52 protein-coding genes and 2 tRNA genes are annotated in these 56999 nt (G+C 65.1%); 34 read left to right on the top strand and 20 right to left on the bottom strand.

The genetic code is table 11. The annotated features are described in order from the left end of the window. Window positions 1–272 precede the first annotated feature (272 nt). The 7 genes from ribB to AO684_RS16220 all read left to right on the top strand — a co-directional run bounded on the left by ribB (window position 273) and on the right by AO684_RS16220 (window position 5372). On the top strand, window positions 273–1376 hold the full coding sequence (ribB, locus tag AO684_RS16250; protein WP_054303787.1) for a 3,4-dihydroxy-2-butanone-4-phosphate synthase: 1104 nt from the start codon (window positions 273–275) through the stop codon (window positions 1374–1376). Window positions 1377–1379: 3 nt separating this feature from the next. Next, window positions 1380–1898, top strand: a complete 519-nt coding sequence (locus tag AO684_RS16245; protein WP_054303786.1) for a 6,7-dimethyl-8-ribityllumazine synthase — start codon at window positions 1380–1382, stop codon at window positions 1896–1898. Continuing rightward, on the top strand, window positions 1895–2368 hold the full coding sequence (nusB, locus tag AO684_RS16240; protein ID WP_054303785.1) for a transcription antitermination factor NusB: 474 nt from the start codon (window positions 1895–1897) through the stop codon (window positions 2366–2368). Before AO684_RS16245 ends, nusB begins: the two co-directional genes overlap by 4 nt. A gap of 52 nt (window positions 2369–2420) precedes the next feature. Further along, entirely contained in the window at window positions 2421–2834 is a 414-nt protein-coding gene (locus AO684_RS16235; protein ID WP_054303784.1) for an META domain-containing protein, read from the top strand. Window positions 2835–2952: 118 nt separating this feature from the next. Then, window positions 2953–3279 (top strand): hypothetical protein, encoded by a 327-nt coding sequence (locus AO684_RS16230; RefSeq protein WP_054303783.1) that lies wholly within the window; start codon window positions 2953–2955, stop codon window positions 3277–3279. A 170-nt stretch (window positions 3280–3449) separates the two neighbouring features. Continuing rightward, a complete protein-coding gene (locus tag AO684_RS16225) occupies window positions 3450–4331 on the top strand; it encodes a LysR family transcriptional regulator (protein WP_054303782.1) in 882 nt (293 codons plus the stop codon). A 210-nt stretch (window positions 4332–4541) separates the two neighbouring features. Then, entirely contained in the window at window positions 4542–5372 is an 831-nt protein-coding gene (locus tag AO684_RS16220; RefSeq protein WP_054303781.1) for a YdiY family protein, read from the top strand. Between the two features lie 119 nt (window positions 5373–5491). Here the strand turns inward: AO684_RS16220 and AO684_RS16215 are convergent, their stop codons facing one another. The 3 genes from AO684_RS16215 to AO684_RS16205 all read right to left on the bottom strand — a co-directional run bounded on the left by AO684_RS16215 (window position 5492) and on the right by AO684_RS16205 (window position 8563). Next, on the bottom strand, window positions 5492–6817 hold the full coding sequence (locus tag AO684_RS16215; RefSeq protein ID WP_054303780.1) for a TRAP transporter large permease: 1326 nt from the start codon (window positions 6815–6817) through the stop codon (window positions 5492–5494). After that, window positions 6814–7446, bottom strand: coding sequence for a TRAP transporter small permease (locus AO684_RS16210; RefSeq protein ID WP_054303779.1), 633 nt, complete (start codon window positions 7444–7446; stop codon window positions 6814–6816). The genes AO684_RS16215 and AO684_RS16210 overlap by 4 nt, the downstream gene beginning before the upstream one ends. Before the next feature lie 112 nt (window positions 7447–7558). Further along, window positions 7559–8563 carry a TRAP transporter substrate-binding protein gene (locus AO684_RS16205; protein WP_054303778.1) on the bottom strand — a complete coding sequence of 335 codons (1005 nt, stop codon included), beginning with the start codon at window positions 8561–8563 and terminating at the stop codon, window positions 7559–7561. 133 nt (window positions 8564–8696) lie between these two features. Here AO684_RS16205 and AO684_RS16200 point away from each other — a divergent pair, with 133 nt between their 5' ends. Together AO684_RS16200 and AO684_RS16195 are read left to right on the top strand one after the other, a co-directional pair. Beyond that, window positions 8697–10703, top strand: coding sequence for a PAS domain S-box protein (locus tag AO684_RS16200; RefSeq protein WP_054303777.1), 2007 nt, complete (start codon window positions 8697–8699; stop codon window positions 10701–10703). Continuing rightward, complete coding sequence (locus AO684_RS16195) at window positions 10700–11308, top strand: response regulator transcription factor (RefSeq protein ID WP_054303776.1); 609 nt, start codon at window positions 10700–10702, stop codon at window positions 11306–11308. The genes AO684_RS16200 and AO684_RS16195 overlap by 4 nt, the downstream gene beginning before the upstream one ends. 8 nt (window positions 11309–11316) lie before the next feature. Here the strand turns inward: AO684_RS16195 and pdxY are convergent, their stop codons facing one another. After that, window positions 11317–12165, bottom strand: a complete 849-nt coding sequence (pdxY, locus tag AO684_RS16190; protein ID WP_054303775.1) for a pyridoxal kinase — start codon at window positions 12163–12165, stop codon at window positions 11317–11319. Then, window positions 12162–12848 (bottom strand): MOSC domain-containing protein, encoded by a 687-nt coding sequence (locus tag AO684_RS16185; RefSeq protein ID WP_054303774.1) that lies wholly within the window; start codon window positions 12846–12848, stop codon window positions 12162–12164. Before AO684_RS16185 ends, pdxY begins: the two co-directional genes overlap by 4 nt. A 170-nt stretch (window positions 12849–13018) precedes the next feature. Between AO684_RS16185 and dusA the strand changes: the two genes are divergently transcribed. Further along, window positions 13019–14029 (top strand): tRNA dihydrouridine(20/20a) synthase DusA, encoded by a 1011-nt coding sequence (gene dusA, locus AO684_RS16180; protein ID WP_054303773.1) that lies wholly within the window; start codon window positions 13019–13021, stop codon window positions 14027–14029. On the opposite strand, the gene AO684_RS16175 is transcribed toward dusA, so the two are convergent. Further along, on the bottom strand, window positions 14014–15219 hold the full coding sequence (locus AO684_RS16175) for a multidrug effflux MFS transporter (RefSeq protein WP_054303772.1): 1206 nt from the start codon (window positions 15217–15219) through the stop codon (window positions 14014–14016). The two genes, dusA and AO684_RS16175, sit on opposite strands and share 16 nt — an antisense overlap. A 122-nt stretch (window positions 15220–15341) precedes the next feature. On the opposite strand from AO684_RS16175, the gene AO684_RS16170 reads away from it, so the two are divergent. Both AO684_RS16170 and AO684_RS16165 read left to right on the top strand, forming a co-directional pair. Next, complete coding sequence (locus AO684_RS16170) at window positions 15342–16160, top strand: sulfite exporter TauE/SafE family protein (protein ID WP_054303771.1); 819 nt, start codon at window positions 15342–15344, stop codon at window positions 16158–16160. After that, window positions 16154–16900: a phytanoyl-CoA dioxygenase family protein gene (locus AO684_RS16165; protein WP_054303770.1), complete on the top strand. Its 747-nt coding sequence runs from the start codon at window positions 16154–16156 to the stop codon at window positions 16898–16900. The genes AO684_RS16170 and AO684_RS16165 overlap by 7 nt, the downstream gene beginning before the upstream one ends. A gap of 76 nt (window positions 16901–16976) precedes the next feature. On the opposite strand, the gene AO684_RS16160 is transcribed toward AO684_RS16165, so the two are convergent. Genes AO684_RS16160 through ccmI form a run of 3 tightly spaced genes read right to left on the bottom strand, consistent with a single transcriptional unit; the run spans window position 16977 to window position 18926 of the window. Beyond that, window positions 16977–17207: a DUF1289 domain-containing protein gene (locus AO684_RS16160; RefSeq protein WP_054303769.1), complete on the bottom strand. Its 231-nt coding sequence runs from the start codon at window positions 17205–17207 to the stop codon at window positions 16977–16979. Next, window positions 17197–17685 carry a Holliday junction resolvase RuvX gene (ruvX, locus tag AO684_RS16155; RefSeq protein WP_054303768.1) on the bottom strand — a complete coding sequence of 163 codons (489 nt, stop codon included), beginning with the start codon at window positions 17683–17685 and terminating at the stop codon, window positions 17197–17199. The genes AO684_RS16160 and ruvX overlap by 11 nt, the downstream gene beginning before the upstream one ends. Continuing rightward, window positions 17682–18926, bottom strand: a complete 1245-nt coding sequence (gene ccmI / locus AO684_RS16150; RefSeq protein WP_054303767.1) for a c-type cytochrome biogenesis protein CcmI — start codon at window positions 18924–18926, stop codon at window positions 17682–17684. The genes ruvX and ccmI overlap by 4 nt, the downstream gene beginning before the upstream one ends. A 205-nt stretch (window positions 18927–19131) precedes the next feature. Between ccmI and AO684_RS16145 the strand changes: the two genes are divergently transcribed. From AO684_RS16145 to AO684_RS16110, 8 genes are all read left to right on the top strand, one after another. Next, window positions 19132–20379 carry a sarcosine oxidase subunit beta family protein gene (locus AO684_RS16145; RefSeq protein WP_054303766.1) on the top strand — a complete coding sequence of 416 codons (1248 nt, stop codon included), beginning with the start codon at window positions 19132–19134 and terminating at the stop codon, window positions 20377–20379. A 79-nt stretch (window positions 20380–20458) separates the two neighbouring features. Further along, window positions 20459–20782 (top strand): sarcosine oxidase subunit delta, encoded by a 324-nt coding sequence (locus AO684_RS16140; RefSeq protein WP_054303765.1) that lies wholly within the window; start codon window positions 20459–20461, stop codon window positions 20780–20782. Beyond that, a complete protein-coding gene (locus AO684_RS16135) occupies window positions 20779–23757 on the top strand; it encodes a sarcosine oxidase subunit alpha family protein (RefSeq protein WP_054303764.1) in 2979 nt (992 codons plus the stop codon). The genes AO684_RS16140 and AO684_RS16135 overlap by 4 nt, the downstream gene beginning before the upstream one ends. Further along, the gene (locus AO684_RS16130; protein ID WP_054303763.1) at window positions 23750–24301 is read left to right on the top strand and encodes a sarcosine oxidase subunit gamma; all 552 of its coding nucleotides are present in this window, start codon (window positions 23750–23752) and stop codon (window positions 24299–24301) included. The genes AO684_RS16135 and AO684_RS16130 overlap by 8 nt, the downstream gene beginning before the upstream one ends. 81 nt (window positions 24302–24382) lie before the next feature. Then, the gene (locus AO684_RS16125) at window positions 24383–24838 is read left to right on the top strand and encodes a hypothetical protein (RefSeq protein WP_145693776.1); all 456 of its coding nucleotides are present in this window, start codon (window positions 24383–24385) and stop codon (window positions 24836–24838) included. An 84-nt stretch (window positions 24839–24922) separates the two neighbouring features. After that, window positions 24923–25351 carry a hypothetical protein gene (locus tag AO684_RS16120; protein WP_145693779.1) on the top strand — a complete coding sequence of 143 codons (429 nt, stop codon included), beginning with the start codon at window positions 24923–24925 and terminating at the stop codon, window positions 25349–25351. A 50-nt stretch (window positions 25352–25401) separates the two neighbouring features. Then, entirely contained in the window at window positions 25402–25845 is a 444-nt protein-coding gene (locus AO684_RS16115) for a hypothetical protein (protein ID WP_054303760.1), read from the top strand. A gap of 123 nt (window positions 25846–25968) precedes the next feature. Continuing rightward, window positions 25969–26571, top strand: a complete 603-nt coding sequence (locus tag AO684_RS16110; RefSeq protein WP_054303759.1) for a superoxide dismutase — start codon at window positions 25969–25971, stop codon at window positions 26569–26571. A 61-nt stretch (window positions 26572–26632) separates the two neighbouring features. Here AO684_RS16110 and AO684_RS16105 read toward each other — a convergent pair whose 3' ends face one another. Next, complete coding sequence (locus AO684_RS16105) at window positions 26633–27184, bottom strand: winged helix DNA-binding protein (protein WP_082401050.1); 552 nt, start codon at window positions 27182–27184, stop codon at window positions 26633–26635. Between the two features lie 114 nt (window positions 27185–27298). Between AO684_RS16105 and AO684_RS16100 the strand changes: the two genes are divergently transcribed. The 7 genes from AO684_RS16100 to AO684_RS16070 all read left to right on the top strand — a co-directional run bounded on the left by AO684_RS16100 (window position 27299) and on the right by AO684_RS16070 (window position 34422). After that, the gene (locus tag AO684_RS16100; protein WP_054303758.1) at window positions 27299–28390 is read left to right on the top strand and encodes an LLM class flavin-dependent oxidoreductase; all 1092 of its coding nucleotides are present in this window, start codon (window positions 27299–27301) and stop codon (window positions 28388–28390) included. 141 nt (window positions 28391–28531) lie between these two features. Then, complete coding sequence (locus tag AO684_RS16095; RefSeq protein ID WP_054303757.1) at window positions 28532–29683, top strand: mandelate racemase/muconate lactonizing enzyme family protein; 1152 nt, start codon at window positions 28532–28534, stop codon at window positions 29681–29683. 149 nt (window positions 29684–29832) lie between these two features. Then, window positions 29833–30963 carry a tRNA guanosine(34) transglycosylase Tgt gene (gene tgt, locus AO684_RS16090; RefSeq protein ID WP_054303756.1) on the top strand — a complete coding sequence of 377 codons (1131 nt, stop codon included), beginning with the start codon at window positions 29833–29835 and terminating at the stop codon, window positions 30961–30963. A 173-nt stretch (window positions 30964–31136) separates the two neighbouring features. Continuing rightward, a complete protein-coding gene (lon, locus tag AO684_RS16085; protein WP_054303755.1) occupies window positions 31137–33545 on the top strand; it encodes an endopeptidase La in 2409 nt (802 codons plus the stop codon). A gap of 136 nt (window positions 33546–33681) precedes the next feature. Beyond that, window positions 33682–34137: an HU family DNA-binding protein gene (locus AO684_RS16080; RefSeq protein WP_054303754.1), complete on the top strand. Its 456-nt coding sequence runs from the start codon at window positions 33682–33684 to the stop codon at window positions 34135–34137. Window positions 34138–34156: 19 nt separating this feature from the next. Next, window positions 34157–34231, top strand: a tRNA-Val gene (locus AO684_RS16075). 115 nt (window positions 34232–34346) lie between these two features. Next, a tRNA-Val gene (locus AO684_RS16070) sits at window positions 34347–34422 on the top strand. A 42-nt stretch (window positions 34423–34464) separates the two neighbouring features. Here the strand turns inward: AO684_RS16070 and AO684_RS16065 are convergent. From AO684_RS16065 to AO684_RS16055, 3 genes are all read right to left on the bottom strand, one after another. Then, window positions 34465–34854, bottom strand: a complete 390-nt coding sequence (locus AO684_RS16065) for a response regulator (RefSeq protein WP_054303753.1) — start codon at window positions 34852–34854, stop codon at window positions 34465–34467. A 21-nt stretch (window positions 34855–34875) separates the two neighbouring features. Next, window positions 34876–36456, bottom strand: coding sequence for an ATP-binding protein (locus AO684_RS16060; RefSeq protein ID WP_054303752.1), 1581 nt, complete (start codon window positions 36454–36456; stop codon window positions 34876–34878). Between the two features lie 163 nt (window positions 36457–36619). Next, a complete protein-coding gene (locus AO684_RS16055) occupies window positions 36620–40120 on the bottom strand; it encodes a CHASE domain-containing protein (RefSeq protein WP_161806024.1) in 3501 nt (1166 codons plus the stop codon). A gap of 277 nt (window positions 40121–40397) precedes the next feature. Between AO684_RS16055 and AO684_RS16050 the strand changes: the two genes are divergently transcribed. The 3 genes from AO684_RS16050 (at window position 40398) to purU (ending at window position 42849) form a co-directional block, all read left to right on the top strand. Beyond that, on the top strand, window positions 40398–41402 hold the full coding sequence (locus tag AO684_RS16050) for a PleD family two-component system response regulator (protein ID WP_054303750.1): 1005 nt from the start codon (window positions 40398–40400) through the stop codon (window positions 41400–41402). 19 nt (window positions 41403–41421) lie between these two features. Further along, a complete protein-coding gene (locus AO684_RS16045) occupies window positions 41422–41757 on the top strand; it encodes an Hpt domain-containing protein (protein ID WP_054303749.1) in 336 nt (111 codons plus the stop codon). 207 nt (window positions 41758–41964) lie between these two features. Then, a complete protein-coding gene (gene purU, locus AO684_RS16040) occupies window positions 41965–42849 on the top strand; it encodes a formyltetrahydrofolate deformylase (RefSeq protein WP_054303748.1) in 885 nt (294 codons plus the stop codon). A gap of 3 nt (window positions 42850–42852) precedes the next feature. On the opposite strand, the gene AO684_RS16035 is transcribed toward purU, so the two are convergent. The 6 genes from AO684_RS16035 to AO684_RS16010 form a co-directional block, all read right to left on the bottom strand. Beyond that, window positions 42853–44169: a sigma-54 dependent transcriptional regulator gene (locus tag AO684_RS16035; protein ID WP_054303747.1), complete on the bottom strand. Its 1317-nt coding sequence runs from the start codon at window positions 44167–44169 to the stop codon at window positions 42853–42855. Further along, the gene (locus tag AO684_RS16030; protein ID WP_054303746.1) at window positions 44166–45905 is read right to left on the bottom strand and encodes an ATP-binding protein; all 1740 of its coding nucleotides are present in this window, start codon (window positions 45903–45905) and stop codon (window positions 44166–44168) included. The genes AO684_RS16035 and AO684_RS16030 overlap by 4 nt, the downstream gene beginning before the upstream one ends. A 7-nt stretch (window positions 45906–45912) precedes the next feature. Next, window positions 45913–47112, bottom strand: coding sequence for an L-2-hydroxyglutarate oxidase (gene lhgO / locus AO684_RS16025; protein ID WP_054303745.1), 1200 nt, complete (start codon window positions 47110–47112; stop codon window positions 45913–45915). Beyond that, window positions 47109–47480 (bottom strand): DUF1850 domain-containing protein, encoded by a 372-nt coding sequence (locus tag AO684_RS16020; RefSeq protein ID WP_054303744.1) that lies wholly within the window; start codon window positions 47478–47480, stop codon window positions 47109–47111. The genes lhgO and AO684_RS16020 overlap by 4 nt, the downstream gene beginning before the upstream one ends. 3 nt (window positions 47481–47483) lie before the next feature. Beyond that, the gene (locus tag AO684_RS16015) at window positions 47484–49574 is read right to left on the bottom strand and encodes a TRAP transporter permease (protein ID WP_054303743.1); all 2091 of its coding nucleotides are present in this window, start codon (window positions 49572–49574) and stop codon (window positions 47484–47486) included. 90 nt (window positions 49575–49664) lie between these two features. Then, window positions 49665–50630: a TAXI family TRAP transporter solute-binding subunit gene (locus AO684_RS16010; RefSeq protein WP_369814602.1), complete on the bottom strand. Its 966-nt coding sequence runs from the start codon at window positions 50628–50630 to the stop codon at window positions 49665–49667. Between the two features lie 252 nt (window positions 50631–50882). Between AO684_RS16010 and AO684_RS16005 the strand changes: the two genes are divergently transcribed. Both AO684_RS16005 and AO684_RS16000 read left to right on the top strand, forming a co-directional pair. Then, entirely contained in the window at window positions 50883–53222 is a 2340-nt protein-coding gene (locus AO684_RS16005; protein ID WP_152968449.1) for a Tex family protein, read from the top strand. Window positions 53223–53305: 83 nt separating this feature from the next. After that, the gene (locus tag AO684_RS16000; RefSeq protein ID WP_054303742.1) at window positions 53306–53785 is read left to right on the top strand and encodes a VOC family protein; all 480 of its coding nucleotides are present in this window, start codon (window positions 53306–53308) and stop codon (window positions 53783–53785) included. A 170-nt stretch (window positions 53786–53955) separates the two neighbouring features. Here AO684_RS16000 and tldD read toward each other — a convergent pair whose 3' ends face one another. Further along, window positions 53956–55377 carry a metalloprotease TldD gene (gene tldD / locus AO684_RS15995; RefSeq protein ID WP_054303741.1) on the bottom strand — a complete coding sequence of 474 codons (1422 nt, stop codon included), beginning with the start codon at window positions 55375–55377 and terminating at the stop codon, window positions 53956–53958. A gap of 175 nt (window positions 55378–55552) precedes the next feature. On the opposite strand from tldD, the gene coxB reads away from it, so the two are divergent. Continuing rightward, window positions 55553–56440: a cytochrome c oxidase subunit II gene (gene coxB / locus AO684_RS15990; protein ID WP_054303740.1), complete on the top strand. Its 888-nt coding sequence runs from the start codon at window positions 55553–55555 to the stop codon at window positions 56438–56440. Window positions 56441–56517: 77 nt separating this feature from the next. Next, on the top strand, window positions 56518–56999 hold a 482-nt coding region (locus AO684_RS22400), incomplete at its 3' end, for a UbiA family prenyltransferase (protein WP_369814605.1).

Here is a 56999-nt window from a genome sequence, read left to right as displayed (position 1 = left end):
CGCGGCCCTGGGGCCGCTTTGGCGAAATCCGCGCGGCGCTGCGGGCTGCCCATGCCGGCCATCCGGCCGAGGGCGTGGTGCTGGTGGGCGATGCGCCGTTCGAACCGGAATGGGTGGTGGCCGGACGGCTGGGCTATTACCTTCCGGCCGCGCGCATCTTCGCGCAGGGTCTTTGACGCAGGGTCTTTGACTCTGTGCCCCGTGACTGTGCACTCTGGCAATCGCCGGGGCGCTGCGGTAATGGCAGGGGAACACCTTCCCGGAGACGTGCCATGACCGGACACAAGACCGACTTTTCCGACGCCATTTCCTCGACCGAGGAGATCATCGAAGATGCCCGTCAGGGCCGCATGTTCATTCTCGTGGACCATGAGGACCGCGAAAATGAAGGCGATCTGGTGATCCCGGCCGAGATGTGTGACGCGGCTGCGGTGAATTTCATGGCGACGCACGGGCGCGGGCTGATCTGCCTCACGCTCTCCAGTGCGCGGATCGACCAGCTTGGCCTGCCGCTGATGGCCTCGAAGAACTCCTCGCGCCACGAAACTGCCTTCACGGTCTCGATTGAGGCGCGCGAAGGGGTGGAGACCGGCATTTCTGCCGCCGACCGCGCCCGCACCATTGCGGTGGCCATCGACGACAAGGCCGGTCCGCAGGATATCGCGACGCCGGGCCATATCTTTCCTTTGCGCGCGCGTGATGGCGGCGTGCTGGTGCGCGCCGGTCATACCGAAGCCGCGACCGATGTGTCGCGTCTCGCCGGGCTGAAGCCCGCCGGGGTGATCTGCGAGATCATGAATGACGACGGCACCATGGCGCGGCTGCCCGATCTGGTGCAGTTCGCGCAGCGTCACGGCCTGAAGATCGGCACGATTTCCGACCTGATCGCCTATCGCCGCCGCCACGACAATCTGGTGAAAGAGGCGTCCGTCCGCCGCGTGACCTCGGTTCACGGTGGCGAATGGGTCATGCGCATCTTCTCGGATGTGGCTCAGGGGGCGGAACATGTGGTGCTGACCAAGGGCGATATCGCGGCGCCCGGTCCGGTGCTGGTGCGGATGCATGCGCTGGATCCGCTGGCCGATGTGCTGGGGATCGGCGGCGTCGAAACGGCGGGCGAGTTGTCGGGCGCGATGAAAGTCATCGCGTCCGAGGGGCGCGGCGTGGTCGTGCTGCTGCGCGACACTTCGATGAAACTGGTGGAGGCGGGCGAGGCCTCGCCGCAGACGCTGCGGCAATACGGGCTGGGCGCGCAGATCCTCGCCGCGCTGGGGCTGACCGAAATCACGCTGGTCACCAACCATCAGGCGCCCAAGGTCGTGGGGCTGGATGCCTATGGCCTGTCGATCTCCGGCACCCGCGCGATCAAGGAGTGACCCATGGCCGCCAATGAACAGCATTACACGCTGCCGCTGCCGCAGTTCGACAAGCCGGTGAAGCTCCTGATCGTCGTGGCGCCCTACTACAAGGACATCGCCGACAATCTGGTGGCGGGGGCGCAGGCCGTGGCTGCCGCCTGCGGTGCGGAAACCGAAGTGATCGAGGTGCCCGGCGCGCTGGAAATCCCCTCGGCCATCGCGCTGGCGGAGCGGCTGTCGAATTACGACGGCTATGTCGGTCTGGGATGTGTGATCCGGGGTGAGACCACGCATTACGATACGGTCTGCAACGATTCCAGCCGCGGCATCACGCTGCTGGGCCTGCAAGGCGCCTGCATCGGTAACGGCATTCTGACGGTGGAAAACCGCGAACAGGCCGTGGTTCGCGCCGATCCGGCCGGACAGAACAAGGGGGGCGGGGCCGCCGCTGCCGCGCTGCATCTGATCGCCCATGCCCGTCGCTGGGCCGGAGCCCGCAAGGGCATCGGTTTCCGCGCCGAAGGGGGGCATCTGGCATGAGCGGCAAACCCGATGGCAAGCTGAAACGCTCCGCCGCGCGCTTCTTTGCGGTGCAGGCGCTGTTCCAGATGGAAACCTCGTCGCAGACCGTCGAGCGTGTGGTGCGCGAATTCGAGGCCTTCCGGTTTGGTGAAGTCTTCGAGGACGGCACCGAAATGGCGGAGGGCGATCTGACCCATTTCCGCAAGATCGTCAGCGAGGCCGTGAACTGGCAGGCCAAAATTGACCAGATGACCGACCGGGCGCTGGTGGCAAAATGGCCGATTGACCGCATCGACCCGGTGCTGCGCGCGCTGTTCCGCGCGGCGGGGGCCGAACTTGTGGCGATGGATACGCCGCCCAAGGTGGTGATCAACGAATTCGTCGAGGTGGCGAAGGCGTTTTTCCCCGAAGGCAAGGAACCGAAATTCGTCAACGCGGTTCTGGATCATATGGCGCGTGAGGAAAAGCCGCAGGCTTTTTCCGCCTGATCCGCCAAGGATCGTCCGGCGCCCTGCGTCGGAAGGGGAAAGGAGACCTGTGATGTTGAAACCACTTGCTACGCTTTCCCTCGTTTTTCTCGCCGCCTGTCAGCCGGGCGGCGAACCGTCCGCCTCGCAGCCCTTGCCGACCGAAGCCGAACTGGCCCGTGTCTGGCGGCTGGAGCGGCTGAATGGCGAGACCTTCGCCGAACGGGCCACGCTGGATCTGACCGACCCCGCCCGCGCCACGGGGCAGGCGCCCTGCAACCGCTGGTTCGCGGCGCGCGAAGGGCAGTTGCCTGCCTTCCGCTTCGGCATGTTTGGTGCGACCCGCATGGCCTGCCCGGCGCTGGAAGCCGAGTCGCGCTATCTGGGTGCGATGGCAGAGGTCGATGCCGCGAGCCTGCGGGACGGGCGGCTGATCCTGACCGGGCCGGACGGGCTGAAACTGGAATTCCTTCCGCAAACGCCCTGAGTTTCGGCAAATTGCCGCCAGCGCCCTGTTCCGCGCAATAAAATGCTGCACCTGCGACGGTTTGGCGCTGGTGCCCCGCGACAGGAGTGTTAGGGTCAGGGGGACAGGAGGATTCGTCATGCCCAAGCTTGTCCGGCTCTATATCGTCAATGTGGCCATCGGCTATGCGCTCGCCGCCGTTTTCGTGGCGCTGCTCGTGTGGTTCAACATCGGCAATCTGGGCCATCTGGTGCTGGAAACCGAAATGGGCTGGTTGGCGGGTCTGATGCTGTTCGTGAGCAACGGGGTCATTTTCGCAGGTGCCCAGTTCGCGATTGCCGTGATGCGCCAGGCGCAGGATGACGAAGGTCCGCGCGGCGGCACCAGGGCGCCGGTCGTGCGCCGTGAACTGATCCCCGTGCAGGTCGAGGCGCGTGCCGCCAAGCCCGGTTTTCCGCGCCGCTGAAAATCCTGCCGCGCGGGAACCGACCGCGATAACGGGATGTTACAGCGGGGAGGCCCGCGCGTCACGAAGTGAGCGGGACCGGCTGGAAACCTCTTTGCATTAATTCCCCCTGCACTTGGAACCTGCGCTGCCGCATGTTCCTTTCCACTGGGACCAGTGGAGAATGTGCAATGGATATGCAGCTGCTTCGGACCTTCCTTGAAGTGATAGACACCGGCGCTTTTGCCTCTGCGGCCGAGCGGCTGCATGTAACGCAATCGGCGGTCTCGCTGCGGGTGCAGCGGCTGGAAGACCAGCTTGGCCGCCCGCTGTTCCTGCGGCACAAGACCGGGGTTGAACCCACCCCGGCGGGGCGGGAGTTCCGCCGCCATGCCTGGTCAATCCTGAAAAGCTGGGATCAGGCGCGCCGCCAGGTCGGCGCGATGGAAGCGGAACCCGCCAGCCTGACCATAGGTGCCGAAGCCGCGCTGTGGCCGCGGCTGGGGTTTCGCTGGCTCGACGGGCTGAAGACAGCCTTGCCCGAGGCGACGCTGCGGGCCGAGTTGGGCGGGGGGGAGACGATCCTGCGCCGGATGGCCGAAGGCGAGATGCATGTGGGGCTGAGCTTCACCCCCATCGCGCGCACCGGACTGCGCTGCGAGCCCTTGCTGGAGGACCAGCTTGTTCTGGTCGCTCCGACAGAGGATTGCCAGATTGAGGACATAAGCAAATATTATATCCTCGCGGACTGGGGCCCGGATTTCCTGCGCTTCCATGAAACCGCGCTGCCGGAACTGCCGATCCCGAATTTCCAGCTTTCCCTGGGCACGCTGGTTGGCAGCTACATCCGGTCGCGCCCCTTTGCGGCCTATCTGCCTGCACGCTATGTGAAGCCCTTCCTGGATGCCGGACAACTGCATCTTGTGGAGGACGCGCCGAATTTCACGCTGGAATCCTGGGTGATCTGGCGTTCTGACCTGGAAACAGAGCTTGCCGATGTTGCGGAATCGACACTGAAAGCGGTGGTCGCCCGTCTGGATGAAGAGGTGAACGACCTTCTGGATGACCTCTGACCGGCGCCGGAGCGTCGCTAAATCCCCCCCGAGGCTGAATATTTGGCCTCGGGGCCGCCGACCGGAGGTTTCAAGGGGGAAGGAGACGAGTAATTCTTGAGGCTGACCCGAGTTTTCTTAATATTGTCCAGATAAATCAAAGGATTAGATGTCCATTCGTGAGCAGCGGAAGTGCGATGCACCCGCTCTTGTTAGTGAAAGGATATCAAGATGACCACGATCTGGAAAAATGTTGCAGTCTCGGCTCTGGCGCTGATGATCGCGGCTCCGGCCATGGCGCAGACTGATCTGACTGGTACGCGTGACCTGAATGACCGTATCGACGATATCGACGAGGCCGTGGCCGAGGATATGGCGCGCGCCGAAGATGCGGCCCGTTTCTCGAACCCGGAATTCCGTCAGGGTTTCTCGGGCTCGGCCTCGCTGGGCTACTCGGGCAAGACCGGCAACAATGAAAGCCAGGAATTCACCGCCGGCGCCCGGATGCGCTATGCCTCGGGTCCCTGGGTGCAGAACATCGGCGTCGCGCTGGATTTCGCGGATGATGATGGCGTGAAGACCAAGGAAGATGTGTTCGCGGTCTATGATGCGAACTACTACTTCAACGACAGCTTCTATGCCTTCGTTCTGGGCCGGGTGGAAACCGATGGCCTGGCCGCGACCGCGGGGGACGTGAAGACGGATGCCTTCCTCGGCTTCGGTCCGGGCTACCGCGTCGTCAACACCCCGGACATGACCTGGCGCGTACAGGCCGGTATCGGCGTGAGCTATCTGAAGGATGGTTTGGACAACAGCGAAACCGAAACCGGCTACATCGCCTCGTCGCGGTTCTTCTACAAGTTCAACGAGAACGTGTTCGCGACCAACGATACGGACATCCTGTATTCGGATACCGCACTGCGGATCAACAACGACCTCGGCGTGAACTTCAAGATGACCGACAAGTTCGCGACCCGCGTCAGCTATCTGACCGAATACAACGACAGCCGTGCGATCCGCACCGACAACAAGCTGGGCGTGTCGCTGGTGATGGGCTTCTGAGCCCATCCCGACCACGGATCTTTCATCGAACTTCAGGGGCAGGGCAACCTGCCCCCTTTTTCATGCGTGCGGGACAGGGCACCGAATGAAAAGGCCGGGCGCAGGGCCCGGCCTTTCCGTCAGTTCATGCCCAGCATTCTGGGGAAGGCGAGCGAGACCTCGGGTATGTAGGTCACGATCATCAGGAACAGCAGCGCCGTGACCAGCCAGGGGAAGGTGGCGCGCGTCACCTCGGTCAACCCCAGCCGGGATATGGCAGAACCAACGTAAAGGTTCAGGCCCACGGGCGGCGTGCAGAGGCCGATTTCCATGTTCACCACCAGCATGATCCCGAAGTGCACCGGATCGACCCCCAGCTTCACAGCCACCGGATAGAGGATCGGCGCCATGATCAGCACGATGGCCGAAGGCTCCATCACCATGCCGATGAACAGGAGCATGACGTTGACCATCAGAAGGAAGCCGATCTTGCCGAGGCCAAGGCTGACGATCCAGTCCGACAGCGCCTGCGGGATCTGCTCCGACGTCAGGATGAAGGCGAACATCACGGCATTGGTGATGATGTAAAGCAGCATCGCCGACATTGCGGCCGAGGACAGCAGCACCTTCGGCACTTCGGTCAGCTTGATGTCCTTGTAGACAAAGACCGCCACGATGAAGGCATAAACGGCGCTGACGGCGGCGGCTTCGGTCGGCGTGAAGATGCCGCCATAGATGCCGCCCATGATGATGACGATCAGCATGAGGCCCCAGACGCTTTCGCGGAAGGCGTTCAGCCGTTCGCGCATCGAGGCGCGGGGCATGCGCGGATAGCCATTCTTCCAGGCGCGGAAGATCGTCGTGCCGCCCAGCATCGCCGCCAGCATCAGGCCCGGCACCACACCCGCCATGAACAGCGTGCCGATGGAGGCCGACAGCACGGGTTGCCCGTCAGCGCCGGTGACGACCATGCCCGAGGTGGCGACCGAATACATCACCATCACGATGGAGGGCGGGATCAGGATGCCAAGCCCGCCTGCGGTGGCAATGGTGCCCACGCCGAACTGGGGCGGGTAGCCCTGTTTCACCATGGCCGGGATCAGGATGGAACCCACCGCCATCACCGTCGCGGGCGAGGAGCCCGAGATGGCGGCAAACAGCGCGCAGGCCAGAACCGAGGCCAGACCCATGCCGCCATACCAGTGCCCGACCATCGAGGTGGCAAAGCGGATCATCCGCCGCGCGACCCCGCCATGGGTGAGGAAGTTTCCGGCAAGGATGAAGAACGGGATCGCCATGATCTCGAACTTCTCGATCCCGGTGAACAGCTTCAGCGCGATGGAATCCATCGGGATTTCGGTAAAGCCGAACAGGAAGGTGAAGACGGTCAGACCCAGCGCGATGGAGACCGGCATCCCCGTGACCAGCAGCAGCGCGAGGATGAGGAAGATGATGAGCGCGGTCATGCGTGGCCTCCCTTGGCCAGATCGTCGGCCTCGTCCTCAAGCCCGTCCACGGCGCCATGGTCGTGATGGGCGATGTAGCCGGTGGTCAGATACAGATACAAAGCCTGTATGAAGCGGAAGCACATCAGGGCCGAGCCAAGCGGCACCGCCAGATAGATCAGCCACATCTTGATTTCGAGATCGGGCGAGGTCTGGCCACCGTGATAGACGTGGTAGACGAAATCCGTGCCGATCCACGAGATGATCGCGGTGAACAGGATGCCGCCCGACATGGCGATGACGGTGATGAGCTTGCGGGTATTGCCCTCGAGCCGCTCGACAAGGATGTCGACGCCGACATGGATGCCCTGCCGCACGCCATAGGCGGCGCCGAACTTGGCCATCCAGACGAACAGGTAGATACAGGCTTCCTGGGCCCAGGTCAGCTTGATCGAATTGATGGCCTTGAAGGCCGAACGGCCGAAGGATTGCAGCCAGGCCATATCGGCAGATCGGCCCCAGGCGACAAGATCGGCGGCAAAGCCGATGGAAAAGCGGTGAACGACCGCCACGAAGATCAGCGTCACGGCCGCAGCCATGAGAAGCGATATGAGAATTTCTTCGAAGCGGTCGAGGATGCGCAGGATCATGGCGAACCTCGTTGGGGTAAGCGGCGGCCCCGGTCCGGGCGGCGGCTGTGAAAAGGGGGGCACGCGGTGGTGCCCCCGCAGGTGGTGGACCCGGTCTCTGGGGAAGGCCGGATCAGTTGGTGCCGAGCGCGGTATAGACCTGCTGGATCAGATCGGCGCCGATACGGTCTGCCATCTGCTCATGCACGGGTTTCAGCGCTGCCACCCATTCGGCGCGTTCTTCGTCCGTCAGCTCGTGGAACTCGGTGGTTCCGGCGGCTTTCATCGCTTCCAGCGCCTTGTCGTTCTCTTCCTTGGCGATCGAGTTGGCATAGACGGTCGCCTCGGCCATGGCCTTGTCGAGATTGGCGCGCACATCTTCCGGCAGGCCATCCCAGAAAGCCTTGTTCACGATGACAGCATAGCCCAGATAGCCGTGGTTCGACAGCGTCGCGTGCTTCTGAACCTCGTTCATCTTCTGGGTATACATGTTCGACGGCGGGTTCTCGGTGCCGTCGACAACGCCGGTTTGCAGCGCCTGATAGACCTCGGAGAAGGCCATGACCTGCGGCACGGCCCCCAGCGCCTGCATTTCGGCCTCAAGGATCTTCGAGGACTGGATGCGCATTTTCAGGCCGAGGAAATCATCGGGCACATGCAGCGGCGAGTTGGCCGACATGATCTTGAAACCGTTGTCCCAGTAGGCAAGGCCGGTGATGCCCTTGTCCTGCAGCTTGGCCAGCAGGCCCTTGCCGACCTCGCCATCGGTGATCTTGCGCAGATCGTCATAACTGCCCATGAGGAAGGGCAGGTCGAACAGCTCGAACTGCTGCACGCCCAGCGGGCCGAATTTCGCCAGCGACGGGGCGAGCATCTGAACGGCGCCCAGTTGCAGCGCCTCCAGCTCTTCCTTGTCCTTGTAAAGCTGGCTGTTCGGGTAAACTTCGACCTTCACCGCACCGTTGGTATAGGCCTCGGCCAGTTCCTTGAACTTCTCGGCGCCCTTGCCCTTGGGAGTGTCGGGGGCGACGACGTGGCTGAACTTGATGACGATGGGTTCGGCCAGCGCGGGCAGCGCGGTCGAAAGCGCGATGACGGCGGCACCCGCAAGGCGGGCGAGGCTGCGACGTGTCAGCATGGGAATCTCCTCCGTGTTCTCCGCCCTCCCGGCGGTCCTCACCTTCTTGCCAGCCGGGACGCGCCACCGCTATTGTGGGTTTCCGCAATTCGCCCGCTAACAGGGGCATGCGGCGCAGGGGGAGGTTACGGCACTGGCGCAGGGCAAGGAGGCGCGGGCGGCATCGGCGGTTCCGCCGGGGGCAGAGGGCGACCCCTGGGCGGTCGAGGGCGGGCGGCCGCGGCTGCGACGGCTGGATCTGCTGTCGCTGGTGCCGCTGGTTGCCATCGTGGCGCTGGTCGCCACGGTGGGCGCGCTGGTCTGGGCCGTCAGCCGCAGCGAGGCCGAACAGGCACGGGTGAAGCTGGCCACCGATGCGCTGTGGGTGGAACAGACCCTGCGCTTCCAGCTGTCGGTGGACGAGGACATGCTGGTGCGGCTGGCGCTGGATGCGGCTGGGGGCGTGCCACCGCAGGCGCTGGATGCACGGGGGCGGCTTCATATCGCCAACAATCCCGAACTCCTGTCGATCGTCTGGTATGATGCCAATGGCCGCCCGGCCCGCGCGCTGCCCGGCGCGGGGGCTGCCAGTGACGCCGATCTGGTGGCGCTGTTGCGGCGCACCGGCGCACAGGCGACGCGTCCGGTCTACGGCGCGGTCGGCGCCGACGGGCGCGTGACCCTGGCGCTGCCGCTGCCGGGGCAGAGCGGTTATGTCAGCGCGACCGTGGCCCTGCCGGTGATGCTGGACCGCCATGTGCCGTGGTGGATCGCCGAACAATATGGCGTGCGCATCCTTGCCGGGGATGACCGGGTGCTGGCCGAACGGCAGCGGCTGGAGCCGGACCCGGCAAACCCTTCGCATGCCATCAGTTTTGACCCGCCGATCCGGGGCACATTGCTGCGCATCACCGCTTATGACGCGCCCGCGGGCTTCCGGTCGGCCCTGATGATCGGGGCCATCGCGGGGCTGGCCGCTTTTGCCATCCTTGCGCTTCTGGTGCTGTTCCGCACGGCCGAGCGGCGGCGCAGCGCCGAATTGCGGCTGCGCGGTGAAACGGCCTTTCGCCGCTCGATGGAGGAAAGCCTGACCGTGGGCCTGCGCGCCAAGGACCATCAGGGCCGCATCCTTTACGTCAATTCCGCCTTCTGCAATCTGGTCGGCTGGCAGGCCGGCGAGCTTGTCGGGCATCACCCGCCGATGCCCTACTGGGACCCGGCCCGGCTGGACGAGACGCAGGCCCGCCATCGCGCACTGGCGGCGGGCGGTGCAATCAGCCAGAGCTTCGAGACGCGCTTTCGCCGCCGCGACGGGCAGGAAATCGACGTGCAGGTCTACGAGGCGCCGCTGATCGACGCGAAGGGCGCGCATCGCGGCTGGATGGGATCGGTCATCGACATCACCGAAGCCAAACGCGCCGCCCGTCTGGCCCGTGCACAGGATGAAACCATGGCGCGCACCGGGCGGCTGGTGACGCTGGGCGAGATGGCCTCGACCCTTGCGCATGAGCTGAACCAGCCGCTGTCGGCCATCGCCTCATACGCGGCGGGCATCCTGAACCTGCTGGACAGCGGCCGCGCCGATCCGGCCATGTTGCGCGGCGCGACCGAGAAACTGGCGCAGCAGGCGGGCCGGGCCGGGCTGATCATCCGCCGCATTCAGGATCTGGTGAAGAAGCGCGAGCCGCAGTTTTCGCAGATCGCGCTGGATGAGGTGATCGAGGAAACCGTGGGCTTTCTGGCGGCGGATGCACGCGAACACCGTGTCCGGCTGGTGACCGGGATTTCCGCCGTTCCCTCCGTCGCAGCAGACCGGATTCTGCTGGAACAGGTGCTGATCAACCTGATCCGCAACGGGATGGAGGCGATGGGCGACACGCGGTCCGGCGATACGCTGACGGTGCGGCTGGTGCAGGACGAGGGACAGGCGGTGATCGAGGTCGAGGACCATGGCGCGGGAATCGCGCCCGAGGTGGCGGGGCGGCTGTTCGACGCCTTCGCCACCACCAAGGCACAGGGGATGGGCATGGGGCTGAAGATCTGCCGTTCGATCATCGAATTGCACCGCGGGCAGCTGACCCATCGCGCGGCGGCCTCGGGCGGCACGGTATTCCGGGTCAGCCTGCCGGTGGCCGGGGAACAGGAAAGGGCAGCGGAATGAGCGGGATGATCCATATCGTCGATGATGAAGAGGCGATCCGCGACGCGCTGGCCTTTCTTCTGGCCTCGCGCGGGGTGGCGGCGCGGGGCTGGGCCTCGGGTGAGGAATTTCTGGCCGCGCAGCCGCTGGAGGATTGCGCCTGCGTCATCCTTGACGTGCGCATGGGCGAGCTTTCCGGCCCGGAGGTGTTTGAACGGCTGCGCGCCATGGGTAATCCGGTGCCGGTGATCTTTCTGACCGGACATGCCGATGTGCCGGTGGCAGTGCGCACGCTGAAGGCCGGAGCCTTCGATTTCGTGGAAAAGCCGTTCAATGACAACCAGATCGTCGATCTGGCCCTGCGCGCCATCGCCGCCCATCAGGTGGCAGAGGCCGAGGCGGCGGCGCGGCGCGATCTGGCCGCCCGCCGCGCCACCCTGTCGGGTCGCGAGGACGAGGTGCTGCGCGCCATGCTGACCGGGGCGCTGAACAAACAGATCGCCGACCAGCTTGGCATCGCCATGCGCACGGTCGAGGTGCATCGCGGCCGGGTTCTGGCCAAGATGGGGGTGCGCAATGCCATCGAACTCGCGGCGCTGCTGGGGGCCGACGGGCGCGAGGGCTGAGACGCCGGTCAGGGGCTTCCCAGTGTCAGCAGCGCGCGACGGAACTCCGGTTCGGTCAGCACCACCTCGCCCGCGCCAAGCGCCTGCGCATGGGCCAGCGCGCGTGCCGTCAGCACCTGCGCGGTTTCCACCGCGCGGGGCAGCGTCAGCCCTCGGCCCAGACCCGCGACCACCAGCCCGGCGAACAGATCGCCAGTGCCGGGCAGGGCAATCGGCAGATGCGGTGTCGGGTGGCGGCTTGTGCCTCCGGGGCCAAGGATGACGCTTTCGATATGACCTTCTGGCGTATCCTCCAGCGCGCAGCCGGTCACGATCAGTCGCGCCGCCGGGGCAAGCGTCAGCCTGTCACGCGCGGTTTGCAGATCCGCCAGCGTGCGGGTTGTCCCTCCGGTCAGCCAGCCCAGTTCAAACGGGTTGGGCGTCGCCAGATCGGCCAGCGGCAACAGGCGGTTGCGCATCACATCGGCAATTGCCTCGGGCACATAAAGGCCCGGCCCCGCATCGCCCATCACCGGGTCGCACAAATAGGTCAGCCGCGGATTCAGCGTTTTCGCCTCGGCCACGAAATCGGCCACCATCAGCGCCACATCCAGCGAGCCGATATAGCCGGTCAGCAGAATGTCCGCCCGCTCCGCCAGCCCGCGTTCGCGCGCGCCTTGCAGAAGGTCTGAAAAGAACTCCGGCGGCAGGGCGCGACCGCGCAGCGTGGGGTAATTCGGGGTGTTGGAAAACACCACGGTGGGGATGGCCGCCACCTCCAGCCCCGCCGCCTGCATTGGAAACAGCGCGGCGGAGTTGCCGACATGGCCGAAGACGACCTGGCTTTGAATGGCGATCACGAAAGGGGGCGGGGTCATGCGGGGCCGTCCAGCCTGTTACTCCAGTCCTCGACACGGCCGCTTTCCAGCCGCCGGACCGCATATTTGCGCCAGCCCTCGGCCAGCAGGTCAAGGGTGGCGATACCCTCCAGCTCGGCTTGGTTCAGCCGGTCGACATAGAGCGCATGCCAGAGCCGGTGCAGGCTCCACTCCGGAGCGGGACGTTCGATCCGTTCCAACGGGTCGCCGGGGGCCACCGTGCCGGATTGAAGCACACGGTAATACCAGCCGGTGCGCCCGCTTTGCTGCACGCGCCGCGCCATGTCGGGCACGGCGAAACGGTGGCTCAGCTTCCAGCGGGGCTGGCGCCCCTGCGACACCTGCAGGATGGCGCTGCCCAGCCGGAACACATCGCCCACCGCGACATCCGCCTCGGTCAGTCCGGCGGCGGAGATATTCTCGCCAAAGCCGCCCGGCGCGCGCAACGGGGGCAGGTCGCCCAGTTCGGCCCGCCACAGGGCATAGTGATCCAGCGGATAGTGATGCACGGCCTTTTCCACCCCGCCATGCACGCGCAGGTCGGCCTGCTCGTCACCGTCAAGCCCGCCGGGGCCAAGCGACAGGGGCCGGTCGACAGGCGTCTTGACGATGCCGCTGAGGATATCCCGTCCCGTTAGGGGGGCGGCGCGGCCGGTCAGGAGTGTGACGGAAGGATTCGGCATCGGCTGTCCTGTAGTTTACATCTTCTAGATCACCGATCCGCGTGCGATGCAGCACGGAAAATGCCAAAATCGCCCGGATGGCTTGGCCCCGTCGTCGCAGGTGTGTATAGCGACGCCCTTGTAATCCAGCCTGAACCGGCCCCTGCCTTCGCCGGACGGGCGCCCTGCCTATGACAGAACCCGCACCGATGTATCCCTCGCACAAACTTTCCGTGGCGCCTATGATGGACTGGACGGACCGGCATTGCCGGTTTTTCCACCGGCTGATGACGCGGCGGGCGATGCTTTACACCGAGATGGTCACCGCGCCGGCGATCCTGCACGGGCCGAAGGCACGGCTCCTGGATTTCAGCGCCGAGGAACATCCTGTCGCCCTGCAACTCGGCGGGTCCGATCCGGGCGAACTTGCACGGGCCACCGCCATTGCGCAGGGCTGGGGCTATGACGAGATCAACCTGAACTGTGGCTGTCCGTCGGATCGGGTGCAATCGGGCTGTTTCGGTGCGGTGCTGATGGAGCGCCCGGCGCTGGTGGCGGATTGCATGCGCGCCATGGCGGCGGAAAGCGATGTGCCGGTGACGGTGAAATGCCGGATCGGTGTCGATGACCAGAACCCGGAGGAGATCCTGCCGCGCTTCATCGAAACCGTCGCCGGGGCAGGGGTCACGCATTTTGTGGTCCATGCCCGCAAGGCCTGGCTTCAGGGCCTCAGCCCCAAGGAAAACCGCGAGATCCCGCCGCTCGATTACCCGCTGGTGTTGGCGATGAAGCGGCGGTTCCCGGAACTGACCATCTGCATCAACGGCGGCATTGCCACGCTGGAACAGGCGGGTGCGCTGCTGGCCGAGGGGCTGGACGGGGTGATGATCGGGCGTGCCGCCTATCACGATCCGGGAAACGCGCTGATCGGAGCGGATGCGCTGTGGGGCGAAGATCATGCGCCGGACCGTGCGGCGGTGGTCGCGGCGATGAAGCCCTATATCGCGGCGCATCTTGCGGCGGGCGGGCGGCTGCATCAGGTGACGCGGCATATGCTTGGCCTGTTCACCGGCCTGCCCGGCGCACGCGGCTGGCGCCGCGTGCTGTCGGAAGGGGCCTCGCGCCCCGGTGCGGGGCTTGACCTGCTGGACGCGGCCCTGGCCGAGGTGCAGCGCGCGATGGCTGTTCAGGCCGAGGGCTGAGCCTCGGGTGCGGGCAGCCGCGCCACCACCAGTGCCAGCACGAAGGCGAGCGCGCCGCAAAGCGCGATGGCCGCCAGCATAGGCAGCACCGTGCCATCGAAGAACGGCGCGGAAACCGCGATCATCGCGCCCCCGGCCAGCATCTGCATTGTCCCCCCCAGCGACGAGGCCAGACCGGCAATCGGCCCGTGTTCCTCCAGCGCCACCACCATGGCGGTGGGGATCACCAGCCCGAGGCAGGCATTGGCAAGGAACAGCCCGCCGATGGTCAGCCAGAGGCCGGAAATCCCGGCCAGCGCCAGCAGGAACAGCCCGATGGTGAACACGGCAAAACCTGTGGTCGCCCGCACCATGACCGCCTGCGCGCCAAAGCGCATGCCCAGCCGGGCGGCCATCTGCGAGGCGCCGAAGAACCCCACCGCATTCAGCGCGAAAGCCAGCGAGAATTGCGTGGGTGTCAGGCCGAACGCCTCGGCATAGACGAATGAGGCTGAGGCGATGAAGACGAAGAAGCTCGCCATGCCAAAGCCGCCCAGGAAGGTCAGCGCCATGAAGCCGCGATGTGTCAGCAGATGCCGGGTGCCGCGCAGCATGGCCGAAACCGAGACGGGCTGTCGCGCAGAGGGCGGCAGGGTCTCGGCCAGCAGGAAGCGCGTCATCGCGAGGCTGATCAGCGTGGCCACCACCAGAACGCCGAAGATCGCGCGCCAGCCCGCCAGCATCATCAGACCGGCTCCTGCCAGCGGTGCAAGGAAGGGCGAGACGGAAATCACCAGCATGATGGCCGCCATCAGCCGTGTCGCCTCGTGCCCCGTCGTCATGTCGCGGATCACCGCGCGTGGCACCACCATCACCGCCGCACCGCCAAGACCCTGCACGAAGCGCCCGGCAATCAGCGCCTCGGTCGAGGGGGCCAGCGTGCACAGGACCGAGCCGATCAGAAAGATCGCCAGCCCCGCATAAAGGGGCAGCTTGCGTCCGGCCTGATCCGCCCAGGGGCCATAGATCAGCTGCGCCACGCCGAAGGCGAGGAAATAGCTGGTGATCGTGGCCTGCATGGCGGGCACGCTGGCATTCAGGCTTTGCCCGATCTCGGGCATGGCAGGCAGATACATGTCGATGGCGAAGGGGCCAACGGCGGACAAAAGCCCGAGCACGAGTGCCGGGCGCAGGAAGGATGACGCGGACATGGGAAAACCGTTAGAAAAAGTGACTCCCTCTCTAACCTTTTCTGCGCCGCTGCACAATGCACCTCTGGAACCTTCCGCGCCTTGCGGCTAGCGTCGGGCCGATCCAAGGCGGAAGGTGCATCATGCCCGACATCTATACCCTGTTGCCGATGCTGGCGCTGCTTGTCGTGATCGGCGGTTTCGCCGGGATCATCGCGGGCCTTCTGGGGGTCGGCGGGGGGATCGTTCTGGTGCCCGCCTTCTATTACGCCTTCTCGCATCTGGGCTATGGCGGGCCGCAGTTGATGCAGGTCTGTCTGGCGACCTCGCTGGCCACGATCATCGTCACTTCGGTTCGTTCGGTGCTGGCCCATAACCGCAAGGGTGCAGTGGACTGGGAAATCCTGAAGGGCTGGGCAATCTACATCGCGGTCGGGTCGGTGGCGGGCTTCCTGCTGGCGAGCCGCCTGAAATCCGTCACGCTTCAGGCGATCTTCGGCTGTCTTGGCCTGATTGCCGGACTTTATATGGCATTCGGGCGCGCCGACTGGCGGCTGGGGCCGGAAATGCCGCGCGGCGGCCTGCGGCCGGTGCTGGGGGGCGGGCTTGGGTTCTTCTCGGTGCTGATGGGGATTGGCGGCGGCACCTTCGGGGTCCCGATGATGACGCTTTACAACCTGCCGATCCATCGCGCGGTCGCCACAGCAGCGGGTTTCGGGCTGATCATCTCGGTCCCCTCGGCCATCGGCTTCCTGACGCTGCATGTCGATCAGGCGCCGCCCGGCACCCTGGGCGCGATCAACTTCCCCGCTTTTGCCGTGATCGTGGCGATGACGCTGATCACCACGCCCATCGGGGTGCGCATCGCCCATGCGATGGATGCCAAACCGCTGAAGCGTGCCTTCGCCCTGTTCATCCTCGTGGTCGCGGTGAACATGCTGCGCAAGGCCGCGGGGTGGTAGGCGCGCGCGGCTGGCACCGGATCGGGACCGATCCGGCAATCGCCAACTGGGCGGCAGCGGCCCGTCCGGTGGCCGAAGCCGTGCTGCGTGACAGTGCCGAGCCATGGCGCTGTGGCGGCACATGGTTTGTCGGCGTCGATGCCTTGCCGAACGGACCGGATGGCGCCATGGGGGGCGCCGGTTTCCCGTGGCAGGCGGTGGGCCTTGCGCCCGAGCCGCTGCATCCGGCGCAGCTTTCCGTCATGCGCCCCGGCTATCCGCAGCCGTCCGAGGCGGAAACGCCCGCCGCCTTCGCCTTCCGCCGCGACCGTGATGCCGCGCATCTGGACGGGCTTCTGGCCGATGCCGCGAAACGCCGCCGCATCGCCGAGCCGCATCACTGGATTCTGGGCATGGCCCTGAACGAAACCGACCCCGAGGCCGCGCCGCTGGTGGTGTGGGAGGGCAGCCACCGCATCCTGCAAGCCGCGCTGGCCGCAGCGCTGGCGCCGCATCCGCCCGCGCGATGGGCCGAGGTGGATATCACCGATGCCTATGTCGCTGCGCGCAGGCAGTGTTTTGAAACCTGCCGCCGGGTCGCCGTGCCGTCCCGGCCCGGTCAGGCGGTGTTGATGCACCGGCACCTGCTGCATGGAGTCGCCCCCTGGGCGGCGGGTGCCAAGGCCCCGCCGGAAGGCCGGATCATCGCCTATTTCCGGCCGCTCATGCCGGATGTCGCAAGCTGGCTCATGCCAGAGTGATACGCAACGCTGGCGCCTTCCACGGCAGTCGGCACGCGGCGGCTCGATGCCGCCAAGGGCCGGGTCAGTTGCTGGGTCAGCCTTCCAGTCGCCCGGCGCGCCCGCCGCGCCGCCTGACCAGCCGGGGCGCCCGCGCGGGCAGGTCTGCCATCACGGCGCGTCGTGCCTCGGGTGTCATCCGTGACCAGGCGCCGATCTCGTCAATGCTGCGATAACATCCGACGCAAAGCCGCGCTTCCGGGTGGATCACGCAGATCTTGACGCAGGGGCTGTCGACTTCGGCCCGTTTCCAGATCTCATCCGTCACGTTCGGCCTCCCGCCGCAGATGCGCCAGCCGGTCCAGCGCCCCTTGCAGGATAAACCCGGCCGCCACATGGTCGATCACCTCGGAGCGACGCTTGCGCGACGTATCCGCCTCCAGCAGCGCGCGTTCGGCGGCCACGGTGGACAGGCGTTCATCCCAGAACAGCACCGGAAGCGGCGTCAGCTTTTCCAGATTGCGGATGAAGGCGCGGGTCGATTGCGCGCGCGGACCTTCGCTGCCATCCATGTTGCGCGGCAGGCCGATCACAATGCCGACCGTCTGCCGCGTTGCCAGCAGCTTCAGAAGCGCCTCGGCATCCAGCGTGAATTTCTCGCGCCGGATCGTGCGGTCTGGCGTCGCCACGCCGCGCATCACGTCGGAAAAAGCCACACCGATGGTCTTGGTGCCCAGATCAAGCCCCGCCAGCGCCCCCATGCGGGGCAGGGTGGCGGTGAAATCGGCCGCGTCCTCGAAGCTCATTCCGCCACCCCGGCCTGCACGGCGGCGGCGCGCACCTTCGCCAGATCTTCGGGCATGCTGGCAAAGCGACCCTGCGCCTCGGTCCAGATCGCGCGGGCGCGGTCGGTCTGGCCCAACACCCCCAGCGCCCCGATCAGGCGCGCCCATTCGTCGGCGCTGCCACCCTCGGTCGCCAGCCGTTCGTTCAGCCGCTCGACCATGCCTTCGATCATCGTCTGCCGGTCCTCGGCCGACATCTCGGCCGCTGCGGCGACATCCCCGGCGCCAGGGCCAGGCATCATGCCCGCCATCGGGCCAGCAGCGGCGCCGGGCGGCTGATACCGGACACCGGCGCGCGCGGCCATGTCACCGATCTGTTCCTGAAGCGGTTTCACCCAGGGCGAATCCGGCGCGGCGGACTCGAGCGCGCTGCGCCACAGGGCAAAGGTGCGGTCCGCCCGGTCGACCTGCGCGAACATCAGGCCGGAAAGATACAGCGCCGCCGTATTCTTCGGATCGCGGCGCAGCGCCTCGGTCAGCGCGGCCTCGGCTTCGGGCGAGACATAGCCCCCCGCCGCATAAACCAGCATTTCCCCCAGCAGCGCATAATCCTCGGCGGTGGCGGCATCCCCCGCCAGCCGGATCACCTCGCGTTGCGCGGCATAGGCCGCGCGGTAATCGCCCAGCCGGGCCTCGTTTTCCGCCAGCAGGCGCTGGCCCCGAATGTCGTCGGGCCGTTCGGCCACGGTGCTGCGCAGCTTTTCCATCAGCGACAGATATTCGGCATCCGCGCCCTGCGGCAGCACCGGCGCGGGCGCATCTGCCTCGGCCACGGCCTGCGACGGGCGGTTCTCCCGCAGCTTTTCCGACATGGCCAGCCGCGCGGCCATCGGCATGTCGGGATAGCCCGGCGCGCCCAGGCTCCAGTAAAGCGCACCGGCCCCGGCCAGTGCCAGCACAACCACCGGCAAGCCCAGACGCGGCCCTTCGGCAAGGCGGGTGGTTCCGGCGGCGCGGCTCTGCCGGTCAGCCTCCAGCAGGCGACGCGAGATTTCGGTGCGCAGACGCCCGGCCTCTTCTGCCGCGATTGTCCCGCGCGCGGCGTCGCGTTCGATCCCCGCCAGCTGGTCGCGATACAGCTGCACATCCAGCGCCGAGGCCGGAACCTCCGCCGCCGCGCCCGCACCGCGCCGGAAGCCCATCAGCAAGGCGATGCCGCTGCCCAGCGCCAAAGCCCCCGCCATCAGCCAGAAAGTCCACATGCGACGCCTCTCCCGCGCCCCTGTGGCGCCTTCCCAACCCATGTAGTGCCTCGTCCCGCGCGGCAAAAGCCCGAAATGCCGCCAGCCCGGCGACAGGGGGTCGACATGATGTCGCAATTTTCCCCATTGTGCCGCTTCGGCAGGCGGATATTTTCCGCCGTCAGGGCATGACTGCACCATACCCGGGACGGGAGTTTGACAACCCATGAAACGCTATTCGGTCTTTGCCATCGCCCGCGAGGCTTTGCGCTATCACCAGGGATGGGAAAAAGCCTGGCGCTCGCCCGCGCCCAAACCCGCCTATGACGCCATCATCATCGGCGCGGGGGGGCATGGCCTCGCCACCGCCTATTATCTTGGCAAGAACTACGGGATCACCAATGTGGCGATTCTGGAAAAGGGCTGGCTGGGCGGTGGCAACACCGGGCGGAATACGACCATCATCCGGTCGAACTATCTCCAGGACCCGTCGGCGGCGATCTACAACAAGGCGCTGAGCCTTTACGAAGATCTGAGCCAGGATCTGAACTACAACGTGATGTTCAGCCCGCGCGGCCTCTTGATGCTGGCGCAGACCCATCATGAGGTGCGCGGCTACCTGCGCACGGTGCACGCCAACAACCTGCAAGGCGTCAAGACCGAATGGATCGGACCGGAAAAAGTGAAGGAGCTGGTGCCGATCATCAATATCGACGGCCCGCGCTACCCGGTTCTCGGCGCGCTCTATCAGGCGCGTGGCGGCACGGCGCGGCACGATGCCGTGGCCTGGGGCTATGCCCGCGCCTGTTCGGCCATGGGCATGGATATCATCCAGCAATGCGAGGTCACGGGCGTCCGGTCCGAAAACGGGCAGGTGACGGGCGTTGAAACCACCAAGGGCTTCATCGGCACCCGGAAACTCGGCATCGTCGTCGCCGGGCATTCGGGGCAGGTGGCCGATATGGCGGGCTTCCGCCTGCCGGTCGAAAGCCTCGCGCTTCAGGCGCTGGTGTCGGAACCGATCAAGCCCTGCATGGATGTGGTGGTCATGGCCAACACCGTCCACGGCTACATGTCGCAATCCGACAAGGGCGAGATGGTCATCGGCGGCGGCACGGACGGGTTCAACAACTTCACCCAGCGCGGCAGCTTCCACCATATCGAGGAAACACTCCGCGCGCTGGTCGAAACCTTCCCGATGATTTCGCGGCTCAAGATGCTGCGGCAATGGGGCGGTATCGTAGACATGACCGGCGACCGCTCGCCCATCATCTCGAAAACCCCGCTCGGCAACTGCTTCATCAACTGCGGCTGGGGCACCGGCGGCTTCAAGGCGATCCCCGGCTCCGGCTGGGCCATGGCCGAGCTGATGGCCAAGGGCGAACCCGGCCCGCTCGCGGCCGAGTTCAACATGTGGCGCTTCCGCGAAGGCCAGTTCATCGACGAGTCGGTGGCGGCCGGGGTGGCGCACTGATGTGTCATTTTCTGTCTGAAAATATCCCGGGGGTCCGGGGGCAGCGCCCCCGGGGTTCCTGCAAACACGAGGCCCGCACATGCTGATCCTTGAATGCCCCTATTGCGGCGTGAAGGCCGAGGAAACCGAACTCTCGCCCGGTGGCGAGGCGCATCTGAAACGCTTCGGCCCCGGTTCGACCGGCGAGGAATTCGAAGCCTACATGTTCGCCCGCAAGAACCCGAAGGGCGTGCATTTTGAACGCTGGCGCCATGCCTATGGCTGCGGCAAGTGGTTCCTCGCGGCGCGCTGCACCGCGACGCTGGAGGTCTTCGGTACCTATTCCGCCCAGACCACCGAGCCGCCCGCCGAAATCGTCGAGAAGATCAAGGCCAAGCGGCCGGACTGGAAGGGCACCAAATGAGCACCCGTCTTGCGAAGGGCGGCCGTCTGATCGACCGGACGGCGCCTTGCGAATTCACCTTCAACGGCAAGCGCCTGAAGGGCTTTGGCGGCGACACGCTGGCCGCGGCGCTGCTGGCCAATGATCAGATGCTGGTTGGCCGGTCGTTCAAATACCACCGCCCGCGCGGCATCGTGGCCTCGGGCGCGGAGGAGCCGAACGCGCTGGTCAACATGGGGCAGGGCGGCCGGTTCGAGCCGAACCAGCGCACCACCACGACCGAACTGTTCGACGGTCTGACCTGCACCTCGCAGAACCACTGGCCGAGCCTGGAATTCGACGTCGGTGTGGTGAACAACTATGCCAGCCGCTTCCTGCCCGCCGGGTTCTATTACAAGACCTTCATCCATCCGCGTTTCGCGTGGAAGCACATCTTTGAACCCGTGGTCCGTCAGTCGGCGGGTCTGGGTCAGGTGCCGAAGGACCGTGATGCCGACCGTTACGAACAGGCCTATGCCTTCTGCGACATCCTCGTGGTGGGCGGCGGGATTGCCGGTCTTCAGGCGGCGCTGACCGCCGCGAAAGCTGGCAAGCGTGTCTGGCTGGTGGAACAGACCGCCCATTGGGGTGGCCGCGCGCCGGTCGATGGTATCGAGATCGAGGGCCAGCCCGCAGAGGTCTGGGTGAAGAACGCCGTTCAGGCCCTTGAAAGCATGGAGAATGTGACGCTCCGAAGCCGTTGCATGGCGGCGGGGTCTTATGACCACGGCTATGTGCTTTGCGACGAGAAGGTCGCTGATCACACGCCGGGCGACGGGCGCCCGCGTCATCGTCTGTGGCGTCTGCGCGCCGGGCAGATCATCGCGGCGACGGGCGCCATTGAACGGCCGCTGTCCTTCGCGGGCAATGACATTCCGGGCGTCATGCTTGCGGCGGCGGTGCGCGATTACCTGATCAACTGGGCCGTCGCGCCCGGCGACCGCACTGTGATCGTGACCAACAATGATGACGCCTATCGCACCGCCATCGCGCTGAAAGAGGCGGGGCTGGAGGTGCCGGTGGTGCTGGACGCCCGTGCCAGCGTGACGGGTGTACTGCCCGCGAAGGCCCGCGCCATGGGCATCCGGGTCGAGGCGGGCAAGGCCATCGCCAAGGTGAAGGGCGGCAAGCGCGTCACCGGCGTCGCCATCTGCGCGCAGGTCGGCCAAGGCTCGGTTCTGGAAGAGATTGCCTGTGATGCCGTCGCCATGTCGGGGGGGTGGTCGCCGGTCGTCCACCTGTGGAGCCATTGCGGCGGCAAGCTGCGCTGGGACGAGGCGCAGGCGCAATTCGCCCCCGACAAGGCCCGACCGCCGCTGAACCATGATGGTGCTGCGCTGGTGGTGACCGCTGGTGCGGCCTCGGGGGCGCTGTCAGCCGCCGATGTGCTGCTGGACGCCACTGACGCCGCTGGTGGCGGTATGGCCCCCGTGGCCACCGCCCCGCAGGAAGCGGCGATGGAGCCGGTCTGGATCATGCCGCAGGGTGCGCCGGTCGATCTGCGCATGAAGATGTGGCTGGATTACCAGAACGACGTCAAGGTCAGCGACGTGCAACTGGCCGCGCGCGAGGGCTATACCTCGGTCGAACATACCAAGCGTTACACCACGCTGGGCATGGCAACCGATCAGGGTAAGCTCAGCAATATCAATGGCCTGGCGGTTCTGGCTGACAGCCTGTCGGCCCCGGTGCCGCAGGTTGGCACCACGACCTTCCGCCCGCCCTATACGCCCGTGACCATCGGCGCGTTGGCGGGCGAGGCGCGGGGCGAGATCTTCCAGCCGCTGCGCACGACGCCGATCCACGCCTGGCACCTGTCCCAGAACGCCTATATGGAACCCGTCGGCCTGTGGCAGCGCCCCTATTGCTATCCGCGCGCGGGCGAAACCCATGAACAGGCGGTGCACCGCGAGGTGAAGAACACCCGCACCAATGTGGGCCTTCTGGATGCCTCGACCCTTGGCAAGATCATCGTCAAGGGGCCGGATGCAGGCAAGTTCCTCGACATGCTGTATACCAATGTCATGTCGAACCTGCCGGTGGGCAAATGCCGCTATGGCCTGATGTGCAACGAACAGGGCTTCCTGTCCGATGACGGCGTGGTTGCGCGCATCGACGAGGATACCTGGCTTTGCCACACCACCTCGGGCGGGTCGGATCGCATCCACGCCTGGATGGAGGACTGGCTGCAATGCGAATGGTGGGATTGGCAGGTCTATACCGCCAATGTCACCGAGCAATATGCCCAGATCGCCGTGGTTGGACCCAACGCCCGCAAGGTGCTGGAGAAGCTGGGCGGCATGGATGTCTCGAAAGAGACCTTGCCCTTCATGCAATGGGCCGACGGCACGCTGGGCGGCTTCAACGCGCGGGTCTATCGCATCTCGTTCTCGGGCGAGTTGTCCTATGAGATCGCGGTGCCGGCCAGCGAAGGCCGCGCCTTCTGGGATGCGCTGCTGGCCGCGGGGGGCGAGTTCGGCATGATGCCTTACGGCACCGAGGGGCTGCACGTCCTGCGCGCCGAAAAGGGCTTCATCATGATCGGCGACGAAACCGATGGCACGGTGATCCCGCAAGACCTGAACCTCGGCTGGGCGATTTCGAAGAAGAAGGCCGATTATCTGGGCAAGCGCGGGCAGGAACGGCCCTATCTGGCCAATCCCGACCGCTGGAAGCTGGTGGGTCTGGAAACGCTGGACGGATCGGTCATCCCCGATGGCTCTTACGCGCCGGCGCCAGGCTTCAACGCCAATGGCCAGCGCAATACGCAGGGCCGCGTGACCTCCACCTATTTCTCGCCGACGCTGGGCAAGGGCATTGCCATGGGTCTGGTGAAAGGGGGCCTGACGCGGCTCGGCGAGACCATCGAGATGACGAAGCTCGACGGTTCGACCATGCAGGTGAAGATCGTGGACCCGGTGTTCTACGACAAGGAAGGGGAAAAGCAGAATGTCTAAGGTTGCAAGCGCCCTGGGCGGTGCCCGCTTCGACGGCTTCGCCTCTGTCCGGGAAATCGGCCCGCTGGGCATGATCACCCTGCGCGCCAAGCCTGATGTACCGGGTCTGGCGGCGGCGGTGACCGCCGTCACCGGCACCGCGCTTCCCGCGCAGCGCCGGATCGAGGTGGCGGGTGACAAGGCCGCAGGCTGGATGAGCCCTGACGAATATCTGCTGATCGTCCCCTATACCGAGGTGAAAGCCGCGCTGGCCACGCTGGCAGAAAAGCTGGCCGGACAGCATCATCTGGCTGTGGATGTGTCGGACGCGCGCGCGGTGTTCCGGATTGAAGGCACGCAGGCGGCCGAGGTGCTGATGAAGCTCGCGCCGGTTGATCACGCGACGCTGGCGCCGGGCGAGTTGCGCCGGACCCGCTTGGCGCAGGTGGCGGGTGCCTTCTGGGCGGATGAGACGGGCTACAGCCTCGTCTGCTTCCGCTCGGTCGCGGGCTATGTGATGGGTCTTCTGTCGCATTCCGCCACCAAGGGCGCAGAGCTGTTCTGACTCGCTCACTTTGCAGTTGACAGATCCGGGGCATTCATGCGCTACAGGTTGTAGGCGCGTGTATGCCCCGGAGTTACCAGATTGTTTTCAAGACGTTTTGTCGGGCTGATGATCAGCCTCTGCGCGGCCCTGCAGGCAAATCACGCCCGGGCCGCAACACCCCCCGTGATCTATGGCTGCGAGGTGACGGCGAAAAACCGGCTTGCTCTTGCCAAGAACCCGCTGTTGATCATGTTCGATCCTGCCAACAAGGTTGTGCTGGCCATGGACCCGCTGATCCATTCGGTTACCGGCGGTTCAGGGGTAACGGCGCAGGTGGTGCGTGACACGCCGAAAGATCTTGTGCTGCGCTGGACGCTGAAAGGCGTGCGTGACAACCGCTCCGCCCGGTCCGATCTGCGCTACGAGGCCAGGATCGGCCGCAAGGATGGCAGCCTGCGCCTGACCATCGTGCCCGAAGCCTATCCGGGCAGCTATTCCTATCGTGGGCATTGCGAGGTGGTTCGCGACAAGCCCGGCAAGCGCCCGAAGAAGTGATGTCCTTCTGCACCGGCACGCCGGTGCGAGGCGCCCGTACGGCGGGGCGACTGTGGTGCCGTGTGTCAGACTTGGGAGTAAGTCATGCGTAACGTGTTTGGTATTGCGGCGAGCGTCATGTTGCTGGCCGCAGGGGCGGCTCAGGCCGCGCCGCAGGCGTTGATTTGCACGCAGAAAGTGTCAAATTACGAATGGGTGATGCCGGAAATCCTTTTCATCCTGGATGAAGCGCAGGGCAGCGCGCAGGTCTACGATGGCGTCATCGCGCACTTTGTCGGGAAGAAGCCGATCCCGGCCAAACTGAAGGCGGATGGCGATACCGTCACCTGGGATGTGCGTGTGCGCGGGAGCAAATCGGCCCGGACGGGTACCATCATGTACACCGCCACCTTCAGCAAGGATCGCCGCAAGGTCTCCCTGTTTGGTGCCCCGCGTGGTTACGACAATTCCACCAATGTGCGCGGTACCTGTAAGGTGCTGAAGGACGAACCTGCGAAGAAACGCAAGAAATAATCTTCCTTTCAGGCCAAGCATGACTGTTTCAAGGGTATATGGAGAGTAACATGCGGAAAATATTCGGTATTGCGGCCGCGGTCGCCCTGATTTCCGGCTTTGCCGGGGGGGCGCATGCGGCGGACCCGGTGACGGTTTATTGCACGACTGGCAAGCAAACCAAGGGCTCTCCCATTCCGCCGGACATGATCATCCAGATGGTTCCGGGAACAGGTGTGGCGGTGGTGGCCGACGGGCTTACCCAAAAGGTCACCGGCGGTTCGGTGAGTGCCAAGGTCACGCAGGACGATGACCGTCAGGCCACGTTCAAATGGGAAGTGCGTGGCGCCAAGGGACGGAATGCCCGCAACGCCAGCCTTGCCTTTACCGGAACGCTCATCAAGGCGACCAATGAAATTCGCCTTTCCGTGATTCCGCGGGGCTTTGACAATCGCTTTACCTCGCGCGGCAAGTGCGAGGTTCGCGCGGACGCGCCGAAGAAGCGCAAGAAGTGATCCGCCCTCCCGCCGGATGAAGGACAGGGTTTTTGTCGGGAACCGGGAGGTGCCCCTTGACCTTGTTCCTTTGGGGGGCCTTATTGGCCCCGACGGCAATCTTCTCGAACAGGAGTGACTCCCATGGCTTTCACGCTTCCCGATCTTCCCTATGCCCATGACGCGCTGGCCGCGCTCGGCATGTCGAAAGAGACGCTGGAGTACCACCACGACCTGCACCACAAAGCTTATGTCGACAACGGCAACAAGCTGATCGCGGGCACCGAGTGGGAATCGAAATCGCTCGAAGACATCGTGAAGGGCACCTATCAGGCGGGCGCCGTGGCGCAGAACGGCATCTTCAACAATGCCTCGCAGCACTGGAACCACAACCTGTTCTGGGAAGTGATGGGTCCGGGCGAAGACAAGAAGATCCCCGGCGATCTGGAAAAGGCGCTGACCGAGGCTTTCGGCTCGGTTGCCAAGTTCAAGGAAGACTTCGCCGCCGCCGGCGCGGGCCAGTTCGGCTCGGGCTGGGCCTGGCTGGTGAAGGACAAGGACGGGTCGCTGAAGGTCACCAAGACCGAAAACGGCGTGAACCCGCTTTGCTTCGGCCAGACCGCGCTGCTGGGCTGCGACGTGTGGGAACATTCCTACTACATCGACTTCCGCAACAAGCGCCCGGCCTATCTGACCAACTTCCTTGACAAGCTGGTCAACTGGGAAGCGGTTGCTGCCAAGCTCTGATCTTTTCGGGATCATGAACAGGTCCGTCGGGGAAACCCGGCGGGCCTTTTCTATGCCGGTTTCAGTGCCGGTGGGTGGCGGCAGCCCGCGCGGCTTCCTCATAGATGCCTGACAGCAGGTTCAGCGTGCGCGCGGCTTCGGCCAGACGGGCGGCGAATCCCGGCACATTGCCGATCGCCTCGATCAGCAGACGGCGGCGCAGCGTGCCGTAATCATCTGTCACCCGGCGGCCCTGGTCCGTCACCTCGTAGGTGACGCCCGCACGGCCCGAGCCCTTGCGCTCCACCAGACCGGCGCCGATCAGCTTGCGCAGCGAATATTGCATGTTCGGCACGTCGTCGCGGTTCATCAGCCGGGCGAGGTCCTTCAGACTTTTGGGCCGGTCATTCATGCGGATGATGTGCAGCATGGCGTTTTCCGGCCCGGTTGCCGCCACGTCGCAGACCGAGGCGAGGCATTCCGACTGCCAGCGCCCGAATCCCTCGAAGGCGCGCATCAGGGCAAACTCCAGCTCGGTCGCATCGACTTCGGCGGCGCTGGCGGCAAGGTGCCAGCGCAGGTCCAGGCGGGTGTCGGCGTCATCGCTTTGAGCTTGAAGGGTTTTCTTCGCCATTGGTTTTCCGTCATCCATACCGGCAGCATGGGACGGCAAAACCGTTGACGCAATGCGATTTTAAGATAGACTTTCAATCATAAAATAAATCCTAAACCAACAGGGACCGCTGACATGCCGCAACACCCGATGCTCTCGGGCGATCGCTTTCGCCTTGGCACTTTCTCGACCAACTGCTCGTCGGGCATGACGCCGACGAAGATTGCCGAACGCTGGGACAATTCCTGGGACAACAATCTTGAACTGGCGAAGATGCTCGATGCCGCCGGCATCGACTTCATGCTGCCCATCGCCCGCTGGATCGGTTATGGCGGCGAGACCGATTTTCACGGTGGCGTGCTGGAAACGATGACCTGGGCGGCGGGTCTGCTGGCCTCGACGAAGAACATCGCCGTCTTTTCCACCATCCACACCACCGCCAACCATCCGGTCGTCGTGGCGAAACAGATCGCCACCATCGACCAGATCGGCCATGGACGCGCCGGGCTGAATATCGTCGCGGGCTGGAACAAGCCGGAATACGAGGCGCTGGGTCTGGACCTGCCCGACGATCACGAAACCCGCTACGGCTATGCGCAGGAATGGTTCGATCTGGTGAAGAAGCTCTGGTCCTCGGATGAGCATTTCGACTGGAACGGCAAGTATTTCAAGGCAAAGCGCGTGAAGGGCGATCCGAAGCCGCAGCGCGGTTCTGTGCCGATTCTCAATGCGGCGGGCAGCCCGCAAGGCCGCGCCTTCGCCACCGACAACGCCGATTTCCTGTTCACCCCGGCCATCGACCTTGAACGGTCAAAGGGCGAAATCGCCGATCTGAAGGCGCAGGCCGCCGCCAAGGGCCGCAAGGTCGAGGTGCTGACCTTCAGCCATGTGATCTGCCGCCCGACCGAGAAGGAAGCGCAGGACTGGCTGCATTACACGGCGGTCGAGAATTGCGACAAGGAAGCCGTGGACAATCTGGTGAACCTGCAATTCGCCCATGCCCACAGCTTCCCGCATGACCTGCTGGCGCAGATCAAGCACCTGTTTGCCATGGGCCATGGTGGCTTCCCGCTGGTCGGAACCCCCGATCAGGTGGCGGCAGGCATCGTGAAGCTGCACGAAACGGGCTTTGCAGGCACCACGCTCAGCTTCGTCGATTACATCAAGGAATTCCCCTATTTCCGCGACGAGGTTCTGCCGCGTCTGGAAAAGGCCGGCATTCGCTGATCTTGCCCTAACCCCTGACTGGTCCGGCCTCGCGCCGGGTCTTTCTTTTGAGGGCGGGGACAGGCCAGATTTTCCCGAAACGCTCTAGGCAAGCCCGCGCGCCTCGCGCATGCTGGCCCTGACGCGCCTGTGGAGGGGAAGATGCTCACCATCGCCCGGCTGGAAACCTTTTCCAACGAATTCGTCTGTTTCGTGCGGGTGACCGCGCAGGATGGCTCTTTCGGCTGGGGGCAATGCGCGCCCTATAACGCCGACATCACTGCCGCGATCTTCCACCGCCAGATCGCGCCCTGGGCGCTTGGCTGGCCGGTGGCCGAGGCGGCTGAACTGGGCACTCACATCCTGACGATGGAACACAAATACCCCGGCAGCTATCTGCAACGCGCGCTGGCGGGGCTGGATACCGCGCTCTGGGATCTGCGGGGGCGGGTGGCGGAACAGCCGGTGGCGGCGCTGATCGGCGGGCGGCCGGGCAGGGTGCGGCTTTACGCCAGTTCCATGCGCCGCGACATCCAGCCGGATCTGGAGGCGGAACGTCTGGCGCGTCTTTGCGGCGAACAGGGTTTCACCGCCGCGAAATGGCGCATCGGGGCGGAATGCGGTGCTGACCGTGACCAGTGGGAGGGGCGGACCGAGGTCATCATTCCCACCGTCGCCGCGCGTCTGGGGCAGGGGATTGACATGCTGGTCGATGCGAATTCCGGCTTCAGCCTGCCGCGCGCCATCGAAGTGGGCCGCAGGCTGGAAGATAACGGCGTCACCCATTACGAGGAGCCCGTTGCCTGGTGGGACATCGACGCCACCTGCGCGGTGACCGAGGCGCTGGAGATTGACGTGACCGGCGGCGAGCAGGATTGCGACATGGCCCAGTGGCAGCGCATCGTCGCAGCTCCGGCGGTGGATGTGGTGCAGCCGGACATCCTGTATCTTGGCGGCCTCACCCGCACGCTCGATGTCGCGCGGATGGCCGCCCACGCGGGCCTGCCTTGCACGCCCCATGCCGCTAACCTGTCGCTGGTCACCATCGCCACCGCGCATCTGTTGCGTGCAGTGCCCAATGCCGGGAAATACCTCGAATTTTCCATTGAGGGCGATGATTACTACCCGTGGCAACGCGGGCTGTTCGAGGGCGATCCCTTCCGCGTCACCGAAGGTCATATCGAAGTCACCGACGCCCCCGGCTGGGGTGTCGAACCCGCTGCTGCATGGCTCGCGCAGGCCGGGCACCGCGAAACCTCGACCGAGGGCTACGCCCCCTCCGCCTACAACCGCCTCTATCACGGGCAAAGCTGACCCGGATCATTTTCTGTCCGCAAATATCCCGGGGGAATCGCGCGGCACGCGCGATGGGGGCTGGCCCCCGATCCGGCCGACACCCCGCGTCAGGCTTGGCTTTTGCCGCATTTCCCGGCATCAAGCGCGCCGAACCGAAGGACAGGACCATGACGCAAAGATTCGGCTTTCAGCTGCACGCCACCGATGGCCGCGCCCGCACCGGCGTGATCTCCACCCCACGCGGCGAGATCCGCACCCCCGCCTTCATGCCGGTCGGCACCGCAGCAACGGTGAAGGCCATGCTGCCGGAATCGGTGCGCGCGACAGGGGCCGACATTCTTCTGGGCAACACCTACCATCTGATGCTGCGCCCCACCGCCGAACGCATCGCGCGTCTCGGGGGCTTGCACAAGTTCATGAACTGGGACCGCCCGATTCTGACGGATTCCGGCGGCTTTCAGGTGATGAGCCTCGCCAGCCTGCGCAAGCTGACCGAAGAGGGCGTGCGCTTCTCCAGCCATGTCGACGGTTCCAAACACATGCTGACACCGGAACGCAGCATGGAAATCCAGCGCCTGCTCGGCTCGGACATCGTGATGTGTTTCGACGAATGCCCGGCGCTGCCCGCAACCGAGGACGAGGTGGCGAAATCCATGCGCCTCTCGATGCGGTGGGCGCAGCGCTCGCGCGACGCTTTCGGTGACCGGCCGGGCCATGCGCTGTTCGGCATCATGCAGGGGGGCGTGACGCCCGAACTGCGCGAGGAAAGCGCTGCGGCGCTGAAATCCATCGGCTTTGACGGCTATGCTGTGGGTGGCCTTGCCGTGGGCGAGGGGCAGGAGGCGATGTTGGGTGTTCTGGACTATGCGCCGGGCTATCTGCCCGAGGACAAGCCGCGCTATCTGATGGGCGTGGGCAAGCCCGATGACATCGTGGGGGCGGTGGAACGTGGCATCGACATGATGGATTGCGTGCTGCCCTCCCGCTCTGGCCGTACAGGTCAGGCCTGGACCCGGCGCGGGCAGGTCAATATCAAGAATGCCCGCCATCAGGATGACCCGCGCCCGCTGGACGAAAACTGCACCTGCCCGGCCTGCCGCAGCTACAGCCGGGCCTATCTGCACCATGTTTTCCGCGCGGGTGAGATGATTTCCGGCATGCTGCTGACCTGGCACAACCTGCATTATTATCAGGAGCTGATGCAGGGCCTGCGCGATGCCATTGCCGAAGGCCGGATGGCCGCTTTTGTCGCCGATTTCCACGCCCGGCGTGCCGAAGGCGATATCGACCCGCTGTAAACCCGCTCCGGTGCCCGCATCGGGTCGCCCCACAAAGGTACCGATCCGGCCAATGTTACCGGCACCGCGGTTGACAGTTCCATGACAGCCCCCCAGATATGGAGGCCAGAGGGGGAAGCCAGGGCTGCCGATGGTCGGGGCCGGGGTCTTCCTGCCAGAGGAAGGAAACGCGCATGAGCGATATTCACACGCAAAGCTTCCCGGTCCTGCCGCTGCGCGACATCGTGGTGTTCCCGCATATGATCGTGCCGCTGTTCGTCGGACGGGACAAGTCGGTGCGTGCGCTGGAAGAGGTGATGGCCGAAGACCGCCAGATCCTGCTGTCCAGCCAGATGGACCCGACGATTGACGACCCCAGTGCGGAAGGCATCTACCGCACCGGCGTGCTGGCGAATGTGCTGCAACTGCTCAAGCTGCCCGATGGCACCGTGAAGGTGCTGGTCGAGGGCAAGACGCGGGTGCGCATCACCGAATTCCTGACGAACGACTCGTTCTTCGAGGCCCGCATCGCACCGCTGGAGGAAACCCCCGGCGACATCGACGTGGTGGAGGCTCTGCTGCGCGCCGTGGCCGAGGAATTCGAACGCTACGCCAAGATCAAGAAGAACATCCCCGAAGAGGCGCTGGCCGCCGTTTCGGATACCCGCGAACCTGCGCGTCTGGCTGACCTTGTCGCCGGGCACCTGGGGGTTCCGGTCGCCCAGAAGCAGGAGCTTCTGGAAACGCTCGATGTGGGTGAGCGGATGGAGAAGGTCTATGGCCACATGCAGGGCGAAATGTCGGTCCTGCAAGTGGAGAAGAAGATCAAGTCCCGCGTGAAGAGCCAGATGGAGCGCACGCAGCGCGAGTACTATCTGAATGAGCAGATGAAGGCCATTCAGAAGGAGCTGGGTGACGGCGAGGACGGCCAGAACGAGCTGAACGAGCTGGAAGAACGCATCCGCAAGACCGAACTGTCGAAAGAGGCGCGCGAAAAGGCCGAGGGCGAGCTGAAGAAGCTGAAGTCCATGAGCCCGATGAGCGCCGAGGCGACGGTGGTGCGCAACTACCTCGACTGGCTCCTGGGCGTGCCGTGGGGCGTGAAGTCGCGCGTCAAGAAGGATCTGGGCGCCGCCCAGAAGGTGCTGGATGCCGACCACTACGGGCTTGAGAAGGTCAAGGAACGTATCGTCGAATATCTGGCGGTGCAGGCGCGCTCGACCAAGCTGAAAGGCCCGATCCTGTGCCTCGTCGGCCCGCCCGGCGTCGGCAAGACCTCGCTGGGGCGTTCGGTCGCCAAGGCGACGGGGCGCGAGTTCATCCGCATTTCCCTTGGCGGGGTGCGCGACGAATCGGAAATCCGCGGTCACCGGCGAACCTATATCGGCTCGATGCCCGGCAAGATCATCCAGGCGCTGAAAAAGGCCAAGACGACCAACCCGCTGATCCTGCTCGATGAAATCGACAAGATGGGCCAGGATTTCCGGGGTGATCCGGCGTCGGCCATGCTGGAGGTGCTGGACCCGGAACAGAACGCGACCTTCGTCGACCACTATCTTGAGGTGGAATACGACCTGTCCAACGTGATGTTCCTGACCACGGCCAACAGCTACAACATGCCGGGGCCGCTGCTGGACCGGATGGAGATCATTTCTCTGGCCGGCTACACCGAGGATGAAAAGCGCGAGATCGCGCGCCAGCATCTGCTGCCCAAGCAGGTGGAGGCGAACGGTCTGAAGAAGGGCGAGTTCAGCATCACCGATCCGGCGCTGAACGACGTGATCCGCTACTACACCCGTGAGGCGGGTGTGCGGAATCTTGAGCGCGAGATCGCGAAACTTGCCCGCAAGGCGGTGACCGACATTCTCAAGAAGAAGACGAAAACCGTCGAGGTGACGCCCGAGAAGGTGGGTGAGTATCTGGGCGTGCAGCGTTTCCGCTATGGTCTGGCCGAGAAGGAAGATCAGGTGGGCGTGGTGACGGGGCTGGCCTGGACCAGCGTGGGCGGCGATCTGTTGCAGATCGAGGCACTGAAGCTGCCGGGCAAGGGCCGGATGAAGACGACCGGGAAACTGGGCGATGTGATGAAGGAATCGATCGACGCGGCGTCGAGCTATGTGCGCTCGATCAGCCCCGATATCGGGGTGAAGCCGCCGAAGTTCGAATCGCTCGACATCCACGTTCACGTTCCTGACGGTGCCACGCCGAAAGACGGGCCTTCGGCCGGTCTGGCCATGGTGACGGCCATCGTCTCGGTCCTGACCGGCATCCCGGTCCGCAAGGACATCGCGATGACCGGCGAGGTGACGCTGCGCGGTAATGCCAGCGCCATCGGGGGTCTGAAGGAGAAACTGCTGGCGGCGCTCAGGGGCGGCATCAAGACCGTGCTGATTCCCGAGGAGAACGAGAAGGATCTGGCCGAGATTCCTGACAATGTGAAGGAAGGGCTCAAGATCATTCCCGTGACCCATGTGCGCGAGGTCCTGGCACAGGCGTTGGTGCGTGCACCCGAGCCGGTGGAATGGGACGAGGCCGCCGAGGAGGCTGCCGCTGCCGCAGCGGCCGCCAAGGCCGGGCCGCAGACCGGGCAGGTTGCCCACTGAACCCAAAAGGGCGCGGGAAACCGCGCCCTTTTTTCTGGCAATATTGTTGCCTTGTGGCGAACGGTTCCTGCCACATGTTTCCAGAACAGAAATTCTGCCCTATTGTCGCGGCACAAGTCGAGTCCATGGGGAAAATATGGCCACGAAACCCTCTGACGCTGCCAAGGCGGCACCCAAACGCACCAAGAGCACCGGCACCGCGACACGCAAGCCCGCCGCCGTCGCGAAGGCAAAGGTAGCCCCCAGGGCGGCCGCCGAAACTGCCGCGCCCGATGCGGTGACCACGGCTGCGCCCGCCGCCAGGCCTGCGGGTGAGACGCTGAAAGTGCAGCGCCTTGTGGCCGAGGTTGCCGCCGCGACGGGCGCGAAGAAGCCGGTGGTGAAAAGCGTCGTGGAGGCCGCTCTGGCCCGGATCGGCGAGGCGCTGTCGCAGGGGCAGGATCTGAACCTGCCGCCGCTGGGCAAGGCCAAGATCGGCCGCCAGAAGGGCACGGCCGGTGACGAGATGATCGTGATCAAACTCAAGCGCGGCGGTGGAAAAACTTCGGACAAAAAAGATGTGACAGAGGGGGTTGCAGAGGCCGAAGACTGAGGCTAAACACCGGCCTATCGGGCGATTAGCTCAGCGGTAGAGCGCTTCGTTCACATCGAAGATGTCAGCGGTTCAAATCCGTTATCGCCCACCATCATTCGGAAAAGCACGGCTTCGGCCGTGCTTTTTCATTTTGCAGTTGAGTGGCCGGAAGTCGCGTTCGTGCCCCTTGCACCGGCTGCCACGATCCGTTAGGTCGTGCGCAGGGCGGGCGGTTAGCTCAGTTGGTAGAGCGTCTCGTTTACACCGAGAATGTCGGGGGTTCGAGTCCCTCACCGCCCACCATTCCCCGTACCCGGTGGCAGACGGCAAGGGCAGGGCAGCCGCTCAGGACACGAGCGACTGGTTCCACAGTGCGACGATCTGCGTGGCAAGCTGCATCGGATCGAAGGGCTTCACGATCACATCCAGCGCACCGGCCTCGATGAACTGCCGCACATCGGAATGCTGTGCCTTCGCGGTCATGAAGATCGCCGGGGTGGCGGCAAACTGCGGCATGGCGCGCAGCGCCAGCAGGGTTTCCTCGCCTGTCATGCCTGGCATCATCACATCCAGCAGAAACAGGTCGGGGTTTGCCGCAGCCGCCCCCGCCAGAGCCTCTTGCCCCGAGGAGAACTGGATCACCTCCAGCCCACCGACCATTTCAAGCGCGATCAGGGCGATTTCACGGATATCCGGGTCATCCTCGACATGCATGACTTTGGGCAGTTGCGGCATCTTGTTCCCTTCGGGTCTTCGTCAGGCGACAGAACGCAGCACGGCGCTGCGCGGCAGGTCAATGTAGAATGTGGTGCCGGCGCCGACCTCGCTGGTAAAGGAAATGCGGCCGCCGTGTTTGGTGACAATGGACTTCGCGATGCTCAGCCCCAGCCCGGTGCCGATGCGCGAACGGTCGGTTTCGGTATGGGCCTGGACGAAGCGCGCAAACAGGGTCTGGTGCGCCTCCGGCGGGATACCGGGCCCGCGGTCTGTCACGCTGAGCCGGACGCCTGTGGCGGTTTCGCTGACCGCCAGATCCACCCATTGCGCCCGGGGGGAGAATTTGACCGCATTCGACAGCAGATTGGTCAGAACCTGCAACATGCCGTCGCGGCTGACCTCGGCGATGACCGGCGCGCGCGTGCCGACATAGCGCAGCTTGACGCCGTATTCGAGGCCATATCCCGCATTGGCGGCGACGGCTTCTTCGGCAAGTGCGACCACATCCAGCGGTGCGATGTTGAGCTCCATCATGTCAGCGTCGAGCTTTTCGAGGTCGAGCAGGTTGTTGATAAGCCGCAGCAGGCGGTCAACGTTGCGCAGCGCGACCTCGACCATATTCGCGGCCTTGTCGGGCAGGGCGCCAAGAACCCCGGAGTTGATCAGGTTCAGCGAGCCCTTCACCGAGGTCAGCGGCGAGCGCAGCTCGTGGCTGACGGTGGCGACGAATTCGGCGCGATTGCGCTCGGCGCGCTTGCGTTTGGAGATGTCGCGCACCACGGCGATGAAGCGCGACTTGCCGTCAAGCGTGCGTTCCTGCTGAAGGTTGATCTCAACCGGATGACCACGCCAGTTGGCCTCGTGCAGGATGGAATCGACCTCGCCCGACAGAAGCGGTGCGACACGGGCGCGAAACTTCTCTTCATCGAAGGGCTGGATCAGATCGACCAGACGCTTGCCGCGCACCTGTTCCGGCGTCAGGTCCATCGAGGCGAGCGAATGCTTGTTGAGATACAGAAGCTCCAGCGTATCGGCTGAGAAGATGTAAACCTCGTCGCGCAGGCGGTCGATCATCGCCCGTTCCTGCAATTCGGCCTGAAGCAGCTTGGATTGCGTGATATCGGTGCGCAAACTGACGCTGCGGCGCAGCTTGCCAGCGCGATCCATGACCGGCACGATGGTCGTGCGGGTCCAGATCAGGCTGCCGTCCTTGCGCCGGATGCGGGTTTCTCCGAACCAGGTCCGGCCTTCCTGCATGAAGATGTCGAGGTCAGGCGGCGAATCCTCACGGCTGACCAGAAGCGTGTCGCGGAACTGCAAGCCGATCAGTTCTGACGGGGCATAGCCGGTCGCGGCCGCAAGCGTGCTGTTGGCATAGGCAATTCCGCCATCGGCATTGGTAATATTGATCATCACATGCGCATCCACGGCCTTCAGATCGGCCTCCAGATCCTCGATGCGCAGTTTCAGGTTGTCAGATTCGGCCTTGCTGGACCGGCACTTGAGGGCGAAGGCCAGCAGGATGGCAAACACGGTCAACGCGAAAATGGCACGTTCCAAGGGAAAACCGTCCAGATTCTCCCTGAGCGACAACAGGCTCTGTTGCAGAAACTCGTACATATGTAATTCCTCTTTAGATGATCGCGCGTCCTGTCGGCCGGGTAGTCACCGTCTCAGAATTCCTGGTTATTGGAGCGTAAACTTGTCGGAAACTGTGGCGTTTTTGGGATTCTAATCCGATATCTCCAAGGCAGCCGGGCATTTGCCTGCCGGCGCTGGGGCTTCACCCGGCACAAGCCCTTGTTTTTGGCGGCGGGTTTGCGCGCATGATCTCAAGGCAGCGGGCGGCGACATTGCTCAGCGTGGCGCTGGATTTGATGAAGCTTTCCAGCACCCGCGGATCGGAGCGCCGCTGTGCATCGGCAGTAAGCGTGACAACCGGAACGCCCGGCTGCCATATCGCGACATCCCGCAGAAGATCCCTGCCATCGCCCGTTTCCAGCCCCCAGCCCAGCACGACGAGGTCGAAATTGGTCTCGGACAGCAGTTTGCGGGCGCTGCTTTCGTTCAGGGCATTGGTCAGCCTCGCCTCCGCCCCGAAGGCAGTGGCCAGCAACGCCGAAACCTCGGTATCGGATTCGACATGCAGCACATGCGCAGGCTGCCCGGTTCGGGGGCCGTTACCTTCAGGCGGGGCAGGCGGATGTTCGTCCGGCGTTTCCAGCGGCAAGGTGAACCAGAAGGTCGTGAGCACGCCGGGCTCGGACCGGAAGTCGATCTGGCCGCCCATCTGTTCCACGATGCGCTTCGCGATATGCAGTCCCAGACCGGAGCCTTCGGCCTCGCGGTTAGCGGAACTGTCGACCTGCGAGAACGGCTTGAACATCTGTTCGCGGAAACCGGGGGGGATGCCTTTCCCGGCATTGCTGACGCTGACCGTCACATATTTCGGGCCACGTTCCAGCCGCACGTCGACCTGGGCGCCGCGTGGCGAAAATTTGGCCGCGTTGGACAGCAGGTTTGCCATGACCTGATGGAACCTGTTCTCGTCCAGCCGGACAATGGCGCCGGGCGAATCCGCGACCAGCCGGTACGCCACGTCGAAGCGGGTGGCGAAGGGCTGGTTGACCAGAATGGTGTTCCTGATCAGGGCCGATATGTCGCTGGACACCAGTTCGGGACGCTGCAACATGCCGTCCAGCTTTTCCATGTCCAGAATGTCGTTCACCAGATGGATCAGCCGGTCGCAGTTCTTCTGCGCGATCGTCAGCATCCGTTTCGCCGGATCGGGAATCCCGGCTGCCATGGTGTTCAGCAGCAGGGACAGCGAACCGTTGATCGAGGTGAGCGGGGTGCGCAGTTCATGGCTGACGGTCGAGACGAACTGCTTCTTCATCTCATCCAGCTGCCGCTGATCCGTCACATCGGTCTGCACCCCGATCAGACGCCAGGCCCGCCCGGTTTCGTCCCGGTCCTCACCCACCGCGTTGGAGCGCATCCAGCGCCAGCTTCCGTCATCCATGCGGATGCGGTATTCGCTGACCGACCTTTCGGCCCGGCCTTCGATACAGGCCTGATCCGCCTCCTGCACGGTTGGCAGATCATCGGGGTGAATGCGTTGCAGCCACAGCGCCTGCGCCTCGGTCGCGGCCTCGTTCCCCAGCCCCAGAAGGTCGAGCCAGGTGCGCGAGACGACGGATTTTCCGCTGTGCAGGTCGATATCGAACACACCGATGCGCGCCCCGGTCAGGGCAAGATCCAGCCGGTGCTGCGTGGTCCGCAGCTGATCCGAAATGCGGCGCACCTCGGTGATGTTGCGCATCACCACGGTATAGCGACGACGGCCATCGCTGTTGCGCCAGGGGTTCACCTGCACATCCAGCATCAGCGCCTGACCGTCGCGTGATTCCGCAGCCAGTTCGCCGCGATAGGTGGTCGGCAGTTCAGATTTCCGCGGAAGCGAGAAATACTCGTCCAGTTGCCCACGCAACAGCGTCGAGAAGGGCTTGCCCAGAATCTCGTGCTCGTCCAGTTGCAGAAGCCGCAGCAGAGCATCGTTGACCCGCAACACGTTTCCGGCATCGTCCAGCAGGGCGATCTTGGTCAGGGCGGTTTCGATGATCGAGCGGTTTTCCTCGACCTGCGTCGCCAGTTCGCGGGTCCGGCGGGCGACGGTGGCGCGTACCAGCTCCTCTCGGCGCATCACCGAAATCAGGAACACCGCCAGCAGCGTTGAAAACGACAGGCCGACCAGCAGCACGCTCAGCGACTCGATATTCCAGAGCCGGGCCTCCAGCGCGGGCGTGCTTTCCCAGACCACGGTCCAGGTCTGGCCGTAGATGTTCAGCCGCTCGACATAACGGAACTTCGGTTGTGCGCTTGCCGGCGCGCTGCTTTGATAGAACTTCTGAGCCTCGGCAATATGCGGGCCGTCGTAAAGCGAGATCCGGGTCTGCGGATTGGTATGATCCAGAAGCGTGGCCATCATCCTGTCGACGATGATCGGCGCATAGATCCAGCCGACGAAATGCCCGCGGCGCCCCATGACCGTGGGCGGGGTTCCCGGCAGGTCGTAAAGCGGGGCAAGCAACAGAAAGCCGGAGCCCTTTTTCTGATCCTGCACCAGCGTGACCGGACGGCTGATGGTGACGCGCCCGGTATCGCGGGCGGTAATCGCGGCCATGCGGCGGTTTTCCTCGGCGGCGACGTTCAGGCCACGCGCGGCGCTGTTCCATTCGATCGGTTCGACATATTTGATCACGAACATTTCTTCGTCATCGCGCGGCGAGGTGATGTGCATGTCCTCGATGCCGTCGGCCCGCGACTGGGCAAGGAAAGCCTCGCCGCCGCCCGGCGGCACCGGAACGATGAAGCCAAGCCCCGTCAGCCCGTCACGTTCGGCGTAGGCGGCCGCGAAGTCGCGCCAGTCCTGAGCCGTCACCTCGTTCGAGGCCTGAAACAGACCAACGCCGCCGCTCAGCCCGTAGGTGAACATTTCCAGCCGGTGCCGCAGGGCATGGGCGGAATCGCGCGCCAGCATTTCAAACTGCGCCTCGTCACTTTGATTGCCAAGGCGCGAGACCTGATGCCAGGCGATGAACGTGGCCAGTACCGAAAGCGCCAGATAGAAGATCGCCTGTCCGCTGAAGCGTGGCATCGGCGTGCCGCGCCAGTAGAGGACGGGCAGGCGGCTCCACGGCCCAAGCAGGGCCACCGGAATCGCCAGCAGCGCGCCGATCACATTGCCCATCCACCAGATCGACCAGTGCCAGCCCATCGCGGCAGGCACATCGGGGGTGGTGACCTTGATCAGCAGGACTACGGCCGTCGGAAGGATGGTGCTGGTAACCGGAATGACCACAAGCACTGCGAACAGGATCTGTCGTGCGCGATTCAGCCGGAGCGGAAAGCCGAACAGCCAGATCAGCGCCCCGGCTCCCGCAACGGCCTGCAAGGCCGAGGCCCCGGCCTGAATCAGCATGGAGGGCAGCCGACCGTCACCGCCGACATTGGCATAGCCCATGCCGGCAATCAGCATCTGACCAGCCAGCGCGCCGCAGAACACGGCAGGCCAGCACCGCAGGCCAAGAACCAGCAGGCTGGCGACCGCCACGCCGGTACCGCGCAGCACCACGACATCCGGCTCTCCCGACGGGGCAAGCAGGACACCCGTCAGGCAGAAGGCCGCGACGAGCAGCGTCAGCGGGACGAGGCTGGTAATCGGTGCAAGGCCAAATATATTACCCTGTAGGGAAGGCGAGGCGTTCTGGTCGTTTCGGGTCATGCCGAACTTCTTGTCTTGGGCGTGCAGAGCATACACGCCCTGATTGCGGTCTGAAAGCTCCGGTTTCAAGATTTGCCGCTTCATGTCTCTGGGGAGGCATAAATCTGGCATTTCTGCGGTATTCCGGGCGGGCGGGAAAATCCCGGAAATTTGTACCACTCTGCCATATTGTGGCCGCAAATACACACAATTTTCAGGAGAGTAAGTTGAGACATCTGTCCGGCCATGTGTGCTGGCGGGCAGATGCGAAAGCATCCCTCTGGCTGGGCACAATCCGATGAGACTACTTGCTGTCGACGATGACGCGCTGATCCTCGAACTTCTCAAGACCACGCTTCAGGCGAATGGTTACGGGAATATCGTGACTGCTGGCGATGCAAAGGAAGCGGCCGAGATCATCACCAAATCCACCGAGCCGTTCGATGGGTTTCTGCTGGATATCATGATGCCGGGCGTGACCGGGATCGAACTGGCCCGCTGGATTCGCAAGATCCCGCAATATCAGACCGCGCCGATCCTGATGATCACCTCGATGAGCGAAAAAACCTTCATCGACGCCGCGTTCAAGGCCGGGGCGTCGGATTACGTCACCAAGCCCTTCGATCCGGTCGAAGTGGTGACGCGCGTGCGTCTGGCCGAGCGCCAGTATCAGAGCACGCGGCAGGTGCGCGAAAGCAGCCTTCAGATCAAGGCGCTGAACGCGCAGCTTGAGGAACGGTATCGTGCCGCTCTGTCCGAGCCCGTGGTGCTGGAAGATGTGGACGGGCTGATCGACTACATGGCGTTGCAGAATTACCTTCTGCAACTGTCGCGCGGCGATTTCTTCGCAACCAGCGTGCTGGCCATGCGGATCGTCGATGTCGGCGACATCTATACCCGCTGCTCGCCCATGCTGTTCCGCGATATCCTTGCCGATGTCGCGGAATGTGCGCTGTCGGCGCTGGCACAGACCGAATGCATCATGGCCTACGCGGGCAACGGCGCCTTCGCCGGTGTCATCGCCTTTGCGGAACAGCACGATTTCGACGACATTGAAATGATGATCAATGTGCTGATCGACCAGCTGGACCTGATCGACGACAAGCAGCAGCCCATCGAGGTGCGCGTGGCGGTCGGCAAGCCGATTTCCGTGGGCATCACGAAATCGGGCCGCGATGCCGTGGCCAAGATGCAGCGCGCGGTCGAGGATCTGACCTGGAACCAGCCGAAGCCGGGCGTGCGCCATGCCCGTCCGTCGACGGCCCGCAGCCTGTTCTCGCGCGTTTTCTCGATGGCATTCTGACGGTCGCAAGAGGAGCGCCATGCAACAGGCCGAAATCATCGCCCGCAAGATCGCCGAAATCCGCCCGCGGTTTCTGGCCGATCTTTCGGCGCGGCTGGATCGGTTTGACGCGCTGCGCGACGAGATCGACAGCGCGGCCGATGCGCGCCCGCTGCTGGACGAACTGATGCAAGGCGCGCACCGTATCGCCGGGCTTGCGGCGACCATGGGGTTCGGGGATCTGGGGCAACTCTCGCGCCAGACCGAACTGGCGATTCAGAGCCACCGCAGCACCAGCGCCCTGCGTCCCCCTGCGGCGCTTCTGGATGAAATCGACGATCTTTTGGGCGAAATGGCCCTGATCGTGCAGGGCTGAATCGCGGGGCTTCCGCCCCGGCAGGTTTCCCGACCGGAGCACATGGCGATTGCAGGCGAGAGGGTGTCGTTTGGACATCTTGTCGCAGGAGGGGATCGTGATATCCCTGAAGACGGATCTCGGGCGGGCAGGGGTGCGCCGTCCCGGCCTCCGTCGGCGCCGGATGTCCCCGGTTCCGTCCCTCCTCCTCCTGAAAGGACATCCGGCATGACCACCTATGTGCTGACCGTGCAGTGCGAATCCCGTCGTGGGATCGTTGCGGCGGTTTCCACTTTTCTTGCGAACAGCGGCTGCAACATTACCGATTCCGCGCAATTCGACGATGCGCTGACCGGCAAGTTCTTTGCCCGCATCAGCTTCCGTCCCGAAACCGGCGCCGCGCTGGCTGCGCTGCGCGAGGGCTTTGCCGCCGTGGCAGAACCCTTCGCGATGGACTGGGCAATCCACGATCAGGCCGAGCGCATGAAGGTGCTGCTCATGGTGTCGAACTTCGGGCACTGCCTGAACGACCTGCTGTATCGCTGGCGCATCGGCGCGCTGCCCATCGACATCGTGGGCGTGGTGTCGAACCACATGACCTATCAGAAGGTCGTGGTGAACCATGACCTGCCGTTCCATTGCATCAAGGTCACGAAGGACAACAAGCCGCAGGCCGAGGCGCAGCTGATGGCGGTGGTCGAGGATACCGGGGCCGAGCTTGTGGTGCTGGCGCGCTACATGCAGGTGCTGTCGGATGCGCTGTGCAAGAAGATGTCGGGCAAGATCATCAACATCCACCACTCCTTCCTGCCGTCCTTCAAGGGCGCCAATCCCTACAAGCAGGCTTACGAACGCGGCGTGAAGCTGATCGGGGCGACGGCGCATTACGTGACCGCCGATCTGGATGAAGGCCCGATCATCGAGCAGGACATCGTGCGCATCACCCATGCGCAAAGCGCCGAGGATTACGTCAGCCTTGGCCGCGATGTCGAGGCGCAGGTGCTGGCGCGGGCGATCCATGCCCATATCCACCACCGTTCCTTCATGAATGGCAACAAGACCGTGGTCTTCCCGGCCTCGCCGGGGTCTTACGCCTCGGAACGGATGGGCTGAGGCTCAGCCGCCCAGACCGTAGCGCCGCATCTTGTCGTTCAGGGTGCGGCGCGGCAGGCCCAGATGATCGGCCACCCGCAGGGTATTGCCGCGAAAACGGTCCAGCGCGGCGGCAATTTCGCGCGCCTCGAAGGCCGCCACCCGGTCGGCCAGCGTGGTATCGGGCAGGGCGGGCGTGTCGTCGGCGCGCAGATCCAGCAGGCCCAGCGCAAAGGCCTCCGCCGCCGCTTTCAGTTCGCGCATGTTGCCGGGCCAGCCGCGCCTGAGCAACTCGCGCCGGAAGGCCCAGCCCGGCTCCGGGTCGGGGCGGCCATAGCGGCGCGCGGCAAGCTGGGCGTAATGGCTGAAGATCAGCGCGATATCCTCGCCCGTTTCGCGCAAGGGTGGCGTGGCGATTTCGGCGCCTGCAAGGCGGTAAAACAGATCGGGGCGGAAACTGCCCGCCTGTGCCGCCGCCCGCAGATCGGTTTTCGATATGGCGATCACCCGCAGGTCCAGCGCCCGTGCGGTTAACTCGCCCAGCCGCTCGACGCTGCGTTCCTGAAGCGCGCGCAGAAGCTTTGCCTGTGCGGGGGGCGCCAGCGCCTCCACTTCGTCAAGGATCAGCGTGCCACCCTGCGCTGCCTCCAGCTTGCCGGGGCGGGCGGGGCCGGCGCCGGGAAAGGCGCCCTCGGCATGACCGAACATCAGGGTTTCCACCATGCTGTCAGGCAGGGCGGCGCAGTTCACCGCGACATAGGGGCCGCGCGCGCGCGGGCTGCCGTCATGCAGGGCGCGGGCCACCAGTTCCTTGCCGGTGCCGGTCTCACCAGTGATCACCACGTCAATATCCAGCGGCGCCAGCGCCGCGATGCGATCACGCAAGGCGCGGATGGGGCGGCTTTCACCAAGGATTTCCGGCCCGTCCCCGGCCAGCGCACCTTGCAGCCGCGCCACCTCGGCCCGTGTGGCCCGCGCCGCCAGCGCCCGCGCGATGACCATGACGAGATGCGCCGCATCATAGGGCTTTTCCAGAAAATCCTCGGCCCCGGCCCGGATCGCCTCTACCGCATGCACCACGTCGCCGTGGCCGGTCAGCATGATGACCGGCAGATCCCGTTCCGGCAGGGCCTTCACCGCGCGCAGGAACGCCATGCCATCCATGCCCGGCATCCGCAGATCGGTGAGGATCAGCGCGGGCGTCGCGGTGTCCAGCGCAGCCAGTGCGGCTGTCGCGCTTGAAAATCCCTGCGGCGCATGGCCCGCCGCATCCAGCAGATCGCAAAGCGCGGCAAGGTGATCGGTGTCATCCTCGACGATGAACAGGGGCGCGGGGGTCATGCGGCGGCCTCGGCAGTTGCGGCGGGCAGGGTGACGGTGACCTCGGTGCCGCGACCGGGTTCCGAGATCAGCGTCAGCGCGCCGCCGAACTCGCCAACGATGGCGCGACAGATCGACAGGCCAAGGCCCAGCCCCGCGCCGCCGGGCTTGGTGGAAAAGAACGGCTCGGCCACGCGGGGCAGATCCTCCGGCGCGATGCCGGGGCCGGTGTCGGTGACGCGGATGCGGACGGTTTCGCCGGTGCTGTCCAGCGTCACGGTGATCGCGGCGGCCGTGCAGCCTTCCACCGCGTCCAGTGCGTTCAAAAGCAGGTTCACCACCACCTGTTCCATCCGCACCACGCCCGCCATCACCAGTTGCGGCACATCCGGTGCCACGAAAACCGGGTTGACCCCGACGGCACGGGCGCGCGGCGTGACCAGTTCGATGGCCGAGGCGATGACCGGGCCAAGATCGGTCAGCCGCCGCTCACCCGGCTCTTTCCGGCCAAAGCTTTTCAGATGCTTGATGGTGCGCTGCATGCGGCGGATCAGACCCTTGGCGGTGGCGAGGCGCGGGGCGGTGCGGCTTTCACCGGCGGGCAGCGTGATTTCCGCCGCCGTCAGCGTCGCCTCCATCGCGGCAAGCGGCTGGCTGATCTCATGCACGATGGCGGTAGACATGCGGCCAAGGGCAGCCATCTTCTCGGCATGGATCAGGCCTTCCTGCGCCGCGCGCAGGTCGTTCTCGGCCTGCCGACGTGCCTCGACCTCGCGCGCCAGATCGGCGGTGCGTTCCGTCACCATCGCCTCCAGCCGTTCCGATTGCGACAGCCGCAGCGCGAGGATCTGCCGCCGCTGCTGCCAGACCATCGCGGCCCCTGCCAGCGCAAGCGTTGCCAGGGCCGCCACCGCCGCCCAGACGGCAGCCATGGCGGTGATGGTGGCGGAAGGGGTGGCGGCGATCAGGCGCCAGCCTTCAGCGGGCAGCGGCGTGTCGCGCCCGATCCAGCCCGCGCCGCCCAGAAAGCCGTCCGGCGCATCGGCGCGCAACAGGGGCGTCGTCCCGGCGGGATCGGTGCCGACCCAGGTGCGTTCGCGTGCGACCCTGTCCAGAACAGGCTGCGGCAGCGGCGAAAGCGGGCGGTAGAGCCAGTCTGCGCGGCCCGAGAGAAACACCATGCCATCGGCATCCGCCAGCGCGGTTTCCAGCCCGGCAGCCTGCCATGTCGCCTGCAGGGGTCGCAGGTCGATCTTGACCACCAGTACGCCCCGGCGCGGGCTGTCGATCCGGCGCGACAGGAAATAGCCAGGAATGCCGGTGGTCACGCCGATGGCATAGAACTGGCCCTGACCCCTTGCCATGGCATCGCGGAAATAGGGACGGAAGTTATAGTCCTGTCCGACAAAGCTTTCCGGCCGGTTCCAGTTCGACGCGGCGATGGTGCGGCCATTGGCGGCGATGAGGTAGATATCGGCCCCGGTATGAGCGGCAATGCGTTCCAGATACAGGTTCGCGTCGCCAATCCCGGCGGGATCGGCCAGCGCGGCACGGATGCGCGCATCCTCGCCCGCCACATCGGGCAGGGCGCGGAAGCGGCCAATCTCGGCCTCCACCGCGCGTGCGGTCAGCAAGAGCGACTGGTCCAGCCCCTCGGCCGCCGCCCGGTAGCCCAGCCGTTCCGCCGCCGCGAAAGCCAGTGCGGCGGCGAGGATCGCGGCAAGGACGGGCAGCAGGATCGGGCGGGGTGCGGACATGGGTGGCTCAGCCCTCCGCCAGCAATTGATCGGTGATATGGGCGCCAATGGGCAGGGCCGAGGTGGCGGCGGGCGAGGGGGCATTGCAGACATGCAGCGAATGCCGCCCGCGCAGGAACAGGAAATCGTCGATCAGCTTCCCGTCGCGTGCCACCGCCTGCGCCCGCACCCCCGCGCGATAGGGCGTGAGGTCGGCGCCGGTGATACGCGGGCAATAGCGTTGCACCTTCTTCAGATAAAGCCCCCGCAGGGCCGAGGCCGAAAGCTCGGACAGCGCCGGGCCGAGGTTGCGGCCCAGCATGCGCCAGAACCCCGGCCAGCCGAAGGTCGCCACCAGATCGGCGGGCGAGATGTCGGTCTTGGCATAGCCTTCGCGTTTCATGGCCAGCACGGCATTCGGCCCCACGGTGAACCCGCCATCCATCTTGCGCGTCAGATGCACGCCAAGGAAGGGGCGTTCGGGGTCCGGCACCGGATAGATCAGCCGGCGCACCAGATCGGCGGGCTGGTTCCGGATGCGAAAATATTCACCCCGGAACGGGATGATGCGGAAGCCGGGGTCCAGCCCCATCGCCGCCGCCATCCTGTCGGCATGCAGCCCCGCGCAGATCACCGCGCGCCCGGCATGAACCTCGCCCGAAGGCGTGGTCAGCCGGATACCGGCAGCATCTTCGGAGGCTGCGGTGACGCGGGTGTTCAGCCGGATCGCGCCGCCGCGTGCGGTGAACAGATCAGCCATCCGCCGCGCCACTGCGCCGAAATCCACGATGCCGGTATCGGGGGACCACAGCGCCCCGGCGACACGGATATTCGGCTCCCATTCCTGCGCCTCGGTCGCGGCGATTTCGGAAATGGCGATGCCATTGGCCTGCGCGCGCGCCAGCAGGGCGCGCATGCGGGGCAGTTCGTCCTCGTCCGTCGCCACGATCAGCTTGCCGGTCGTTTCATGGGGCAAGCCATGTTCGTCACAGAAGGCGCGGGTGGCCTCGGCACCTTCCCGGCAGAAGCGGGCCTTCAGGCTGCCGGGGGCATAGTAAACCCCGGCATGGATCACGCCGGAATTGCGCCCCGTTTGATGCAGCGCGGGGGCGGCTTCCTTTTCCAGAACCACGATCCGCGCGCCGGGCAGGCGGGATTGCAGGGTCAGCGCGGTGGCCAGCCCAACGATGCCGCCGCCCAGAATGGCAATATCGGCTGTTTCGGTCATTCGGTCGCTCCGCAGGGGGCAAGGCGCAGGGCGCGGCCCGGTGCTGCCCCGATCTCATGGCATGTTCCGGCGCTGTCACACAACCGCCAGCCCGCGCCGGTCGCGCCCGAGGCGGCGAGGTGCAGCTCCGCCTGTTCCGGCAGGTCGGGCACCCAGACCCACCAGCCGTTGCGCAGGACGGCGCCGTCGCCCGGCTCCATCCCCGCGCCGGAGCCTTTGACGGCGGCCTCGGCCAGCCGCAGCCCGGTTCCGGTGATGGCCCAGCTTTCGCGCCAGGTGATCTTTTCAACTGAATGCGTCCAGCTCAGTGTGAAGCCGGGCGAGGCGAGGGCGAGTGTCATCGCCCCCGCGATCAGGCAGGTTGCCATGGCTCAGGCCGGGCGGGCGCCGCGCGCGCGCCACATCAGCGCGGCGAAAGCGGCGCAAAGCACGAAGCCTGCGAGGTCCGAGGCCGGAAGCGCCGCGATCAGCGCCGCTGCCGCCACCATGGCCAGCACGCGTTCCCACACCGCGAGCCTGTGGCCCAGCCAGCCGATGACCGCAGCCCCCCAAAGCCCGATCGCCAGCACCGCTTTCAGCACGATATAGGCGACGGCGGGAATATAGCCGATTTCCGAGGCCAGCGGCCCGCCATCCTGCAACATCAGCGCGGGGGTATAGACCGCCATGAAGGGGATCACGAAACCCGCCGCCGCAATCTTCACCGCGTTGAGGCTGATGGTCAGCCCGCGCTCCTTGGCGATGGGGGCGGCGGCAAAGCAGGCCAGCGCCACCGGCGGCGTCAGATCCGCCAGAATGCCGAAGTAGAACACGAACATGTGGCTGACGATCAGCGGCACGCCAAGTTCCAGCAGGGCAGGCCCCGCGATGGAGGAGGTGATGATGTAGTTCGGGATGGTCGGGATGCCCATGCCCAGCACGATACAGGTGATCATGGTCAGGATCAGGCTGAGGAACAGGCTCTTTTCCCCGACACCCACGATGAACTGGCCGAAGGTATTGGCGGCGCCCGTCAGGGTCATGGTGCCGATGATGATGCCCACCAGCGCGCAGGCGATGCCTACCGGCAGCGCGGTGCGGGCACCATCGGCCAGCGCGTCGCGCACATCGGCCAGCGTCTTGCGGCCTCCCGCGACAAAGATATTCGCCACCACCAGCCCGGCCACCGCCAGCGCGACGATATGGATGCCGAATTTCAGGAAGGCGGCGGCGATGAGGCCCAGCCCGATCCAGAAGATATAGCGGATTGCCCCCGCCGGCAGACCCAGCGCCACCGAGGCGCCGAGGATCAGCATGACCGTCAGCCCGAGGCCCACGGTGCCCGCGAACAGCGGCGTGTAGCCGGAAAACAGCAGCCAGACCAGCACCGCCAGCGGCAGGATCAGGTGCCAGCCCTCGCGCAGCGCCTTGCGGGGGGAGGGCAGTTCCGCCGCCGTCAGGCCCCTCAGGTTCATCCGCCCCGCCTCCAGATGCACCATCCAGAAGGCGGCGGCGAAATAAAGGATTGCCGGGATCAGCGCGGCCTTCACCACCTCGACATATTCGACGCCCAGCGTTTCCGCCATGATGAAGGCGACGGCGCCCATGACCGGCGGCATGATCTGCCCGCCCATGGAGGCCGTGGCCTCCACCCCGCCCGCGAAGGCGGGGCGATAGCCGAAGCGCTTCATCAGCGGGATGGTGAATTGCCCGGTGGTCACCACATTGGCGACGCCCGAGCCGGAAATCGTGCCCATCAGACCCGAGGACAACACGGCGACCTTGGCCGCACCGCCCATCCGGTGCCCGACAAGACCCAGCGAGACATCGGTGAACAGCTTGATCATCCCGGCCTTTTCCAGAAAGGCACCAAACAGGATGAACAGGAAGATGTAGCTGGAGCTTACATAGGTCGGCACGCCATAGATACCTTCGGTGCCAAAGCCCATATGGTCGATCACCTGCGCGTAATCATAGCCGCGATGATCCAGCGGCGCGGGCAGATGCTGGCCGAACAGGCAATAGGCGAGGAACATACCCGCGATCAGGGGCAATGCAGGCCCCATCATGGCCCAGGCGGCGGCGAAGGTCAGCGCGATGGCCAGCGTCCCGAAGGCGATGTCGCGCGGCAGCGGATCACCCGCCCGCATCAGAAGCGGCACATATTCCCACCATTGGTAGAACGCGACCGCGACCCCGGCCGCCGCAAGACCCCAGGCCAGCAGGCGGATCGAGGGTGCGGCCCCTTTGGCCAGCGCCAGCAGCGGAAAGCCAAGCAGCATCAGGAAGCCCACATGCACGGCGCGCACGACCTGGCTTGGCATGTCGATCAGATGCGCGGCAGTGGCGATCTGGAAAGCGGAAAAGACAACGGCGATCCAGAACAGCAGCCTGCCCTGCGCGGAGGGGGGAAAGCCTTCGGCCAGCGGATCGTGAAATGTGGCGTTCGCAGCCTCGGCCGCGGCGGGAGAGGGGGTGGTCATGGCGTCATGCCCTCGGGGGAAATGGGGTCAGGGGTGCGCAACCGGCGCGCACCGCAAGGCGCGCGCCGTGATCGCAGCGGGCAGGCCGGATTACTTGATCAGGCCGACTTCGCGGTAATACCGTTCGGCCCCCGGATGCAGCGGCAGCGGCATGCCCTGCGTGGCCGTTTCCAGCGAGATGGCCTCGGCTGCCTTGTGCGCCGCCACAAGCTGCGGCAGGTGCTCGAACATCAGCTTGGTCATCTGGTAGACGGTTTCTTCCGGCACATCCTCATGCGTGAGGAAGAAGTTGACCACGGCGGCGGTCGGCACATCCTCGGTCTGGCCCTCATAGGTGCCCGCCGGGATGGTGGCCGGAATATAGGGCGCGCCGATCTTTTCCACCACATCGGCGGGAACGGCCACGATGGTCGTCGGCACCGAGGTCGCCAGATCCTTCAGCGAGGCAACCCCCAGACCGGCCGATTGCAGCGTCGCGTCCAGCTGGCGGTTCTTCAGCAGTTCGACCGATTCCGCGAAGGGCAGGTATTCGGTCTTGGCCAGATCGTCATAGCTCATCCCCGCGGCGGCAAGGATGGCGCGGGCGTTGAGTTCGGTGCCCGATTTCGCGGCGCCGACCGACAGGCTTTTGCCTTTCAGATCGGCCAGCGTCTTGACGCCCGAATCTGCCGAGGCTGCGATCTGGATATAGTTCGGATAGGCGGCGGCGATGCCGCGCAGCTTGCCCAGCGGCGCCTTGAAGCCCGCGTCGGCATTGCCCTCCCAGGCCATCTTGACCGAGTCGCCCAGCGCGATGGCAAATTCGCCCTTGCCCTGTTGCAGGAGGTTCAGGTTTTCCACGCTGGCCTTGGTGCTTTGCACCTGGGTGCGGGCGCCCTCGATCCCGTCGCCATAGATTTTCGACAGCGCGACCCCGATCGGGTAGTACACGCCAGAGGTGCCTCCGGTCAGGATGTTGATGAACTGGTCGGCCTGCACGGCGGCCGGGCTCAGCGCCACGGCACCGGCCAGCATGGCCATGCGGAAACGGCGCAATCCGCCCATGGATTTCGTCATGTGGTATCCTCCCATTGCGGGCCGCATCGGCTGCGGCCTCCGGTTCGGCCCCGTCTCCTCACGGGGTCAACGGGCGAAGGGTTCCACAAAGCGGGCTGGCCTGACAACCGGTCACGGCCGCGTGACAGGCACTTTCGTCGCAATCCGCCGCCAGCGCCGCGGCGGGATTTCGCCAGATCCGGCGCGCGGCCGCTCTTGCCTTCGGGGGCGGCGGGGCTATGGTCGCGCTCCCACATTCTGACGGAGCCATCAGTGATTCAGGACGCCGCGCGCCGCATTCCCCTTGTCATCGCCCGCGAGATCGGGGCGCAGCCCGCGCAGGTCGGGGCCGCCATCGAACTGCTGGACGGCGGCGCCACGGTGCCCTTCGTCGCGCGCTACCGCAAGGAGGTGACGGGTGGGCTGGATGACACGCAGTTGCGCACGCTGGCCGACCGCCTCACCTATCTGCGCGAGATGGAGGCGCGGCGCGCGGCCATCCTCGGGTCGATTACCGAACAGGGCAAGCTGACCGATGATCTGGCCACCAGCATCGCCAGGGCCGAGACCAAGGCCGAATTGGAAGACATCTATCTGCCCTACAAGCCCAAGCGCCGCACCCGTGCCATGATCGCGCGCGAGAATGGCCTTGGCCCACTGGCCGAGGCCATTCTGGCCGACCGTTCCGCCGATCCCGCCGCGCTGGCGGCGGGCTACATCACCGAGGCTGTGCCGGATGTGAAAGCCGCGCTGGAGGGCGCACGCGACATCGTGGCGGAAGCCCTTGCCGAAAACGCCGATCTGCTGGGCCGTCTGCGCGGGCACATGAAACAGGTGTCCGAGATCAAGGCGGGCGTGGTCGCCGGGAAAGAGGCTGAAGGGGCCAAATTCTCGGATTACTTCGATCACCGCGAGAAATGGGAAACTGCGCCTTCGCACCGGGTGCTGGCCATGCTGCGCGGTCGCAACGAAGGGGTGCTGACCCTCGATCTGGAAATTGATGCCGAGGCTCCGCGCGGCCAGTCACCCGCCGAACGGATGTGCGGTGCCGCGCTTCAGGCGGGCAGCACCGGGGCGGGCGACCAATGGCTGCGCGAGGCGGCAAGCTGGGCTTGGCGGGTGAAGCTGAAAACCTCTCTGACGCTCGATCTGATGGGCGAATTGCGCGAACGGGCCGAGGAAGAGGCGATCCGCGTCTTTGCCCGCAACCTCAAGGATTTGCTGCTGGCTGCGCCTGCGGGCGGCAAGGCCACGATGGGCCTCGATCCCGGCATCCGCACCGGGGTGAAGGTGGCGGTGGTGGATGCGACCGGCAAGTTGCTGGCGACCGATACCGTTTATCCGTTCCAGCCGAAGAACGACCTGCGCGGCGCGCAGGTGGCGATTGCGCAGCTGATCGCGAAACACGGGGTCAAGCTGATTGCCATCGGCAACGGCACCGCCAGCCGCGAGACGGAAAAGATGGTGGCGGACCTGCTGGCGCATCTGCCCGGCGAAAAGCCGGTGAAGGTGGTGGTGAGTGAGGCCGGTGCCTCGGTCTATTCCGCGTCGGAACTGGCGGCGAAGGAGTTTCCGGGGCTGGACGTCTCGTTGCGTGGCGCGGTGTCGATTGCCCGGCGGCTGCAAGACCCGCTGGCGGAACTGGTGAAGATCGAACCGAAATCCATCGGTGTCGGCCAATATCAGCATGACGTGGATCAGCACCGCCTTGCCCGCCAGCTTGATGCGGTGGTCGAGGACGCGGTGAACGCGGTTGGGGTGGATCTCAACACCGCCTCGGCGCCGCTTCTGGCGCGGGTGTCGGGCGTGGGGCCGGGGCTTGCGGAAAGCATCGTGGCGCATCGCGACGCCAATGGCCCCTTCGCCACCCGGCGCGAACTTCTGAAGGTCGCGCGGCTGGGGCCCAAGGCTTTTGAACAGGCCGCGGGCTTCCTGCGCATCACCGGCGGCAAGGAACCGCTGGATGCCTCTTCGGTGCACCCCGAAGCCTATGACGTGGCGCGCCGCATCGTCACCGCCTGCGGCCGCGACATCCGCGCCCTGATGGGGGACAGCGCCGCCCTGAAACGGCTGAACCCGCGCGATTTCATCGACGCGAAATTCGGCCTGCCCACGGTGCAGGACATCCTGTCGGAATTGGAAAAACCCGGCCGCGACCCGCGCCCGAGCTTCAGGACGGCGACCTTCACCGACGGGGTGGAGGATATCAAGGATCTGAAACCCGGCATGATGCTGGAAGGCACGGTGACCAATGTCGCGGCCTTCGGTGCCTTTGTGGATATTGGCGTGCATCAGGACGGGCTGGTGCATGTCAGCCAGCTTGCCGACCGCTTTGTGAAAGATCCGCATGAGGTGGTGAAGGCGGGGGATGTGGTGAAGGTCCGCGTGGTCGAGGTGGACGTGCCACGCAAGCGCATCGGCCTGACCATGCGCAAGGACAGCGCCGACGCCCGCGACAGTGCGCGGGAACGCGCCGCCGAACGCGGGCCGCAGGGGCCGAAGGGCGGCAAGCCCGCACCACGCGGGCCGATGTCCTCGGGTCCGAAAGGGGGGGCGGGCGGCGCGGGCGGCAATGCCTTTGCCGATGCGCTGAAGGGCAAGTTCGGCCGCTGACCGCTCATCCCTGATCACGGCGCTTCGCAACCTGTTCAAAGGATGCGAGACTGAACTTTTACAGTCTTGCGAAAGGACAGGCCATGACACAGCCCAAGGCAACGCTCTGCCTCTGGTTCGACAGCGAGGCCGAGGCGGCGGCGCGGTTTTACGCCGCCACCTTTCCCGACAGCCACATGGGCAGGGTGCATCGCGCGCCGGGCGATTACCCCTCGGGCAAGGCCGGGGATGTGCTGACGGTGGAATTCACCATCTGCGGTCTGCCCTGCATCGGGCTGAACGGCGGCCCCGCCTTCCCGCAGACCGAGGCATTTTCCCTGCAGATCGCCACAGAGGATCAGGCGGAAACTGACCGGCTGTGGGATGCCATTGTCGGGAACGGTGGCCGGGAAAGTGCCTGTGGCTGGTGCAAGGATCGCTGGGGGATGAACTGGCAGATCACCCCCCGCACCCTGACCGAGGCGCTGGCCGCAGGTGGCGCAGAGGCCGCGCGCGCCTTTGCCGCGATGATGGATATGACCCGGATCGACGTCGCCGCTATTGACGCCGCGCGACGTGGCTGACGAGGAAAGGGGGCTGTCTGCCCCCTCGCCCCTGCGGGGCTCACCCCCGAGGATATTTTTCGACAGAAAATTTCAGATGTTCCACTCGTCCATTTTCTGTCCGCAAATATCCTCGGGGGGTGAATGAGCCGAAGGCTCAGAGGGGGGCAGACAGCCCCCCTTTCTTCGTCTCAGGCCGCCGAGCCGCCGATGGTCAGCCCGCCGATCATCAGGGTCGGCTGCCCCACGCCCACCGGAACCCATTGCCCGGCCTTGCCGCAATTGCCGATGCCGGGGTCGAGCTTCATGTCATTGCCGATGGCGCGAATGTTGCGCAGGGCGGTGGCGCCGTCGCCGATCAGGGTGGCGCCTTTCACCGGGGCGCCGACCTTGCCGTTCTTCACCCGGTAGGCCTCGGTGCAGGAAAACACGAACTTGCCGTTGGTGATGTCGACTTGCCCGCCACCGAAACCCACGGCCCATATGCCGTCTTTCAGATCGGCAAGGATCGCCACCGGATCGGTGTCGCCGCCCAGCATATAGGTATTGGTCATGCGCGGCATCGGGATATGGGCGAAGCTTTCGCGCCGCCCGTTGCCGGTGCTGGCGGTGCCGGTCAGACGGCCATTCTGGCGGTCCTGCATGTAGCCCGTGAGGATGCCGTCCTCGATCAGGACAGTGCGGTTCGAGGGCGTGCCCTCGTCATCGACCGAGATTGAGCCGCGACGGTCGGGCAGGGTGCCATCGTCCAGCACGGTAACGCCGGGGGCGGCGATGCGCTGGCCCATCAGACCGGCAAAGGCCGAGGTGCCCTTCCGGTTGAAATCGCCCTCAAGCCCGTGGCCAATGGCCTCATGCAGCAGGATGCCGGGCCAGCCGGGGCCAAGCACGATGTCCATGACGCCCGCCGGGGCGGGTTCGGCCTCAAGGTTCACCAGTGCGATGCGCAGCGCCTCGCGTGCGACAGGTTGCCAGTGGCCGGGGTCAAGCAGGGTGGCAAGGCCGAAGCGGCCGCCGCCGCCCATGCCGCCCGACTCGCGCCGCCCCGCCTGTTCGACGATGACCGAGATGTTCAGCCGCGCCATCGGGCGCACATCGGCGACGCGCAGCCCCTCGGGGCGCAGGATCTCCACCTCCTGCAAACCGGCGCTGATTGTAGCGGAAACCTGGATCACGCGCGGGTCGAGGCCGCGGGCATAGGCGTCGATTTCCTTCAGCACGTCGATCTTGGCGGCGAAGCTCGCGTCCAGCATCGGATCGGCGTCGGTATAAAGCCGTGCATTGGTGCCCTTGGGGGGAGGGGCCATCACGCCGCCGCCGTCGCCCACCGCCAGCCGCACGGTTTCGGAGGCGCGGCGCATGGCGGCTTCGGAGATTTCGGTTGAATGGGCATAACCTGCGACCTCGCCCCGGACGGCGCGCAGTCCGAACCCTTCGGAGGCATCATAAGAGGCGGTTTTCACCCGGCCATCATCCAGCACCAGTGCTTCGGAGCGGCGACGTTCCAGAAACAGCTCGCCATCTTCAGCCCCTGCGACAGCCTGTCGCAGTATGGCCAGCGCTGCCGCCTCATCCAGCGACATGTCGAACGGTCGGAAGGCGTTGGCTGTCATGTGAAGTCCTTGATCCATGTCAAACGGCGACCGAGTGTCGCACGGTTTTGCTTGTCGTTTCCTGCCTAATATGGTTTCAACACAAGCAGAAACAACGGGATTCTGCCCGGGCATCGGGCATGGCCGAAAAGCGGACGATAAGCCGCACTTCGAACGGGATAGAAAGATGCGACTCATGAAGAACCTTTCGGGTCTCGCTGCCGGTGTGGCTGCGATGGCCGTCGCGGGCGCCGCCCTGGCTCAGGACCTGCCGGTGCTCGGCCGTCCGGTCGACGGCAAGCTGGGCTTCCAGCCGGCGGCGACGGAACTCGCGGCCGACATCCACTGGCTCGACCACTTCATTCTGGTGATCATCACCGGCATCGTGCTCTTCGTGACGGCGCTGATGGTCTACTGCTTTGTCCGCTTCAACCGTCGCGCCAATCCGAAACCCGCCACCTTCACCCACAACACGCCCATCGAGATTGCGTGGACCGTGGTGCCGATCATCATTCTGCTGGTCATCGGCGGCTACTCGCTGCCGATCCTGTTCAAGCAACAGGAAATCCCGGTGGCTGACATCACCATCAAGGTGACCGGCTACCAGTGGTACTGGGGCTATGAATATGTGCAGGACGGCATCACCCCGGAAAATGACGGCACCGATCCGGTCGCCTTCGAGAGCTTCAAGCTGGAGAAAGACCAGCTGGCGCAATACGGCTACGATGAAACCGACTACCTGCTGGCGACGGATACCGCCGTGGTCGTGCCGGTCGGCAAGACCGTCGTGATGCAGGTGACCGGCGCCGACGTGATCCATTCCTGGACCATTCCGGCCTTCGGTGTGAAGCAGGACGCGGTGCCGGGCCGTCTGGCGCAGCTGTGGTTCAAAGCCGACATCGAGGGTGTGTTCTTCGGTCAGTGCTCGGAACTCTGCGGCAAGGACCACGCCTATATGCCGATCACCGTCAAGGTTGTGTCTGAGGCGAAGTATGCCGAATGGCTCGCCAAGGCCAAGGCAGGCGATGTGCAGCTCTCGTCCATCGCCGCCCCTGCCGCCGTGCAGGTCGCCGCGAACAACTGATAGACTGATGTGACTTTGCGGTCGGGCGGCGGGCCTTCGGGGTGCCGCCGCCCGATCCCACCAGGGGACAGCCGGATATGAGCGATATCCACGCCAACAGCCTCGGCAGCGAGACCGGACCGGCCGAAGCCGGTTTCGGTGATTTCGTGGCGCTTCTGAAGCCGCGTGTCATGTCGCTGGTGGTTTTCACCGCGCTGGTCGGCCTGCTGGTCGCGCCGGTCTCGCTGCATCCGCTGGTGGCCTTCACCTGCGTGTTGTTCATCGCTTTGGGGGCAGGGGCCTCGGGCGCGCTGAACATGTGGTGGGATGCCGATATCGACCAGGTGATGCGCCGCACCAAGGGGCGCCCGATTCCGGCGGGCCTTGTGCAGCCGGGTGAGGCGCTGGGTTTCGGTCTGGCGCTGTCGGGCCTTGCAGTGATGATGCTGTGGCTTGCCGCCAATACGCTGGCCGCGCTGCTGCTGGCCTTCACCATCTTCTTCTATGCCGTCATCTATTCGATGTGGCTGAAACGCTCGACCCCGCAGAACATCGTGATCGGCGGCGCGGCGGGGGCCTT

The sequence above is a fragment of the Gemmobacter sp. LW-1 genome, assembly GCF_001303875.1.
Classification (GTDB): Bacteria; Pseudomonadota; Alphaproteobacteria; order Rhodobacterales; family Rhodobacteraceae; genus Gemmobacter; species Gemmobacter caeni.
Note: the sequence above shows the minus strand (reverse complement) of the source record. Positions and strands in the feature narration are given on the sequence as shown.

Excerpts from the sequence above, each read along its gene's own strand:
- AO684_RS16230 (WP_054303783.1), top strand. The coding sequence starts at position 2,953 with ATGCCCAAGCTTGTCCGGCTCTATATCGTCAATGTGGCCATCGGCTAT.
- AO684_RS16015 (WP_054303743.1), bottom strand. The coding sequence starts at position 49,574 with ATGACCACCCCCTCTCCCGCCGCGGCCGAGGCTGCGAACGCCACATTT.
- AO684_RS16140 (WP_054303765.1), top strand. The coding sequence starts at position 20,459 with ATGCTGATCCTTGAATGCCCCTATTGCGGCGTGAAGGCCGAGGAAACC.
- AO684_RS16185 (WP_054303774.1), bottom strand. The coding sequence starts at position 12,848 with ATGCCGAATCCTTCCGTCACACTCCTGACCGGCCGCGCCGCCCCCCTA.
- AO684_RS16010 (WP_369814602.1), bottom strand. The coding sequence starts at position 50,630 with ATGACGAAATCCATGGGCGGATTGCGCCGTTTCCGCATGGCCATGCTG.
- dusA (WP_054303773.1), top strand. The coding sequence starts at position 13,019 with ATGACAGAACCCGCACCGATGTATCCCTCGCACAAACTTTCCGTGGCG.
- tldD (WP_054303741.1), bottom strand. The coding sequence starts at position 55,377 with ATGACAGCCAACGCCTTCCGACCGTTCGACATGTCGCTGGATGAGGCG.
- AO684_RS16195 (WP_054303776.1), top strand. The coding sequence starts at position 10,700 with ATGAGCGGGATGATCCATATCGTCGATGATGAAGAGGCGATCCGCGAC.
- AO684_RS16235 (WP_054303784.1), top strand. The coding sequence starts at position 2,421 with ATGTTGAAACCACTTGCTACGCTTTCCCTCGTTTTTCTCGCCGCCTGT.
- AO684_RS16205 (WP_054303778.1), bottom strand. The coding sequence starts at position 8,563 with ATGCTGACACGTCGCAGCCTCGCCCGCCTTGCGGGTGCCGCCGTCATC.
- AO684_RS16215 (WP_054303780.1), bottom strand. The coding sequence starts at position 6,817 with ATGACCGCGCTCATCATCTTCCTCATCCTCGCGCTGCTGCTGGTCACG.
- AO684_RS16145 (WP_054303766.1), top strand. The coding sequence starts at position 19,132 with ATGAAACGCTATTCGGTCTTTGCCATCGCCCGCGAGGCTTTGCGCTAT.
- AO684_RS16175 (WP_054303772.1), bottom strand. The coding sequence starts at position 15,219 with ATGTCCGCGTCATCCTTCCTGCGCCCGGCACTCGTGCTCGGGCTTTTG.
- AO684_RS16115 (WP_054303760.1), top strand. The coding sequence starts at position 25,402 with ATGCGGAAAATATTCGGTATTGCGGCCGCGGTCGCCCTGATTTCCGGC.
- purU (WP_054303748.1), top strand. The coding sequence starts at position 41,965 with ATGACCACCTATGTGCTGACCGTGCAGTGCGAATCCCGTCGTGGGATC.
- AO684_RS16210 (WP_054303779.1), bottom strand. The coding sequence starts at position 7,446 with ATGATCCTGCGCATCCTCGACCGCTTCGAAGAAATTCTCATATCGCTT.
- AO684_RS16035 (WP_054303747.1), bottom strand. The coding sequence starts at position 44,169 with ATGACCCCCGCGCCCCTGTTCATCGTCGAGGATGACACCGATCACCTT.
- AO684_RS16020 (WP_054303744.1), bottom strand. The coding sequence starts at position 47,480 with ATGGCAACCTGCCTGATCGCGGGGGCGATGACACTCGCCCTCGCCTCG.
- AO684_RS16220 (WP_054303781.1), top strand. The coding sequence starts at position 4,542 with ATGACCACGATCTGGAAAAATGTTGCAGTCTCGGCTCTGGCGCTGATG.
- AO684_RS16105 (WP_082401050.1), bottom strand. The coding sequence starts at position 27,184 with ATGGCGAAGAAAACCCTTCAAGCTCAAAGCGATGACGCCGACACCCGC.
- lon (WP_054303755.1), top strand. The coding sequence starts at position 31,137 with ATGAGCGATATTCACACGCAAAGCTTCCCGGTCCTGCCGCTGCGCGAC.
- AO684_RS16045 (WP_054303749.1), top strand. The coding sequence starts at position 41,422 with ATGCAACAGGCCGAAATCATCGCCCGCAAGATCGCCGAAATCCGCCCG.
- pdxY (WP_054303775.1), bottom strand. The coding sequence starts at position 12,165 with ATGACCCCGCCCCCTTTCGTGATCGCCATTCAAAGCCAGGTCGTCTTC.
- AO684_RS16130 (WP_054303763.1), top strand. The coding sequence starts at position 23,750 with ATGTCTAAGGTTGCAAGCGCCCTGGGCGGTGCCCGCTTCGACGGCTTC.
- AO684_RS16245 (WP_054303786.1), top strand. The coding sequence starts at position 1,380 with ATGGCCGCCAATGAACAGCATTACACGCTGCCGCTGCCGCAGTTCGAC.
- nusB (WP_054303785.1), top strand. The coding sequence starts at position 1,895 with ATGAGCGGCAAACCCGATGGCAAGCTGAAACGCTCCGCCGCGCGCTTC.
- AO684_RS16135 (WP_054303764.1), top strand. The coding sequence starts at position 20,779 with ATGAGCACCCGTCTTGCGAAGGGCGGCCGTCTGATCGACCGGACGGCG.
- AO684_RS16050 (WP_054303750.1), top strand. The coding sequence starts at position 40,398 with ATGAGACTACTTGCTGTCGACGATGACGCGCTGATCCTCGAACTTCTC.
- ruvX (WP_054303768.1), bottom strand. The coding sequence starts at position 17,685 with ATGAGCTTCGAGGACGCGGCCGATTTCACCGCCACCCTGCCCCGCATG.
- ccmI (WP_054303767.1), bottom strand. The coding sequence starts at position 18,926 with ATGTGGACTTTCTGGCTGATGGCGGGGGCTTTGGCGCTGGGCAGCGGC.
- ribB (WP_054303787.1), top strand. The coding sequence starts at position 273 with ATGACCGGACACAAGACCGACTTTTCCGACGCCATTTCCTCGACCGAG.
- coxB (WP_054303740.1), top strand. The coding sequence starts at position 55,553 with ATGAAGAACCTTTCGGGTCTCGCTGCCGGTGTGGCTGCGATGGCCGTC.
- AO684_RS16000 (WP_054303742.1), top strand. The coding sequence starts at position 53,306 with ATGACACAGCCCAAGGCAACGCTCTGCCTCTGGTTCGACAGCGAGGCC.
- AO684_RS16170 (WP_054303771.1), top strand. The coding sequence starts at position 15,342 with ATGCCCGACATCTATACCCTGTTGCCGATGCTGGCGCTGCTTGTCGTG.
- AO684_RS16095 (WP_054303757.1), top strand. The coding sequence starts at position 28,532 with ATGCTCACCATCGCCCGGCTGGAAACCTTTTCCAACGAATTCGTCTGT.
- tgt (WP_054303756.1), top strand. The coding sequence starts at position 29,833 with ATGACGCAAAGATTCGGCTTTCAGCTGCACGCCACCGATGGCCGCGCC.
- AO684_RS16110 (WP_054303759.1), top strand. The coding sequence starts at position 25,969 with ATGGCTTTCACGCTTCCCGATCTTCCCTATGCCCATGACGCGCTGGCC.
- AO684_RS16225 (WP_054303782.1), top strand. The coding sequence starts at position 3,450 with ATGGATATGCAGCTGCTTCGGACCTTCCTTGAAGTGATAGACACCGGC.
- AO684_RS16055 (WP_161806024.1), bottom strand. The coding sequence starts at position 40,120 with ATGACCCGAAACGACCAGAACGCCTCGCCTTCCCTACAGGGTAATATA.
- AO684_RS16030 (WP_054303746.1), bottom strand. The coding sequence starts at position 45,905 with ATGTCCGCACCCCGCCCGATCCTGCTGCCCGTCCTTGCCGCGATCCTC.
- AO684_RS16120 (WP_145693779.1), top strand. The coding sequence starts at position 24,923 with ATGCGTAACGTGTTTGGTATTGCGGCGAGCGTCATGTTGCTGGCCGCA.
- AO684_RS16065 (WP_054303753.1), bottom strand. The coding sequence starts at position 34,854 with ATGCCGCAACTGCCCAAAGTCATGCATGTCGAGGATGACCCGGATATC.
- AO684_RS16060 (WP_054303752.1), bottom strand. The coding sequence starts at position 36,456 with ATGTACGAGTTTCTGCAACAGAGCCTGTTGTCGCTCAGGGAGAATCTG.
- AO684_RS16080 (WP_054303754.1), top strand. The coding sequence starts at position 33,682 with ATGGCCACGAAACCCTCTGACGCTGCCAAGGCGGCACCCAAACGCACC.
- lhgO (WP_054303745.1), bottom strand. The coding sequence starts at position 47,112 with ATGACCGAAACAGCCGATATTGCCATTCTGGGCGGCGGCATCGTTGGG.
- AO684_RS16100 (WP_054303758.1), top strand. The coding sequence starts at position 27,299 with ATGCCGCAACACCCGATGCTCTCGGGCGATCGCTTTCGCCTTGGCACT.